55 protein-coding genes and 1 tRNA gene are annotated in these 57,671 nt (G+C 39.1%); 16 read left to right on the top strand and 40 right to left on the bottom strand.

The features are described from left to right. Positions 1 to 119: 119 nt before the first annotated feature. The gene (gene ppnP / locus AC5YDM_RS04710) at positions 120 to 443 is read right to left on the bottom strand and encodes a pyrimidine/purine nucleoside phosphorylase (protein WP_496150970.1); all 324 of its coding nucleotides are present in this window, start codon (positions 441 to 443) and stop codon (positions 120 to 122) included. Between the two features lie 70 nt (positions 444 to 513). Continuing rightward, complete coding sequence (locus tag AC5YDM_RS04705) at positions 514 to 1,827, bottom strand: tetratricopeptide repeat protein (protein ID WP_496150969.1); 1,314 nt, start codon at positions 1,825 to 1,827, stop codon at positions 514 to 516. Positions 1,828 to 1,942: 115 nt separating this feature from the next. Here AC5YDM_RS04705 and recN point away from each other — a divergent pair, with 115 nt between their 5' ends. After that, positions 1,943 to 3,601: a DNA repair protein RecN gene (gene recN, locus AC5YDM_RS04700; RefSeq protein ID WP_496150968.1), complete on the top strand. Its 1,659-nt coding sequence runs from the start codon at positions 1,943 to 1,945 to the stop codon at positions 3,599 to 3,601. A gap of 30 nt (positions 3,602 to 3,631) precedes the next feature. Here recN and AC5YDM_RS04695 read toward each other — a convergent pair whose 3' ends face one another. The 4 genes from AC5YDM_RS04695 to AC5YDM_RS04680 are packed head-to-tail and all read right to left on the bottom strand — an operon-like array spanning position 3,632 to position 7,069. After that, complete coding sequence (locus tag AC5YDM_RS04695) at positions 3,632 to 4,615, bottom strand: CsgG/HfaB family protein (protein WP_496150967.1); 984 nt, start codon at positions 4,613 to 4,615, stop codon at positions 3,632 to 3,634. A gap of 52 nt (positions 4,616 to 4,667) precedes the next feature. Further along, the gene (lpoB, locus tag AC5YDM_RS04690; RefSeq protein WP_496150966.1) at positions 4,668 to 5,267 is read right to left on the bottom strand and encodes a penicillin-binding protein activator LpoB; all 600 of its coding nucleotides are present in this window, start codon (positions 5,265 to 5,267) and stop codon (positions 4,668 to 4,670) included. A 10-nt stretch (positions 5,268 to 5,277) separates the two neighbouring features. Further along, positions 5,278 to 5,682, bottom strand: coding sequence for a DUF1425 domain-containing protein (locus tag AC5YDM_RS04685; protein ID WP_496150965.1), 405 nt, complete (start codon positions 5,680 to 5,682; stop codon positions 5,278 to 5,280). A 16-nt stretch (positions 5,683 to 5,698) separates the two neighbouring features. Continuing rightward, positions 5,699 to 7,069 (bottom strand): COG3014 family protein, encoded by a 1,371-nt coding sequence (locus tag AC5YDM_RS04680; protein ID WP_496150964.1) that lies wholly within the window; start codon positions 7,067 to 7,069, stop codon positions 5,699 to 5,701. A 311-nt stretch (positions 7,070 to 7,380) separates the two neighbouring features. Between AC5YDM_RS04680 and AC5YDM_RS04675 the strand changes: the two genes are divergently transcribed. Both AC5YDM_RS04675 and ruvX read left to right on the top strand, forming a co-directional pair. Further along, positions 7,381 to 7,935 (top strand): YqgE/AlgH family protein, encoded by a 555-nt coding sequence (locus AC5YDM_RS04675; protein WP_496150963.1) that lies wholly within the window; start codon positions 7,381 to 7,383, stop codon positions 7,933 to 7,935. Further along, a complete protein-coding gene (gene ruvX / locus AC5YDM_RS04670) occupies positions 7,928 to 8,371 on the top strand; it encodes a Holliday junction resolvase RuvX (RefSeq protein WP_496150962.1) in 444 nt (147 codons plus the stop codon). The genes AC5YDM_RS04675 and ruvX overlap by 8 nt, the downstream gene beginning before the upstream one ends. Before the next feature lie 114 nt (positions 8,372 to 8,485). Here the strand turns inward: ruvX and AC5YDM_RS04665 are convergent, their stop codons facing one another. Then, a complete protein-coding gene (locus AC5YDM_RS04665) occupies positions 8,486 to 9,109 on the bottom strand; it encodes an alpha-ketoglutarate-dependent dioxygenase AlkB family protein (protein ID WP_496150961.1) in 624 nt (207 codons plus the stop codon). Positions 9,110 to 9,241: 132 nt separating this feature from the next. Here AC5YDM_RS04665 and AC5YDM_RS04660 point away from each other — a divergent pair, with 132 nt between their 5' ends. Beyond that, entirely contained in the window at positions 9,242 to 11,044 is a 1,803-nt protein-coding gene (locus tag AC5YDM_RS04660) for an ABC transporter ATP-binding protein (protein ID WP_496150960.1), read from the top strand. A gap of 15 nt (positions 11,045 to 11,059) precedes the next feature. Here the strand turns inward: AC5YDM_RS04660 and AC5YDM_RS04655 are convergent, their stop codons facing one another. From AC5YDM_RS04655 to AC5YDM_RS04630, 6 genes are all read right to left on the bottom strand, one after another. Beyond that, positions 11,060 to 11,425: a T6SS amidase immunity protein Tai4 family protein gene (locus AC5YDM_RS04655; RefSeq protein WP_496150959.1), complete on the bottom strand. Its 366-nt coding sequence runs from the start codon at positions 11,423 to 11,425 to the stop codon at positions 11,060 to 11,062. Between the two features lie 62 nt (positions 11,426 to 11,487). After that, on the bottom strand, positions 11,488 to 12,072 hold the full coding sequence (gene pgsA, locus AC5YDM_RS04650) for a CDP-diacylglycerol--glycerol-3-phosphate 3-phosphatidyltransferase (RefSeq protein ID WP_496150958.1): 585 nt from the start codon (positions 12,070 to 12,072) through the stop codon (positions 11,488 to 11,490). 100 nt (positions 12,073 to 12,172) lie between these two features. Beyond that, positions 12,173 to 12,967 carry a thioesterase family protein gene (locus tag AC5YDM_RS04645; RefSeq protein ID WP_496150957.1) on the bottom strand — a complete coding sequence of 265 codons (795 nt, stop codon included), beginning with the start codon at positions 12,965 to 12,967 and terminating at the stop codon, positions 12,173 to 12,175. 143 nt (positions 12,968 to 13,110) lie between these two features. Next, the gene (locus AC5YDM_RS04640) at positions 13,111 to 13,434 is read right to left on the bottom strand and encodes a DOPA 4,5-dioxygenase family protein (protein WP_496150956.1); all 324 of its coding nucleotides are present in this window, start codon (positions 13,432 to 13,434) and stop codon (positions 13,111 to 13,113) included. 71 nt (positions 13,435 to 13,505) lie between these two features. Then, a complete protein-coding gene (gene uvrC, locus AC5YDM_RS04635; protein WP_496150955.1) occupies positions 13,506 to 15,305 on the bottom strand; it encodes an excinuclease ABC subunit UvrC in 1,800 nt (599 codons plus the stop codon). Positions 15,306 to 15,535: 230 nt separating this feature from the next. Further along, positions 15,536 to 15,955 carry a PH domain-containing protein gene (locus tag AC5YDM_RS04630; protein WP_496150954.1) on the bottom strand — a complete coding sequence of 140 codons (420 nt, stop codon included), beginning with the start codon at positions 15,953 to 15,955 and terminating at the stop codon, positions 15,536 to 15,538. Between the two features lie 610 nt (positions 15,956 to 16,565). On the opposite strand from AC5YDM_RS04630, the gene fadB reads away from it, so the two are divergent. The 3 genes from fadB (at position 16,566) to AC5YDM_RS04615 (ending at position 20,552) form a co-directional block, all read left to right on the top strand. Next, a complete protein-coding gene (gene fadB / locus AC5YDM_RS04625) occupies positions 16,566 to 18,719 on the top strand; it encodes a fatty acid oxidation complex subunit alpha FadB (protein WP_496150953.1) in 2,154 nt (717 codons plus the stop codon). A gap of 12 nt (positions 18,720 to 18,731) precedes the next feature. Beyond that, positions 18,732 to 19,904 (top strand): acetyl-CoA C-acyltransferase FadA, encoded by a 1,173-nt coding sequence (gene fadA / locus AC5YDM_RS04620; RefSeq protein ID WP_496150952.1) that lies wholly within the window; start codon positions 18,732 to 18,734, stop codon positions 19,902 to 19,904. Between the two features lie 147 nt (positions 19,905 to 20,051). After that, entirely contained in the window at positions 20,052 to 20,552 is a 501-nt protein-coding gene (locus AC5YDM_RS04615; RefSeq protein WP_496150951.1) for a glycine-rich domain-containing protein, read from the top strand. Positions 20,553 to 20,578: 26 nt separating this feature from the next. Here the strand turns inward: AC5YDM_RS04615 and AC5YDM_RS04610 are convergent, their stop codons facing one another. From AC5YDM_RS04610 to AC5YDM_RS04590, 5 genes are all read right to left on the bottom strand, one after another. Next, positions 20,579 to 20,878 carry a hypothetical protein gene (locus AC5YDM_RS04610; RefSeq protein ID WP_496150950.1) on the bottom strand — a complete coding sequence of 100 codons (300 nt, stop codon included), beginning with the start codon at positions 20,876 to 20,878 and terminating at the stop codon, positions 20,579 to 20,581. Then, positions 20,869 to 21,333: a hypothetical protein gene (locus tag AC5YDM_RS04605; protein ID WP_496150949.1), complete on the bottom strand. Its 465-nt coding sequence runs from the start codon at positions 21,331 to 21,333 to the stop codon at positions 20,869 to 20,871. Before AC5YDM_RS04605 ends, AC5YDM_RS04610 begins: the two co-directional genes overlap by 10 nt. An 84-nt stretch (positions 21,334 to 21,417) precedes the next feature. Then, complete coding sequence (locus tag AC5YDM_RS04600) at positions 21,418 to 21,933, bottom strand: hypothetical protein (protein WP_496150948.1); 516 nt, start codon at positions 21,931 to 21,933, stop codon at positions 21,418 to 21,420. Positions 21,934 to 22,239: 306 nt separating this feature from the next. After that, positions 22,240 to 23,571, bottom strand: coding sequence for a GGDEF domain-containing protein (locus AC5YDM_RS04595; RefSeq protein WP_496150947.1), 1,332 nt, complete (start codon positions 23,569 to 23,571; stop codon positions 22,240 to 22,242). 389 nt (positions 23,572 to 23,960) lie between these two features. Then, positions 23,961 to 24,749 (bottom strand): hypothetical protein, encoded by a 789-nt coding sequence (locus AC5YDM_RS04590; protein ID WP_496150946.1) that lies wholly within the window; start codon positions 24,747 to 24,749, stop codon positions 23,961 to 23,963. 418 nt (positions 24,750 to 25,167) lie between these two features. Here AC5YDM_RS04590 and AC5YDM_RS04585 point away from each other — a divergent pair, with 418 nt between their 5' ends. Beyond that, positions 25,168 to 25,908: a DsbA family oxidoreductase gene (locus AC5YDM_RS04585; RefSeq protein WP_496150945.1), complete on the top strand. Its 741-nt coding sequence runs from the start codon at positions 25,168 to 25,170 to the stop codon at positions 25,906 to 25,908. Positions 25,909 to 26,114: 206 nt separating this feature from the next. Here AC5YDM_RS04585 and AC5YDM_RS04580 read toward each other — a convergent pair whose 3' ends face one another. Beyond that, complete coding sequence (locus AC5YDM_RS04580; protein ID WP_496150944.1) at positions 26,115 to 26,315, bottom strand: dodecin family protein; 201 nt, start codon at positions 26,313 to 26,315, stop codon at positions 26,115 to 26,117. 558 nt (positions 26,316 to 26,873) lie between these two features. Between AC5YDM_RS04580 and AC5YDM_RS04575 the strand changes: the two genes are divergently transcribed. Continuing rightward, complete coding sequence (locus AC5YDM_RS04575; RefSeq protein WP_496150943.1) at positions 26,874 to 28,097, top strand: hypothetical protein; 1,224 nt, start codon at positions 26,874 to 26,876, stop codon at positions 28,095 to 28,097. Positions 28,098 to 28,202: 105 nt separating this feature from the next. On the opposite strand, the gene AC5YDM_RS04570 is transcribed toward AC5YDM_RS04575, so the two are convergent. The 7 genes from AC5YDM_RS04570 to AC5YDM_RS04540 all read right to left on the bottom strand — a co-directional run bounded on the left by AC5YDM_RS04570 (position 28,203) and on the right by AC5YDM_RS04540 (position 35,469). Then, positions 28,203 to 28,472 (bottom strand): hypothetical protein, encoded by a 270-nt coding sequence (locus AC5YDM_RS04570; protein WP_496150942.1) that lies wholly within the window; start codon positions 28,470 to 28,472, stop codon positions 28,203 to 28,205. Positions 28,473 to 28,676: 204 nt separating this feature from the next. Further along, positions 28,677 to 30,596: a molecular chaperone HtpG gene (htpG, locus tag AC5YDM_RS04565; RefSeq protein WP_496150941.1), complete on the bottom strand. Its 1,920-nt coding sequence runs from the start codon at positions 30,594 to 30,596 to the stop codon at positions 28,677 to 28,679. 127 nt (positions 30,597 to 30,723) lie between these two features. Then, a complete protein-coding gene (locus AC5YDM_RS04560) occupies positions 30,724 to 31,071 on the bottom strand; it encodes a lysozyme inhibitor LprI family protein (RefSeq protein WP_496150940.1) in 348 nt (115 codons plus the stop codon). Between the two features lie 158 nt (positions 31,072 to 31,229). Further along, the gene (locus AC5YDM_RS04555) at positions 31,230 to 31,832 is read right to left on the bottom strand and encodes an OmpW/AlkL family protein (protein ID WP_496151240.1); all 603 of its coding nucleotides are present in this window, start codon (positions 31,830 to 31,832) and stop codon (positions 31,230 to 31,232) included. 326 nt (positions 31,833 to 32,158) lie between these two features. Continuing rightward, positions 32,159 to 32,737, bottom strand: a complete 579-nt coding sequence (locus AC5YDM_RS04550; RefSeq protein WP_496150939.1) for an OmpW/AlkL family protein — start codon at positions 32,735 to 32,737, stop codon at positions 32,159 to 32,161. Between the two features lie 304 nt (positions 32,738 to 33,041). After that, on the bottom strand, positions 33,042 to 34,454 hold the full coding sequence (locus AC5YDM_RS04545; protein ID WP_496150938.1) for a Na+/H+ antiporter family protein: 1,413 nt from the start codon (positions 34,452 to 34,454) through the stop codon (positions 33,042 to 33,044). A 145-nt stretch (positions 34,455 to 34,599) separates the two neighbouring features. Continuing rightward, a complete protein-coding gene (locus tag AC5YDM_RS04540) occupies positions 34,600 to 35,469 on the bottom strand; it encodes an alpha/beta fold hydrolase (RefSeq protein WP_496150937.1) in 870 nt (289 codons plus the stop codon). 124 nt (positions 35,470 to 35,593) lie between these two features. Between AC5YDM_RS04540 and AC5YDM_RS04535 the strand changes: the two genes are divergently transcribed. Beyond that, positions 35,594 to 36,082 (top strand): PaaI family thioesterase, encoded by a 489-nt coding sequence (locus AC5YDM_RS04535; RefSeq protein WP_496150936.1) that lies wholly within the window; start codon positions 35,594 to 35,596, stop codon positions 36,080 to 36,082. Between the two features lie 60 nt (positions 36,083 to 36,142). On the opposite strand, the gene AC5YDM_RS04530 is transcribed toward AC5YDM_RS04535, so the two are convergent. Then, the gene (locus AC5YDM_RS04530) at positions 36,143 to 36,499 is read right to left on the bottom strand and encodes a YMGG-like glycine zipper-containing protein (RefSeq protein WP_496150935.1); all 357 of its coding nucleotides are present in this window, start codon (positions 36,497 to 36,499) and stop codon (positions 36,143 to 36,145) included. 453 nt (positions 36,500 to 36,952) lie between these two features. Between AC5YDM_RS04530 and pqqA the strand changes: the two genes are divergently transcribed. The 6 genes from pqqA (at position 36,953) to AC5YDM_RS04500 (ending at position 41,273) form a co-directional block, all read left to right on the top strand. After that, positions 36,953 to 37,027: a pyrroloquinoline quinone precursor peptide PqqA gene (gene pqqA, locus AC5YDM_RS04525; protein ID WP_496151239.1), complete on the top strand. Its 75-nt coding sequence runs from the start codon at positions 36,953 to 36,955 to the stop codon at positions 37,025 to 37,027. A gap of 70 nt (positions 37,028 to 37,097) precedes the next feature. Next, positions 37,098 to 38,009: a pyrroloquinoline quinone biosynthesis protein PqqB gene (gene pqqB / locus AC5YDM_RS04520; protein WP_496150934.1), complete on the top strand. Its 912-nt coding sequence runs from the start codon at positions 37,098 to 37,100 to the stop codon at positions 38,007 to 38,009. 9 nt (positions 38,010 to 38,018) lie between these two features. Continuing rightward, positions 38,019 to 38,777, top strand: coding sequence for a pyrroloquinoline-quinone synthase PqqC (gene pqqC / locus AC5YDM_RS04515; RefSeq protein WP_496150933.1), 759 nt, complete (start codon positions 38,019 to 38,021; stop codon positions 38,775 to 38,777). Further along, positions 38,774 to 39,058 (top strand): pyrroloquinoline quinone biosynthesis peptide chaperone PqqD, encoded by a 285-nt coding sequence (gene pqqD, locus AC5YDM_RS04510; RefSeq protein WP_496150932.1) that lies wholly within the window; start codon positions 38,774 to 38,776, stop codon positions 39,056 to 39,058. Before pqqC ends, pqqD begins: the two co-directional genes overlap by 4 nt. Continuing rightward, complete coding sequence (gene pqqE / locus AC5YDM_RS04505) at positions 39,055 to 40,206, top strand: pyrroloquinoline quinone biosynthesis protein PqqE (protein ID WP_496150931.1); 1,152 nt, start codon at positions 39,055 to 39,057, stop codon at positions 40,204 to 40,206. Before pqqD ends, pqqE begins: the two co-directional genes overlap by 4 nt. Next, entirely contained in the window at positions 40,206 to 41,273 is a 1,068-nt protein-coding gene (locus AC5YDM_RS04500; protein WP_496150930.1) for a dipeptidase, read from the top strand. The genes pqqE and AC5YDM_RS04500 overlap by 1 nt, the downstream gene beginning before the upstream one ends. 59 nt (positions 41,274 to 41,332) lie before the next feature. Here AC5YDM_RS04500 and AC5YDM_RS04495 read toward each other — a convergent pair whose 3' ends face one another. The 13 genes from AC5YDM_RS04495 to tuf form a co-directional block, all read right to left on the bottom strand. Continuing rightward, entirely contained in the window at positions 41,333 to 42,640 is a 1,308-nt protein-coding gene (locus AC5YDM_RS04495; protein ID WP_496150929.1) for a PQQ-dependent sugar dehydrogenase, read from the bottom strand. A 12-nt stretch (positions 42,641 to 42,652) separates the two neighbouring features. Further along, complete coding sequence (locus tag AC5YDM_RS04490) at positions 42,653 to 43,078, bottom strand: DUF2231 domain-containing protein (RefSeq protein ID WP_496150928.1); 426 nt, start codon at positions 43,076 to 43,078, stop codon at positions 42,653 to 42,655. Positions 43,079 to 43,361: 283 nt separating this feature from the next. Further along, entirely contained in the window at positions 43,362 to 43,904 is a 543-nt protein-coding gene (locus tag AC5YDM_RS04485) for a hypothetical protein (protein WP_496150927.1), read from the bottom strand. Positions 43,905 to 44,097: 193 nt separating this feature from the next. Continuing rightward, positions 44,098 to 48,291 carry a DNA-directed RNA polymerase subunit beta' gene (gene rpoC, locus AC5YDM_RS04480; RefSeq protein ID WP_496150926.1) on the bottom strand — a complete coding sequence of 1,398 codons (4,194 nt, stop codon included), beginning with the start codon at positions 48,289 to 48,291 and terminating at the stop codon, positions 44,098 to 44,100. A gap of 139 nt (positions 48,292 to 48,430) precedes the next feature. Then, positions 48,431 to 52,519 (bottom strand): DNA-directed RNA polymerase subunit beta, encoded by a 4,089-nt coding sequence (gene rpoB, locus AC5YDM_RS04475; protein WP_496150925.1) that lies wholly within the window; start codon positions 52,517 to 52,519, stop codon positions 48,431 to 48,433. A 305-nt stretch (positions 52,520 to 52,824) separates the two neighbouring features. Next, a complete protein-coding gene (rplL, locus tag AC5YDM_RS04470) occupies positions 52,825 to 53,190 on the bottom strand; it encodes a 50S ribosomal protein L7/L12 (protein WP_086214349.1) in 366 nt (121 codons plus the stop codon). A gap of 48 nt (positions 53,191 to 53,238) precedes the next feature. Next, positions 53,239 to 53,745 (bottom strand): 50S ribosomal protein L10, encoded by a 507-nt coding sequence (rplJ, locus tag AC5YDM_RS04465; protein WP_496150924.1) that lies wholly within the window; start codon positions 53,743 to 53,745, stop codon positions 53,239 to 53,241. A gap of 304 nt (positions 53,746 to 54,049) precedes the next feature. Next, complete coding sequence (rplA, locus tag AC5YDM_RS04460; RefSeq protein ID WP_496150923.1) at positions 54,050 to 54,745, bottom strand: 50S ribosomal protein L1; 696 nt, start codon at positions 54,743 to 54,745, stop codon at positions 54,050 to 54,052. 3 nt (positions 54,746 to 54,748) lie between these two features. Then, positions 54,749 to 55,177: a 50S ribosomal protein L11 gene (gene rplK, locus AC5YDM_RS04455; RefSeq protein ID WP_004868049.1), complete on the bottom strand. Its 429-nt coding sequence runs from the start codon at positions 55,175 to 55,177 to the stop codon at positions 54,749 to 54,751. Between the two features lie 118 nt (positions 55,178 to 55,295). Continuing rightward, positions 55,296 to 55,829 carry a transcription termination/antitermination protein NusG gene (nusG, locus tag AC5YDM_RS04450; RefSeq protein WP_496125726.1) on the bottom strand — a complete coding sequence of 178 codons (534 nt, stop codon included), beginning with the start codon at positions 55,827 to 55,829 and terminating at the stop codon, positions 55,296 to 55,298. Between the two features lie 7 nt (positions 55,830 to 55,836). Beyond that, entirely contained in the window at positions 55,837 to 56,277 is a 441-nt protein-coding gene (gene secE, locus AC5YDM_RS04445; RefSeq protein WP_496150922.1) for a preprotein translocase subunit SecE, read from the bottom strand. A 76-nt stretch (positions 56,278 to 56,353) separates the two neighbouring features. Further along, positions 56,354 to 56,429: transfer RNA gene (locus AC5YDM_RS04440), tRNA-Trp, on the bottom strand. 46 nt (positions 56,430 to 56,475) lie between these two features. Further along, the gene (tuf, locus tag AC5YDM_RS04435; RefSeq protein WP_496151238.1) at positions 56,476 to 57,666 is read right to left on the bottom strand and encodes an elongation factor Tu; all 1,191 of its coding nucleotides are present in this window, start codon (positions 57,664 to 57,666) and stop codon (positions 56,476 to 56,478) included. Between the last annotated feature and the right edge of the window lie 5 nt (positions 57,667 to 57,671).

Here is a 57,671-nt window from a genome sequence, read left to right as displayed (position 1 = left end):
AAAAATCCCGCAAAGCCGACTTTACAGGATTTTATATAGATTCTAGTTTACCTGATTTAGGTCAAAATTTCTTTGCCTAATTGAGATAAACAACGCTCACAAGAATGTCTTTAAAGGTATTAACCTTCAAAATGGCAAACGTAATCTAAAACATCATCTGTTTCGATTTTAAAACGGCTACCACCTGGTACATAGAAAGACTGACCAGCACGGAACAATTCATGTTCTTCGTTATCAGCAATCGTCACACGACATTCGCCAGAAATGATTTCCATACGCTCAGGTACATGTGTTTCAAATGTAAGAGGTTTTTCAGTTGGAAGAAGTACACCTAGTGTCTTCTTTGTACCATCTTCAAACTGAACAGTATGACTAATACATGTTCCACCGAAATATACATTAGATTTTTTTAAGACAGAAACATGATCAAACTGTGTAGACATGCGTATTCTCCAAATAATGCGCATTGTATGAATTTTAATTGAGCTAGTTTAAATGTGAGTTCACAACTAATCAATCACCCTTTTCAGCTAAATACGTGTGCAAACTCCATTGCTTAGCACTCAACTTACGTGCATAGCTTCTCGGCAATTCCACCAATATTTGTTGCGTACTCAATACCTCTGCACCATAACGACAAACTTCATTACGTTGTTCATCTTTAAGCACCCAATCTACATAAGATGCATCAGGCACAGTCACTTCTGCATAAACTTGTGAAGAGCCCTCATTCATTCCGACATGAAACTGACTTAAATCTTCAAAATCAGTTTGTTTGCTATAGCTTGGAAATGGAGCAGCATTCACATCAAAGCCTTGACTATCATGATTCAAGACACTTTGCTGAAGGGTTGGCCAAATACAATGACGTAAATAATGTTGATCCATGACCCGCTGAGCAAGGAAATTACCTGTCGCAATATAATCACGAATATGTTGTTCAATATTGCTGAATACACCGTTAAAACCACCCCACATTCCTGCCAAAATTAATTCAGTATGTGAATAATAGTCGTGCATGGTATGGAACCATTTTTTACTGTGTAGCCATTCATCTACTGCCACACGCTCTCGATATGACACCAAAGAATCAGCATCACGAACCAAGAAACAGTTTACAGTCGGATCATCCATCACAAAAAAACGCCAAAATAGCCCTGACAATTGTTTTTGTTGTTCATTCACCATAATAACTTGAGCACCTTTGGCTTTTAAACGCTGCACAATATGTTCAGGTACAGATTCATCTACATAAAAACGACATATCCATTCAGGATAAATTTCTTTGGCTAAATCCACGTTGATAATCGAAGTTTCACAATAACGAGGCAACCCACCAAACAATGAATACGCAATGATATTTTCTTGTGGGCGATGCGGATTGAAAGCAGGCGGGTTTTCTTTTATTTCAAGAATTCTAGTCTGATGAGCCACTTGTTTCTTTTTGGATTCAATCGCTAGTGCACCATATTTTTTCAATGCTTCTGAGTTTTTTAAAAAATGACAAACCTCAGCCAAACCGTCATAAATATTGGTATCTACAGTATTTGGACTATGTTCTATCGCGCTTTGATAGCGCTTAAAAGCTTTATCGTATTGACCCAAACGCAATTCGGTATAAGCCATATCCATTAAAATTGAAGGGTGCTGAGGCACTAACTTGTAAGCAGACAAGATGTGTTTGTAAGCTTCTTGAAAATCATTTTTCGCCAATGATGCTCGAAATGCTTTCGAAGCGACATCCAGTTTTTTATTCAGCCCAATGCTTCCTTGTGGCTTATTTTGCTTTTTTACCGGTGCAATCGGCAAAGGTAGTTTCATTTTCATCCTGATTTTAAGTTAGAATTATCCAGTTAATTTAATATTAGAATATTTAGTGACTTGTTACAAAAACAAAAGTTCACTATCTTTGGAATAACACTTTCGCACTTTGGATGCGTTTATGCTGACACACCTAAACCTGATCAATTTTGCTCTAGCTGACAATCTTGCAATCGATATAGAGCAAGGTTTCAACGTTCTAACTGGTGAAACTGGTGCAGGAAAGTCGTTACTCTTGGATGCATTATCAGCGTGTTTAGGTGAACGCACCGATACCAATTATGTACGTTATGGGTCTGACAAAGCTGATGTCACCGCTGTTTTCAGTTATCAAGACCTCAGCCCTGAAGCTGAATGGCTGAAAACCCATGAGCTTGATGATGAATCAGGTGAAATTCACTTACGTCGCGTGATTTTTGCTACAGGACGTAGTAAAGCATGGATCAATGGTCGCCCAAGTAGTTTGTCTGAACTCAAAGAAATTGGACGCTTATTGGTACAACTGTATAGTCAGCATAGTCAACAACAACTCTTAGAGCCTCCTTATCCAAAACATTGGTTAGATCGTTATAGTAACTTTGCTTCACATACTCAAGCTGTAAAAGACAGCTATAACACATGGCAAAAAAATATTCGCCAACATCAAGCTGCGATTGATGCCCAAACCACACGTTTACAGCGTATTGAGAGTTTAAATCTTCAAATTGAAGAACTTGAAGATGTCATTCGAATTGATTATAAAGAGACCGAGCAAGAGTTTGATCGTTTAAGTCATCATGAACACATCATGCTAGATTGTAGCTACGCCATCAATTCTTTAGATGAAGCTGAGCAAAATCTAACTCAAGAGCTCTCCTCTGTTATACGTCGCTTGGAAACCCATGCAGGTCGTAGTGAACAACTCTCTGAAATTTATACCTCTTTGGTCAATGCACAAAGTGAATTGGACGATGCCAGTGCCAATCTCAAGCAATTTATTGATCGCCAAAGTTTTGACCCTGAACGTATGGAAGAACTGAATACACAGTTAGAGGTTTTTCACCGTTTAGCACGTAAATACCGCACCCAGCCAGAATCACTCAAACAAGAATATGAGACATGGCAAGCTGAACTGGAACAGCTCAATCAACTCGAAGACCCTGAAACCTTAGCTGAGCAAGTTGAGTTATCACATCAAGTCTTCTTGGAAAAAGCACAATATTTAGATGATATTCGTCGCGAGGCAGCTGAACCCTTAGCAAAACAATTAACTGAACAAGTTAAACAACTCGCACTTCCTGAAGCCTTTTTCGAGTTCAAATTTGAACCTTTAGAACAACCTTCTGCTGAAGGCTTTAGTTTTATTCAGCTTTTATTTACTGCAAATAAAGGCATTCCAGCTCAACCACTGGGTCGCGTGGCTTCGGGTGGTGAATTGTCTCGTATTGCCTTGGTCATGCAAGTTATGAATGCTGAAAAGACAGAAGCTGAAGTTTTGGTATTTGATGAAATTGACGTCGGCATCAGTGGTGGTACTGCTGAAATTGTTGGGCGTTTACTCGGCGGCTTAGGTGAACACGTTCAAATTTTATGTATTACCCATCAAGCACAAGTTGCAGCGCAATCTGATCAGCACCTTCTAGTGAAAAAACTCCAGACAGATCCTGCAAGTAGCACCATTTTAACCCTTGAAGAAGAAGATCGAATTCAAGAACTTGCACGTATGACGGGTGGTGTTGAAATTAGTGAAACAACATTACAACACGCGAAACAGCTTAGACAGCTCAAGTTCCAAAATTAATATAGAATCCCAGTTTTAACTGGGATTTTTTTACCATTTAATTGGTTGTTCACTGGAACCAGGTGTCATTTCGTAGGTAGGTACAAAGTTTGATCCTTCACTTGCTGATTTAGCCTTAAGTTTAAGTGCAACGAGTACATCATCAGCCAGTGATTCCGCAAATTGCTCTGCACCGCTAGATTGCACTGAATTATCTAATAAATTCTGGACCTGATTTTGACTCAAATTACGATTAAAGTTACCCGCAGCAACTACTTTACTAGTATTGGCCTCAATCACTCTCCAAGAAATATTCACTTGTTCAGCACCATAGTTTAACCCATACATAGTCTGACCATTATCTTGGGCTAAATTATTAATACGACCAACCAATAAATAATCTGCCCCGACTTTTTGTTGCAGTCTAGCCATTTCTTGTGGTGCACCATCCCATAAAATAAACTCACTTTCGGATTGCATTTCCTCTAAATAATGACGATCCACCAAACTTAATTGGCCAGTTTGCGATAAATAATTTCCTAAATTATCAGCAAGCTCTGAACTAAATTCTCTCGCTGACTGATCACCCAATCCTCGATTGTTTTTTTCAGAAAATTGAAATGGTAATACAGCAATCCGGCGTTGTCCTTGATCCTGCACTGAAGATTGATATTGAATAACATGGGCACGAACTTTTGCTCGGTAATTATTCTTTGATCCTGTAACATTCAAAACTTGAAATTTTGAAACAGATCCAGAACCGGAACTATCCACGCTAAAAATTGGAGAGGACTTCCCAGAATATGACCATTGACGATTAGACAAAGACATGTTGACTGTATACTCCATATCAACACGTTGGGAAACCGTTGTTCCATTAACTGATTGAACTGCAATAAGTAAAGCTTCCGATATTGCCTGATGTTGAGTAGGCCCGCTTCCTGAAGCTTCTTTTACAACCTCTTTCAGCTGTGCAAATGCAGTACTACTGCAAACTCCTAAGATTGTTAAAGCAGATATGAGTATTTTTTTCATAATTTTCTTCTAGAGTGATTACGCTTTAGACGTAATCACTATGCTATTTTTGTTACATACCAAAAGCTGAACGCTTACCTGATTTACGAATTTCTTTCTCGCTCGTCCATTCAACAATACCCGTCTGAACGTTTTGCAACTTCAAAGTAAATTTGTAATATACGTCACTACGACCACCAGCATTTTTAACAATACTAGAAAGATTTCCATTCAGCATATATTCAGCACCGATATGACCTCCCGCTTTTACTGAAGTCGCTTGGTTTACTAATCCACTGTTTTTTTGATAATTCAACTGGTTAGCCATAGCATTCACTGCAGTCATATCTACAAAGCGAAACTTACCAGAATTAATCAATTTGTTCTGAATTGTGTCAGTAATCGATTCTGTATCAATATGCTCTTGAGTTTTATTACGGATACGGTCTACAAACATAACAGGACGACGTGTTTGAGTAAGCTGAACGATCACTGGGAATGTCAACATATCATCAACCATTTTGTCTGCAATCATTTGCAAATCTGTTGAACCAAAATCGGTTGTTAAAGTTTCAACTGATTGAGCATCACCATAACGAACAGCACTTGTAGATGCACACCCAGTGAACGCTACTGCAGTTAAAACAGAAGCAAATAAAACTTTAATATTCATTGTAAAATCCTTAATCTTTCTTTAAATAAACAACAACATCTACAGCTGATGGATTTGGTGCGACTGATTGGACAGTTTTCACTTCACGCCCAGTCAGTTGAATTGGTTTCCAACGTGATCCCTCAGGGTTGACTTCCATGCCTTGAGCATCTACCCAGACAATTTTATATTCGAAATTTTTACTCATAAACCAGCGGTCTTTTATCGATAGAGATACTTTCTTTAAATCACCTACGGTTGCCATGCTGATGCGTTCAATCATTACCTCTGTCGTAAGTTTTGGATTATTACCAATCGTTTTTACCGTGTAACTTCCATCAGTAGAGGTTTGAGTCGAAAGTGAATTTGAAACCGTACATCCAAACAAAGTTGTTGTAATAACAACAGCTAAAGAAAGTTTAAAAATTGAAACCATAATTGACTCTTTAAAATTAATAAGCGAGCGTACTTACACTCGTAGTGATTTTGTCATTTACATCGTTTACATAAACAAAAACAGTTTGATTTGGAACAATCTCAAGCTTAAGCACATCACTTTTCGAATTGTGACCCAAGACTTGTATAGAATGATCCCCTGGATTTAATTCAAATCGGGATATTTGCGTATTGCTTGGAAGTGTAGACCAAGCCCTCAAATCTGCCCGCTCAGTAGCTATATTCATCATTGTGCCTGCCAATTGACCAATGGCACCAAATTGATTACCAAGCTCTTGCTGAACTGCATACTTAGTTGTTGCTCTTAGAATTTGGGTAGTAACAGTGCTCAGTGTTTTATCTTTTAATTCTTTTACTGCTAAGGCTCCAATATCATTTAATACAAAGCTTTGATGCATTGTATTACTCCCCACCTTCACTCGAAGTGTCTGAGGTGTTTGATAAGTGCTAGGCTCATAAGTTGCAAAGGCAATATTCACAATGCCATTTGGCAAAGGTAATGCTAATTTATTTTCAATTTTTTCGGGAACTGTGCCTTGCTCAATAAAAACAATAACAGGTACTGTATTTCCTTTTTTGAGTTGGTTTTGATCTAGACGTTTGACATCTTTAGCAATGTATTGGTCAGGCTGTAATTCATAAGATTTTTTATAATCAACCAATGCATCATTCAAATCCCCTGTTGCTTCCCATAAGTTGGCTGCCATATAAAAAGCATAAGCATTCTGATATGAGTTTTTAATTTTACCTGCAATAGGATCCAAACCATGAAATGCTTCATCAAGTAAGCTGAAAGCTGATTCATTATTTGTGTTGACTTCTTTATTATTTAGCTTTGCAGTTTTCTTTTCTAACTCCTTCTGATGATCTACTTCGATCTCACGCTGTATCCGTTGAGCGATACGCATTTCAATACCAGCGGCTTCTAGGTTATTTAAATAAATATAATTTTTCGCCTGAGCAATATGAGCCAACACTTGCTCATAGTGCGGTACGTCATAAGGGACAATTGAATCATTACTAACTAATGATAAAGCTTTAAACCCAAGACGGCTCACACTTACCTTAGCTCTATTATTTTGCTTATCGATTACATCAAAGGCTTGTTTATAAACACCACAACTTTCTTCATACTGGTGATTGACCTGCAAAAGACGAGCTTTTTCTAACAAATAAAGCCCCGCATCCTTAGATTTTATTTTTTTATCAAAGTTCTCAATGATATTTGGTGCAAGTTCGGAGTTTAAGTGATTTCGAAACATCCCCCCTTCTTCAGCATAAGTACTAAAAACAGCACCATTTGTTGTATTGACCAATCCTAGTAAAACAAATGAAAAAATAAGCGTATTTTTTTTTAAATAGTTCATGAATTTAAATAAATTTCTCAATATTCACAAAAGGATACAAACATTAACACTATGTTTCAATAAACAAACATTCTGATAAATATTGTTACACTTATTTAGTTTTAATTTGACTTAATAATGGAAAATTAAAGTTTTAAATATTCTATTTAAATAGTAAAAAAAACTCCTATTACTTACTATTACTAAATCTAAGCTGTAATTTTTTTTAATTTTTTTTTTTTGAAAAGATGTAATTATTGATCATATTTTTTTCAAATCCATACAAATTAAGGTATTGTTCTTGGAAACAAATAATTTGGAGCAGCCTTTAGGTGAGTAAACAGTTTCTGACCCACCGTTGTCTTATTGCCCCACCCGATTTGGCCGATGACTTTTTTGCCAATACCGTCGTCTATATTGCACGCCATGACGAAGATGGCGCACAAGGTATTATTGTGAACCGCCCTTCAGGTATTCAAGTCAAAGAGTTGTTAAACGACCTAGACATTGAAGCAGACCACGTTCGTCCTCATGAAGTTCTGCAAGGTGGTCCGTTACGTCCAGAAGCGGGCTTTGTACTCCACACAGGGCAACCCACGTGGCATTCATCCATTGCCGTGGGTGAAAACATCTGTATTACCACTTCAAAAGATATTTTAGATGCAATTGCGCACAATGAAGGTGTTGGTCGCTATCAAATTGCTTTAGGCTATGCGAGTTGGGAGAAAAACCAATTGGAAGAAGAGATGTCTCGTGGTGACTGGCTCATTTGCGACTCTGACATGGATTTAATTTTTAACTTACCTTATGACGATCGCTGGGATGCTGCCTTTAAGAAAATTGGTATAGATCGGACTTGGTTATCTTCAGAGATTGGACATGCCTGATATGTCACAGCCACAGTTAATTATGGCTTTTGATTTTGGTACACAAAAAATGGGAATGGCGGTGGGTTCATCACTCATCGAAAGTGCGACTCCACTGGCGCTATTTCCAATGAAAGATGGTATTCCAAACTGGGATACTCTTTTAAAAATCGTAAAACAGCATCAACCCAATTTATTTTTGGTCGGATTACCCTTAAATATGGATGATTCCGAATCTGAGCTTTCAGCACGTGCCCGCAAATTTGCACGTCGTTTACGTCACCAAACCAACATCACGACTCACATGGTCGATGAACGCTTAACCACACGTGAAGCACGCGATGAACTTGATCATTATCAAGCGCAAGGTCGTGGCAAAAATATCTCTGCCGATAGTATTGCAGCCACTTTATTTATTGAAAGTTGGTATCGCAGTCCAGAAGGCATTCAACCTTAAAAGGTTTTATCTTCAAGAAGTCTAATCCTATAAAAATGTACTTTTTAAAACACATTCTGAGTGATTTAGAATGATCAAAGCATTCATTAGAATGCTTTTTTTATATCAGCCATTTTAACGCGGATAAAAATATCGAAATGTCAGATTAATACGTGGTTCGATGATTTTTGTCGACTTGGCAATCATATGTTTCCAATATTTTTGAGTCAGCCCTTTCATCACAATTAATTGTCCACTGACCAGCATCACATCGACAATTTCATCTTGAAATTTATGTTTAAAGCGAAACTTTCGAGTCGCACCCAAACTCAGCGAAGCAATAACTGTTTCTCCTCCCACCTCGGACAATAAGGATGGCTCATCATCACTATGCCAGCCCATACCTTGTGAGCCATTTTCATAAAGGTTAGCCAAGCATGAATTAAATGAATGACCCGTTAATTCTTCAATATGCTGTTTTAAATTCAGCAGTAACGGATTCCATTGATGCGCCTGCTTTGCCATACCTGAGTAATGATATTGGTAATTCTCATCGCCATACCAAACTACCTTACGAGCAGTTTGATAATACTGTCCATGTAGAATGACTTCATCATTTTGCCAAGCCAAATATTGATAAAAATAATCAAAATATTGCTGAGCTTCATCTGCATTTAAGATCAATCCAAAGTCTTGAACAATCCCATCTTGAGGTAAAAGATTATCTGAAGTCTCGGGTGCAAATAATTCAAAATTCATAGCTTCACTCTCATCGGCATCACATGATTTTAATTCAATTTTGAAGCTGACAAATTTAAACATTGTATGTGCTTGTGACATGAAGATTTCAGGCTTAGACTTAGATTATTGAGACAATAAAAACAATCGCTTATGAATCTTTGGCAACTCTTTCAGAAACTCCGACCTTTTGTTCGTCCTTATCGACTATTGGTTATCGCTACTCTCATTTTGACCTTAATCGGCTCTTTTACCGCTCAGGTGAATGCGCTCACGCTTCAATATGCGGTCGATAGCATCAACGAATTGGTTGAAAATGGTTTTGGACTGGCTGAAGGCTGGAATATTCTGATCACCATTTCTGCTATTTTACTGGGTAAAGAAATCCTCAATGCTTTTGTTCAATTTGGTCAAAAATTTTACGGCGAAAAACTCCGAATCTTGGTTTCTCAAGATTTAGCTCAAGGCATTATTGAAAAATTCCTCACCTATCGTTTGGCTTTTTTTAATGAAGACAACAACCAAGCCGGAAAATTACAAACCCGTATTGATCGAGGCATCGGCTCGCTCACACGTTTAGTTCAAATCTTTTTTATCGATATTTTACCGCTATTTACCAGTGCATTCGTTGCGCTTGGCTTGATGTACTATGCCAATGTCTACGTTGGTTTGGTGGCAACCACGATTGTGCCGATTTACTTTTGGCTGACCTACAAACAAGCACAAAAACTCGGTGGGTGGCGACGGAATCTCCGCGATGGTCGTGAGAAAAAAAGCCAAGGAATTTTAGGTATTATCAACTCCATTACCGTGATTAAGTCCTTTAACCGCGAAACGATTGAATCAACCAAGCAACTTAAACTACAAAAAGAACTGACCGACAACCAAATGCAGACACGTCAAATTAGTTTTTTATTTGATGGGGTAAAAACATTTATTGAACAAATCGGAATTGTCTTAATTATCATTTTGACCGCTTATTTTGTTTTAGATGGACAAATGAGTATCGGGATGATCATGTTTCATGTGTTGCTGTTTAACAATGTCTCAGCACCTATCCGTTCTTTGCATCGAATTTATGACGAAGTAAACGATGCCATGATTTACTCAGAAAGTTTCTTTAAAATTTTAGAAGCAGACGATCAGATTGAACCAAGTGGTTCACTTAAGCCCGAGATTCAAGGCAAATTCACCTTGAAAAATGTCGAATTCTTTTATCCAAATGGTCACCATGCATTGAAAGAAATCAATATGGAAATCCGTCCCAATAAAATCACGGCACTGGTTGGATTATCAGGTGCGGGTAAATCAACACTGATTAGTTTACTTGATAAATTTTACGAACCGAAACAAGGTTGTATCGAATTAGATGGAGTGGATCTCAATAAGATTGACACTCAGTATCTACGTGATCATATTGGTTTGGTCTTACAAAAAAATCACATTTTTCAAGGCACTATTTTAGACAATATCCGTTATGGAAAAATGGATGCAACCAAAGAACAAGTCATTCAAGCAGCAGAGAAAGCCTCGATTCACGAACAAATTCTACAACTACCTGACGGTTATGACTCTGATGCATTACAACTTTCAGGTGGTCAACAACAGCGGATCGCCATTGCACGAATGTTCTTGAAAGATCCACCGATTATTTTTTTGGATGAACCTACGGCGAGCCTTGATGCGATCGCCTCTGAACAGATTAAAATTAGCCTAGATCAAATCAAACAAGGACGTACTGTGATTATTATTTCACATAGCTTATCGCAAATTATTGATGCTGATTACACCTATGTGATGAAAGAGGGAGAGATTGCGGAGCATGGTGAGCATAATGCGCTTTATCATCAAGATGGCGTATATAAGGAGATTTTCGATGCTATGGCGAAGAGTCTAAATATTGATAAAATTGCCAAAACCTTTGAGGACGATGGCGATGAAGAAACGCATAGCTAATTCAGCACTATTTTTTCACAACTCATTTCTTAAATCGAATTCAAGCACTTGCTTGACTTGATCTTGATACTCCGCTGAATAAGAAATTTCCAAGCAACGCATTAGATACGCGCTGATCGTTGCTCCTTTGTATCCATTCAACTCATTTTCCAATTGCTGATCAACATAACGCTCAAGTAACTTTGCTGCCTCGATACTATGATTGCCAATTTGGAAATAGCCACCTTGCGCAATATTCGCTTCATATTCATAGTTTTTTGACTTGGACAAACAGTAAGCAATGCCTGCGTTATGCAAATATTCAGCTGTTCTATCATTCTCATCGGCTTGTGCTAAGCCACCACTTAAAATCAGCAACCCAACAAAGGTGATACTTTTCATTTTTATCATTTCGTCTTTTTCTTTTGATCATAAAAAAGCTCCTATTCAAGGAGCTTTCAAACTTAAGGCTGTTTCAAGTAAGGCCATGCCGCTTTCAGGTAAATAAACATTGACCAAAGCGTTAAGATCACAGCGGTATAAAGCAGGCCATACGCTACCATTTCTAGCGGTGGCCAATTCAATAAGAATACTGAAATCGCAATCATTTGAAATGCCGTTTTGTACTTTCCGACAGTTGAAACCGCCACATTGGTACGCGCGCCCAACTCAGCCATCCACTCACGCAAAGCAGATACCGTGATTTCACGTGAAATAATCACAATTGCAGCAAATGCCATCGAAATGGTTGGAACCCATTGCACCAAGACAATTAAAGCTGCAGCTACCATCAACTTGTCAGCAACAGGATCAAGGAAACGACCAAAAGCAGAGGTTTGATTTAAGGTACGAGCCAAGTAACCATCGAACCAATCAGTCACTGCCGCAATCACAAAAATCGCAGTCAAAACAATATGACGCGTCATACTGCCTTCCTGATCAGCACCAATCGCAGGCGGCCAATACGCAATAATTAAAAATACAGGAATCAACGCAATACGAGCTAGCGTCAAGATATTTGGAATATTCAGGATACGACCTGTAGACATAGACACCGCCAGTTTGTCCCCTACTGCTTTAAATTCAGCAATATACTTGAGCTTAGATATTTAATTCGCCTACTTTAAACGATTCATTATCCGCTGTCGACTAGGCAAATATGGTCACAGTCTGTCTTGAAATCGCGATTAAACGGTCATTTGCATCCCAAATATGTGCATATTCAGTCGCGTAGCCATTTTCAGCATAGTCTGTAAATACTTTATATTTAAACCAATCTAAACGCTGGAAATCAATTTCATCAAGTAAAGTCACATACCATGACAAAGAACTCCCAGGTGCAGGTGTCTTTAAAACCGTGAACGCTCCTGCGGGCCAAATATCTAAAAGTGCTAAAAACTCAGCTGTACTCATTTTACCTTGCTTGAAGAACTTTTCAGTAAATCTAAACCATCCACCAAAATCAGCATCTGGACTTGCAGTACAAGGATACCCTCCCTCTGCCCATGCCAAATCGAAATTTTGATAACACTGCGGCATCAGTGAATGATAAGCCAATATTTTTAATTGTTCTGGATTCGGATATTGCGGAGCGAGACGATGTTGATTCACCTTGAGATTAGACTCACGCTCAGACCCAAAACTTGCCAACATGATGCTCATCACCTGATCGTCTTGCCAGATGCGTGCTTCAAGCGATGTCACAGACTTGCCTTGACGTAGAATTTCAACACTGACCTTTACGGGTTTTTCTTGGATAGGTGCGACAAAGGTGACACTGACCGTCAATAAGCGTTTGAGCTGATCGTCCACCACAAATATAGATTTGTGTAGCATCATTGCAGTGGCTAAACCACCAAAAATAGTTCTACCCTGCAACCAACCTTGCGGAATATCAACCCATTCTTTTTCTTCTAAATCTTTGAATAATTGACTTAAAGGCATCACATCTGCTCAATCGAATTCATTTTTCGAGCATGGTTGAAATTCAGTACGAGCTAAATGATCAATGACTCAAGCGTCAATGATCATTTATGCAAATCTCAACATGTTTAGCCAACTCTAAACATTCATATAAAACTTAAAAATTATGAAAAAATAGCCAAGTTTAATGCTAAAGGCTTTTCTAGCCATTTAGCATCTTGAGTATGTGCCAAATATGCATTGTCATCTAAAGGATGAATCAACACGGATAAATTCAAACCATTAGAACTCAATGCGTTTTTGATCTGCGGTAAAATTGATTGATCAAACTCAAGCTGAAACATCGGTTTCGTATGAGGACCAACTAATTTCTGATGAATTCGACCATAACTAACTGTTTCGCCAAACTCTTGCTGTAGCTGTGCATATAATAATTCGATGATCTGAATTTGATTTAAATCAAAATAGACATGCGCATGGTATTTCATAAATTTCTAGGATCTCAAAGCATTCAAAATAAGTGTCTAATGATGTTACAAACCATCCAAACTATGCTGACTTACTCATGCAATATTTTATAAACCGTTCTTGCCAACATATCACCAAAACCTGGTACGAGTTTCAGATCATTCTCCGATGCTTTAAGCACCCCTTGTATCCCACCAAAATGAGTTAACAAATCACGACGACGTTTAGCGCCAAGTCCCGGAATCGCCTCAAGTACGGATTGCCCACGGCGCTTATCGCGTTTGGCACGGTGTTTAGTGATTGCAAAACGATGGGCTTCATCTCGTACCTGCTGAATCAAATGCAAAGCTTTATGATCCTCAGGCAGTTGAATCTTAGTACCATCGTTAAAATGGAGTGTTTCTAAGCCGGGTTTACGCCCTTCGCCTTTAGACACCCCAATCATGAATGCATCCAGTCCCAGATCTTTCATGACATCCATGGCCATATGTAATTGACCTTTACCACCATCAATCAACAGTAAATCGGGAAGCATGGCTTTTTTGTAGCGCCGCGTGAGGGCTTGGCGCATAGCTGCATAGTCATCGCCACCTGTAATATCTTCAATAGAAAATTGACGATAATCACGCTTACGAATGCCACCACTGTCGAAAACAACACAAGAGGCGATCGTAGCCTCACCCATCGTATGTGAAATATCAAAACATTCGATCCGATCAATGGGGCGCCCTACTACTTGTTCAAGCTGATGAAAACGTTCATTCAGCTCAAAATGATTCGCCAACTGACCTTTGATAGAATGCTGAACATTCATACTGGCGAGTTCAAGCCATTCGGCACGTGTTTCTCTGACCTTATGTTTAATTTGGACTTTTTTTTCAAAATTCTGCTGTAAAGCTTGTTCCAACTCTTTGGTATCAGGCACTTCGACATTCACAATCAATTCATTTGGAATTTCATCTGCCACTTGGAAATAAAAGTTCGCAATAAAGTCGGCAAGCATCTGCCCCAAATCATCGCCTAACATATCTGGGAAATAGCTTTTACCGCCCAGCATCTTGCCATTACGCACATGCATAATTTGCACACAGGTCACTCCTGCCTGATAAGCAATCGCAAGGATATCTGCCTCACCTTTGACTTTATAAATGGCTTGCTGGGTTTGCACGTCACGTAATAGCGCCATACGATCACGATAGAACACTGCTTTTTCAAACTCTAATGCTTCCGCAGCCGCTTCCATCTTTGAAATCAGTTCTTGATTTAGCTCTTTGGTATCGCCTTGTAAAAACCGAATCGAGTTATTCACATCTTCTTTATAATCTTCTGGAGAAATCAGCCCAACGCAGGGTGCTGAACAACGCTTAATTTGGTATTGCAGACATGGACGTTTACGCTGTGAGAAATAACTATTTTCGCATTGACGTACATTAAATAGTTTTTGCAGGACAACTAAGGTATCTCTGGCGTTATACGCACTGGGATAAGGCCCAAAGAATTTACCAACTTGATGCTTTCCTTTGCCACGACCACTGGCAATACGCGGATAAGGCTTATCACTCGATACGAAGATATACACATAGGACTTATCATCCCGCAACATAATGTTGTACGGTGGACGATGCAGTTTAATCAGGTTTTGTTCGAGCAATAAGGCTTCTGTTTCAGAACGAACAACTAAGGTTTCAATGTCATAAATACGTGCAACCAAAGCTAAGGTTTTCGGATGCTCGATATTTTTAACGAAGTAACTCGACACACGATTTTTAAGATTTTTTGCCTTACCTACATAAAGTAATTCACCCTCTTTACCCAGCATGCGGTACACACCCGGCAAAGTGGTCATATTGGCTAAAATCTTTTCAATATTATCTCGTGCGTTTTCGTTCACAGTCGGCTTTTAAAATGTTTGAGATATTTAGATGATGGGGCAAGTCGACCACATTTCCAAGCCCTGCATCTGAATATAGGTCAAATCATGACGCAGACTTGAAATGTTATAATTTCTTAGATTAGCTTTTAAAGCGCTAAAGCTACTCAATATTGAGATGAGCTATATATTAAACTGCGATCACTCAAAAAATTTAAAGATGAATACTTCTAATAACAAAACGTATAGATCTATCCAACAGCAAGTTGCTGCTCAATCGCCTCACAAAACTTAGCCTTATTGCGTGGTGCAACCAAAATAAATTTAGCTTTTCCATCTTTCAGATAATCAATCTTGAGCCGATCAAGTGATAAAGCGGGTGACGCCACCGAGTTATTGGTCACCGATACTTTTTGAATATCAGATAAGGGAATACTCCACCTTAGAAATAAACAACGAATCGTAAGTTGTCCTGCTTTGATCGTATATTTAGTATTGAACACAGGCCACCACAAAACCAAAATCGTGATAACGTAAACGGCGGTATGTACTGGAAATTGATAAGCCGTGCCTTTGGTAAACATGGTAATTAACAGTTGTAATAGCAAACCTGTCATACAAATTAAAAATGCCAAAACCCACCAATCTTTTTTAGAATAAAATACTTGCAATGCTCTTCCCCAAAAGCGTTATTGAACAAATCATACCTGAACCACAACGACAAATGATAAAAAATACACATGCGAATCATCAAAAATGAAGTGTATAAATGATCAAGAAAATCATTCCATAGAAAGAATCATCAAGTCTAAAAAGTCCGAAATCTGATTGATTTTAAGTGCTGAAACTTCAGTTGACGCCTTATGAATTGATAAAAGATTGAATACAACACATTACCTATCAAGAACAATTTTGAATTTACTGAGACTCAAACTTAGACTTTTATTTAACCCAATTGACTTTTTTGACAATTATATTTTATTTGGATTGAGCTTGATTTTCAGCTTATACCCCCTATATTAAACATGGGATATGATAAAAATTTGAATCGAAACAAAAGCTTCATATCGTAGACAAATTTTAAAGCTGCTCTAGACATGACAATACCAACGGAAAACTAGATAAAAATAGATGACCCTTGCGTCACGGCTTGATACAACTTGTTATGTTCTTTTTGGATATAGTTATCGTAAGATTAGCGAAGCATAAATGTGCGCAGGACATACGCACACGCTTCAAAACATCAACTTAAGAAGTCCTCCAAAAAAAGGAGATCAGGGCATGATCCACGCTGGCAATGCCATTACCGTCCAAATGCTTTCGGACGGAATTGCAGAATTCCGCTTTGACTTACAAGGTGAGTCGGTTAACAAATTCGACCGCACAACAATTGAAGATCTTAAAGCTGCAATTGCTGCTGTTAAATCAAACGCTGAGATTAAAGGTCTTATCGTTACTTCAGGTAAATCAACGTTCATCGTTGGTGCCGACATTACAGAATTTGGTGAAAACTTCGCGCTAGGTGCTGAAAAAATCGTGGAATGGGCAATGCCTGTTCATGACATTTTCAACAGCTTTGAAGATTTAGACATTCCTAAAGTTGCTGCAATCAATGGTATGGCATTGGGCGGTGGTTTTGAAATGTGTCTGGTATGTGACTACCGTGTCATGTCAGAAGCAGCTCAAGTGGGCTTACCTGAAATCAAACTTGGGATCATCCCTGGTTTCGGTGGTACGGTTCGTTTAAGCCGTGTCATTGGTATCGACAATGCAGTTGAATGGATGGCAATGGCGAATCCTAAACGTCCTGATGCTGCATTGAAAGACGGTGCTGTTGATGCGGTCGTGGCTGCAGACAAACTACAAGACGCTGCGCTTGATCTGGTTAAACAAGCGATTTCTGGTCGTTTAAACTGGAAAGCGAAACGCCAAGAAAAACTTGATCCAATCAAGTTAAACCCACTTGAACAGATGATGGCATTTAACTCATCTAAAGGTGTGGTTCTTGCGAAAGCAAATCCAGCTCAATACCCTGCTCCAAAATTATTGCTTGATTCTATGCAAGCAGGTTCTAGCCTTGATCGTGATGGTGCACTTCGCCAAGAAGCTGAACATTTCGCTAAAGCGGCTGTAACACCACAAGCTGGTGCATTGATCGGTTTATTCATCAATGACCAAGTAGTGAAGAAAACGTCGAAGAAACATGAAAAAGGTGCACATCCAGTCAACCAAGCAGCTGTTCTAGGTGCAGGTATCATGGGTGGTGGTATTGCTTACCAAGCGGCGAGCAAAGGTACACCAATCATCATGAAAGATATTGGTAATCCGCAACTTGCTTTGGGTATGAAAGAAGCAAATGGCTTACTCACTAAACAAGTTGAACGTAAAAAGTTAACCCCTGCGAAAATGGGTGAAACACTTGCACGTATCCGCCCAACTTTAAGCTATGACGAGTTCAAAGAAGTCGACATCGTGATTGAAGCGGTAACTGAAAACCCGAAAATCAAAGCAGCTGTTCTTGCAGATACAGAGAAAAATGTTCGTGAAAACACGATCATTGCATCAAATACGTCTACGATTTCAATCACGCGTTTGGCTGAAAGCTTACAACGTCCTGAAAACTTCGTGGGTATGCACTTCTTTAACCCAGTTCACATGATGCCTTTGGTTGAAGTGATCCGTGGTGAAAAAACATCTGCTGAAGCAATCGCTACAACTGTTGTTCTTGCTCAGAAAATGGGTAAAACACCAATCGTTGTGAATGACTGCCCGGGCTTCCTTGTGAACCGTGTACTGTTCCCTTACTTCGGTGCATTTGACCTATTACTGAAAGACGGTGCTGACTTCCAGCAAGTCGACAAAGTCATGGAAAAATTCGGCTGGCCTATGGGTCCTGCTTACTTGATGGACGTTGTTGGTATTGATACTGGCGTTCATGGTGCAGAAGTGATGGCCGAAGGCTTCCCTGACCGTATGAAACCAAGTTTCAAAGGTTCTATTCAAACCATGTATGAAGCAAAACGTTTGGGTCAAAAGAACGACGTTGGTTTCTACAAATATGAATTAGACCGTAAAGGTAAGAAAGTGAAAACTGTTGATCCAACAGCATACGACATCATTTCATCTGTTGTTACAGGTGAAAAACGTGAATTTGATGCTCAAGAGATCATTGACCGTATGATGATTGCTTTCTGTAACGAAACTGTTCGTTGCCTAGAAGACAATATCGTTGCAACACCAAACGAAGCAGATATGGCAATGATCATGGGTGTAGGCTTCCCTCCATTCCGTGGTGGTCCAGCACGTTATATCGATCAAACAGGTGTAGCTGAGTATGTTGCGCTTTGCGACAAATATGCTCACTTAGGTAAAGCTTATGAAGCGCCACAATTGTTGCGTGACATGGCTGCTAACAACAAAAAATTCTACGGTTAAGGAGCAACGTGAATGGCTAATTTAAATCCACGTGACGTTGTCATCGTTGATGGCGTTCGTTCAGCAATGGGTAAAACCAAAAATGGTATGTTCCGTAACGTTCGTGCCGACAATTTATCTGCTGAGCTCGTTCGTGCATTGGTTGCTCGTAACCAGTTTGATACAAACGAAGTTGAAGATGTGATCTGGGGTTGTGTAAACCAAACTCTAGAGCAAGGTATGAACATTGGTCGTAACATCGTGTTATTGGCTGATTTACCGAAGACTGTTGCAGGTCAAACTGTAAACCGTCTATGCGGTTCATCTATGCAAGCCATCCATACTGCTGCTGCTCAAATTGCGACGAACCAAGGTGATGTTTTCATCATCGGTGGTGTGGAGCATATGGGTCACGTCGGTATGATGCACGGTATTGATTTAAACCCTCAAGCGTCTAAGCATTATGCGAAAGCGTCTAACATGATGGGCTTAACGGCTGAAATGTTAGGTCGTATGAATGGTATTACCCGTGAAGAGCAAGATGCTTTCGGTGTTGAGTCGCATCGCCGTGCTTGGGCTGCGACTCAAGCGGGTCGTTTCAACAATGAAATCGTGGGTGTCGAAGGTCATGATGCTGAAGGTAAACTTCAGTTATGTGATATCGACGAAGTGATTCGTCCTGATGCGAACCTTGAAGCATTTAAGGCTCTACGTCCTGTGTTTGATCCAAAAGGCGGTACGGTAACAGCTGCAACATCTTCAGCATTGTCTGATGGTGCTTCTGCGATGTTATTGATGTCTGCTGAACGTGCTCAAGCTTTAGGTCTTAAACCACGTGCTGTGATTCGCTCTATGGCTGTTGCAGGTTGTGATGCTGCGATTATGGGTTATGGTCCTGTTCCTGCAACTCAGAAAGCACTTAAACGTGCTGGCTTAAGCATCGGTGATATTCAAACGATTGAATTGAACGAAGCGTTTGCTGCTCAAGGTCTTTCTGTAATGAAAGGTTTGGGTATTTATGACAAGCAAGACATCATTAACTTAAACGGTGGTGCGATTGCTTTGGGTCACCCATTGGGTTGTTCTGGTGCGCGTATTACCACGACGTTGTTAAACGTAATGGAACAACAAGATACTCAAATCGGTCTTGCGACCATGTGTATCGGTCTTGGTCAAGGTATTGCAACAGTGATCGAACGTGTTTAAGTTTTAAATACGTGACTAAAAGAAACCCCGCTTAATGCGGGGTTTTTTTGTCCCTTATTTGTCCCTTTTTTGACACACTCAAACTGTCATTATTCCTTTTGTAGACACCAACTACATAAAACACTTTAATAGCAGAAGGAAAAACCCATGACAAATCTAGCAATTAACTTAACAAAAAATTCAGCTTTAAAATGCACAATTTTGCCTATTTCAATTGCAACTCTGAATTTTGAAAAATTAAAATTTAAACTTACATCAAGTAAAGAGTTCAAAATGTCAAAAGATGTTTGTGATTTTGCTGAACAAGAATACAAACGCTTTTTAGCTCTAAAATACTTCTACCCTAAAGAGACTCTTGTACCTAATAAACTAGTAGATGAATTTTGGCATGCACATATTTTAGACACGAATAATTATCAAATCGACTGTATGAAAATATTTGGAACATTCCTTCATCATTATCCATATTTTGGAATTTATGATGAAGTTGATCAAGAAAACTTAGAAACAACTTTTAAGCGAACAAAAGAGCTATATCAAATATGGTTTGGTGCATATCCTGATTTTACAACCTCAGCTCGTTGTGCTGATCATGCTTGCCATGTGCCTACAAGCTGTGCTTGTAGAGTCCCAGGCGCTTGTAAATAAAAAATGGGGAGTTTTTACTCCCTTTCCTATTTACATAAACTCTTAATCAATCCATCAACTTTCAGATCAAATTTTTTCATTTTAATATCGCTATTATTCTTTTCCCAAAGCTTATACTCCAGAAAGAAATTATATTTTTTTAATACATCCTCTTTTTTTAAAGATATATTTCCCAGCTTGGCACGCTGAATTTCTTTTTTTAACTTTTCGTAAAAAACATCATCATATTTAGAAAACTCATCACTGAATGCTTTTAATTTTCCATCATAACAAACCTCTAACAACTCCAAAAATTTATCTAAATGTTTATTATGATTTACCGACATTCTTTTTCTCCCTCATAAGCAAGGGATTCTCTCAACTCCTCCCATTTTGGATAGTCAGTTCTTTCAACAATATAACTCACAAAACATGTACAAGTTTTAGCAATTTTTTCTGAAGACCAGTTAGGTTTATACTGTGCGTAATTTGCTTTACAGTTTCGATCAAATACCTCTATTTGCCATGTATCCCAACTTGTATTTAAATCGGAATAAGGAATTTCCATTGGCTTGAGCTTTTCCTTAATTTGATCTATACCAAATCCACCTAAGCCCCCTACAAAGATTGAAATGACTAAAAAAGGTAATAATTTTGTACCTTTTTTTTCTTTTTGAATAACCAATAAGTCATATCTACAAGTTCCACATTTATAGATACCTTGACGGTCAATTTCTTTAACCCTATTTGTTGAATTACATTTACTACAAATTAAATAGCCGTTTGTGTCTAGATCACTCATTATAAATTTGATTAATTCTTTGATTAATCTATTATTTTAATAATCACATTATAAATCAATAAGAAAATTAAAATTTTAAAATATTTAATTCCCCCTTCCCCCACCACGCCATTGATCCCCAAACACCTGATTCAACCGTTGTTCATCAAACGTAATTTGAATCGCACCACCACCATGTTGTATATGATTCAATGCCTTTTCACGATCAATCCCTAACGGCTCAAGTATCTTAAATATTCCAGAACTTGGATCAGCCGATTTAAAACCTGCCGCCACACTCAACACATACTCTTGTTGTAAAGGCGTCAACTGACTCATATCAGGCAATGGCGTTTGCGGTTGAACATTCAAAGCGCCCATTTGATCATGAAATGTCGTATTTTGAATATCTTGCTCTTTCTTAATGATCTGATGCTGTAAAGCTTTACGAACTTTCTCATCTTCCTGAAAAGGCGTCACCGTCGTCACGACTTCATCACGCAAGTCATCATCTGCCATGAGTTGAATAGAAGGAAGACTCGCTACATCCTCAGCCTGCGCAACGCTGAAAGGTATAGAAGCAATAATGCTAATGATCAAACAAAGTTTAGAAAAACGCATAAGCCGAACTCTTAATCTGAACCGCTCTAAAGAAATGAGCCATAGGGAGAATAAAAAGACTCTTTTAAATAGGCTACAACAATCACAATCATGATTCACCTAAGCTCAGATAAACGGTGAAATACCACCATAAGTCTATAAAAGTGATCATGACTCAAGCTCCACTCGATCTATTCTCATGAGCGTGTTGAGATAAAACATATCTTGATGATTTTAATCACGATTGAAATCGTACAGATAACACCATTGAAAAAGGATGCTCTCTTGCATCCTTTATATTGTTCAAACTTTAATACTAAAGAACGATTAATGATTAAAAACGTACTGTTTTTTACCATTGGCTTTCGCGTTGTATAAACCCTGATCTGCACGTTGCAACAGTCGAATATGCGTATCCAGATTAAACTGATTAAACATCGTGGCACCGATACTGACGGTAATATCTATCTGTTCGCCTTTAAAGTGAAAGGGCTGCTTCTGACAGGCAATGATAATCGCATCGCAAGTATTCCGACATTGTTGAGCAGTCGCTTTAGGTACCATGAATAAGAACTCTTCTCCACCCCACCGTGCAATCATGCTTTCCTCAACCTTCAACTGCCGAAGAATCGATGTGATGTGATTAATGACCAAATCACCAACATAGTGACCGTATTGATCATTCACCTTTTTAAAATTATCGATGTCTAAAAGTAATAAATATCCATCACTAAAGTTTTCATCATTTAGGACTTTTTCACGTACATAACGTCTATTTTTTAATGCGGTGAGTTCATCTCTAAACATCATCCGTTCGTAGCTTGAACTTAAACGCTTATTGTTCAAATAAATTTCACAGACAAATAGGAAGATAATTAAATAACATCCCAATGCAAGTCGATACGAACTCAAACGCGATAACATATGGGTTTCAGACGCAGACCAATATTCCCCTGCCAATGGCAACGAAACATAGACGCTACATACAAAAGACAATGAGCCGATGAGAAAGCTAAACTCTCGCAGTTTGCATTTGAAAATGAAATAACACATCAAAAATGGAAAGATGAAACATGCGTAAAAAATCGGATCAATCGAGATAAAGTACTGAATAATCCATGCTGAACAGATCAATGCATAGTCTGTCCATGGAATATTTTTCCAATGACTCATCCCATACAAGATGCACATCACACTCATTCCCGTTGCAAACTGCTCCAGAAAATAATCCAAGAATTCGTAATAATTTAGACCGAATTCAAAGATCATCATAAACAGCAAAGCACCGACCGCAGAACTGATGATGTTTGGAAAAGTAATCACAAAGGTGTGGTAGTACTTAAACTTAGATGCCCGTTCAGCAATCCAATAATACACCCACATGAAAATTACGACTTGAACCGCACCAATCACACTAAGAAGAACTTTAAAATCAATAGGCTTAGTTTGATCAAACAGATAAGACGCGATAAAAACTGAACTAAATGAGAACAGTAAAGTGAATAAAGTGCTATTCACCACTTTTCGATATTGAATCAAATAGTACACGGTGATGATGTTGATGATCCAAATCGGGCTAATCACCAATTCATGCGTGTAGGCGATCGATAGCGACGAAAGAATAAAAACAACCAGCCAAAGCACAACAATATTTTTCATGCGAATAATGATCTTTTGATGGCATCACCGAAAAGCCCATCTAAACAGACGAGCAATATTTTTTCCGCATAAATTATAAGCGTATTTAAGTGATTAGACATTTTCTGTTTTCAATATGAAATTTAAGAGGTTCACGCTTTACTAGAGATTCGATATTCAACTCACATTTAATACTCAGATTTAGTACTCAGCTTTAATACTCAAAGTTATAAGCCTCTATCAATGCAGAAGCCTTTTTCTAGCGCCATATTAATCAATTTAAAGGTAATCATTGTTGCTTTAAAGTTGAACAGTGTTTTGGGAGAGTCTGTTCAACTGACAACTCAACATGCTCACAATAAAATGACATCTCACATGCAATTAAATTTTAAGCATGAAAACCTATGCGATTAAGATGTCGCTTGTGCAACAGATGTAGGCTCTACAGAATGATCCTCTTCTGATTCAAACACCGATGCATTTTGCTTTTTGAGTTCCTCAATTTGCGTTTGGAACTCATTGATTTCGGCATACAATACATTGAATTTACGCACATCTTCATCTTGTTCAAACAAGATCTGGTCGTCTTTTTTAATCCATTTTTTGGATTTCAACATTTCAAACATTTCTTCTGCACGTTTCATAATCTCAAGCTCAATATGTAACAACGCCAATTCATTACTCGAATCTCGCGTGAGCTTAAGTTTATCCGACATCGATTGTTTGAGTTTTTTGTTCACCTCTAAACTTTCAACATCCGTAATGGCTTTTTCAGTAATGGCTTTATTTTTGGCTTGGAATTCAGTGGTTGCTTTGCGTACTGTACTGAGCATTGACTTGGTTTGTTGATAGGCTTGCTGACGATCTTTGTCTAAGCGTGCAATATTTAAAAATTGATCCCACTCTGCACCATCTAACTGACGTAAATAGCTATTACGTGCCTCAATATTATCCACCCAATAGTTCAAGATAAATTCAGACATGATTTTATAATCACCATCTAAACGGTCATCTTCAATATTCAAGGTAATCGGCTTTTTCCAATTTTTGGCTTGAACATATAAGGTTTCCATTTTCTCAGTCATAACTTTATCAAACACTTTTTGGTCGGATACCTTCGTGTTCAAATGATCTTGATAAAAGAAATAACCACACAGAGACACAATCAAGAGCGTAATTAATATTAAGATGCGGCGCATACGCACCTCCAATACTCAGCAGTTTTTTTAATGTCTTGTGGCATATCCAGCCAGTAGACTTTCTGTTCGAAAATTAAGCTTTTATATCATAAAGTTATGATCAGTTTAACACTTTTTTAAAATATTTAGCCATATTGCACATTTATTAAATTTTATTTGTTCTAGATTTAAAAAAATCTTCACAATGTCATTGAATTATTTATAATTTATCGCTTATTTATTGTGCAAAAACAACTGTTTTTTAGCGCTTAATGATTAAATCTTTCGCTATTCACGGTGAAATACATTCAAAACTCAACCAATCTTGTCATTGTGTATTCACTCAAATGGATAAAACGCTGTGTTGTTGATTTAGCCCTTTAATTTTTATGTTATTGCCCACACTATATGCATAATGATTGTGGTTTAGAGAAATAACATGCGTGTAGATATTTGGTCAGATGTAGTATGCCCTTTTTGCTTTATTGGTAAAAAACGTCTAGAAAAAGCTGCTGAGCAAGCAGGTGTTGAACTTGAAATCTTCTGGCACAGCTATCAACTTGATCCAGATGCTCCTATACGCCAAGAAAAATCGAACTCTGAGCGCCTTGCTGAAAAATACAATCGTAGCATTGCTGAAGTAGAAGAAATGCAACGTAATATCGCAGCTATGGCAAAAGAAGAAGGCATCGAATTCAACTGGGAAAATGCCAACTCAGGCAATACCTTCAATGCTCACCGTATTATTCATTTAGCACAAAGCTTGAATTTGGGTAATGAAGCTAAAGAAGCATTCTTTTATAGCTATATGACTCAAGGTCTAGCGATTGGTGAACGAGAGACGATTGAAGATGTTGCTGCTCGTATCGGGTTAAATCCAAATCAAGTTGAAGACGTCCTTAATTCAGATGAATTTGCAGAATTTGTAAAATACGACGAAGAAGTCGCGCGTGATCAGCTGAAAGTGACCGGTGTTCCTTTCTTCGTATTTGATCAACGTGTTGCATTGGCTGGTGCACAACCTGTTGAAGTCATGAAAGATGTATTGACCAAAGCTGTTGCAACGATGAAAACAGAAGATGAACTTCAACAAGAAGCTGAGGAAAAAGCATCTGAAAATACAGCACAAAATGATGCTTTGATCTGTTCAGATGAATCTTGCGAAGTGCCTAAAAGCTAATTTTTAAATCGGATGATGACCTAAGGCTGTGAATAAAAACTTTGCTCATCCATCAAAACGATAAAGCCCTCTATAGAGGGCTTTATTTTTTAAATTTTGAATTTGAATACTTTCAGTTTCCATTCTGTTGAGCACGATCAATCATCCTAAATCAATAACTCTCCACCTGATGATGATTCATTAAACTCAACATCGAGTGAATTACCCTACTCCACTAAAAAGCTAATTTTAAGATTGACACGATACTCTGCAATTTTATTTTCTTTAATAATGACTTTTTGTTCATTAATCCAAGCACCTTGGACGTTTTTAACCGTTTCTGTTACTTTCGCAATGCCAGTCTGAATTGCATCTTCAAAACTTTTGGTACTGCTTGAATTTACTTCAACAACTTTTGCAATTGCCATGTGTCCGTACTCTTTTAGGTATTTGAATTTTTATCTTATTCCTCATTCCTCAAGAAGAATAGATGATTAAAAATTATACAAAGGAAAATTACAGATAAAATACAATCCTCTGATATAGGTACACATCCCGTGTATAACACTACATAAATAGAATACAGCGTTGCATAAATGATGCCTTTCAAGCCTCTATTTTCATTTACAATTAGTTTATCGAATTACTCGCGCTGTAATTTCTTTGATTTATTTTTCTTATTTTATAAGATAAAAAAGCCTCCAAATTTGGAGGCTTTTTTATGTCTTGATTTCGCCTACCATTTTTAGAATTATAATATCTATTTGTTTTTAATATATTTTAAAAATATAGAGTCAAACCCAGAATCTACATTTCACTCTTTAAACCCACCCAATGTTTTTTGATTCATGTTCTTCGTCATTCAGAATGACTTTATTCATCGCATAAAATTTGTTAAAACCATAGTGAAACTAAGATTTTATATAGAATACAAATCCTTCATCTGATGTGGATTATTCCCTCATTCAACCATTCAGCATGAACTTATGACGATGATAAAGATCAGAACAATAGCTTTTAACCCAACAGTATTGACGCTCGCTGTCGCTCTTATTTCTACTCAGCATATTTGGGCGAACAGTAATGATTCAACACAACACATTGCCTTACCTGTCGTGGAGAAACAACAAACAACGCCCTTTGCCTTTAAAGAAAAAACGGTGAATGAAGAGGGTCAATCCACCCTTCCCAATGCTGAGACCATTGATCAACGTGCCAAGCAAAGTTGGGGACTACTTCAATATATTCCACAAGCAATCGATTCAACACCGACTTTTTTACCTGAACAATCTGATCACCGAATACTGCAAGATACTGCTGTGACGGAAGATCTAACATGGGCAGACCGTAAACAAAAATCGATCCGCAATTGGGCAGATCGTACTGCCCATAAAATGGATAGTTGGTTTGGTAAAACGGATCCGAATGATCTTGCCAAAGCCACTTTAAGGGTTATTTTCGATAATCGTTGGGATAAACATGATGGTTATGAAATCAAACCCCGAATTCGCGGAAAAATAGATTTACCAACTTTAGAGAAGAAAGTCAGTGTCATTTTTGGTGATGACTCTCTCGACAATGAAATTGAAAATAATGTCGCCATTACAGATGAAAACCCATCCAATGCAGAGGATAAAAAATTTGACTCAACGCGTACACGAGATGCCAATAGTTCCATCGCATTACGTTGGTCACAACTCTCTAAGTCCTTACCTTTTGAGATGGATGCTGATCTAGGTATTCGTTCAGGCGACGACATCTACGCAAGACTTAAAGCCACCAAAGACTGGCAACTCAGCAATGATTTTAGCTTTCACGCAGAACAAATCTATCGTTATGGCATCGACAGTGAAAACTATCTGAGAACCAACCTTGAATTAACCCATGCTCGTCCTGGTGAAGCCTTTTTATCAAACCAGTTTTATCTGACTTATGCAGATGAACAGGACGATGATCTCACTTGGGATAACCGCACTTATCGTCAACATCAGTTCTTCCATGGAAATAACTTTAACTATGGCATCTATACTGGTGGTTATTACAACAATAACGATTTGAGGCTCAACAGTTGGGGACCATTTGTATCATGGCGCCAACCAGTCTGGCGTGAATGGTTCTTTGTACAAGGCGATTTAAACTACTATAACGATAGTCGTGAAGATCACAGCCATTATCCTCGAGCATTGGTACGGCTCGAAGCAATCTTCTAAATCCTTGATCACTCCCTTCAGCTTATAGCATTCAATAAAAAAGCCCATCTGATGGATGGGCTTTCGCAACAATGCGAATAAATCGTTATTAAATTAGATCATCAATTAGCGACTTATTGAAACTCGATCATTACGCATGATACGGCGTTTCTTGTCGGTTGATGGTTTTTCAACGTTAGAAACTGTATAACTCACTCGATCATTGCGTACCACACGCTGTTGATCAGAGAATGGATTTATATCATATTGCGCAATAGGCTTAGTAATGGAGATACGATCATTACGCATGTCTTTTTTAACTGTATCCGCCCAACTAGAAGGCATGGTTACAAATAAAATGAGTGTCGTCATACCCATCGATAGCACAGTCTTCATCAGAAATTCCCAAATTTAATAATCGCTATTATAGATTAATATTTGAATATTAATTTAATATTATGATCAATAGGTGGACGGAATTAATGATGTATTTCATTGAGAGTTTGAATCAGTCCTCTAAACCAATAACATTAACCACGCTGGGAAACTCAAGTTAAATCCATAAAAAAACCTCCCGAAGGAGGTTTTTAATCATACAAGTTATTTTAATAACAAGCTGTTGATTCGTTTTAAATAGCTTGCTGGGTCTTCAGGTAAACCACCCTCTGCGATCACAGCCTGATCAAAGATCACATTGGCTAAATCATCAAACTGAGCGGATCCTTCAAGCTTTTTCACCAAAGGATGCGCTGGGTTAATTTCAAGAATCGGCTTAGACTCTGGAACATCCTGTCCTGCTTGTTTGAGCATACGAATCAATTGTGGAGATAACTCACCTTCACTCGTTACCAAACATGCTGGAGAATCGACTAAACGTGTGGTGACACGTACTTCAGATGTCTTCGTCTTAAGTGCATTCGTTAACTGATCGACTACAGGCTTAAACTGTTCCGCTGCAGCTTCAAGTGCTTTCTTCTCTTCAGCATCTTGTAAATCACCTAAATCCACAGCACCCTTAGAAACGTTCTGCATTGGCACGCCATCAAATTCATGTACGAATTCCATCGCCCACTCATCCACACGATCTGCCATCAATAAAACTTCAATGCCTTTTTTCTTGAACAATTCGAGCTGTGGTGAATTCTTAGCAGCTGCCAGACTATCAGCAGTGACATAGTAAATCGCTTTCTGCCCTTCTTTCATTGCTTCTTTATAAGCAGTTAGAGAAGTTGTCACATCATCATTGGTTGAAGTTGAGAAACGTAAAAGTTTTAAGATACGATCACGGTTACCCATGTCTTCGCCTAAACCTTCCTTAATCACAGAACCAAATTCAGCATAGAACTTCTTGAATTTCTCTTGATCTGCGTCGTCTTCTGATTTTGCCAAAGCATCTAACGTCGTTAAGATACGGCGTGCATTCCCTTCACGAATGGTTTTGACATCACGGCTTTCTTGAAGTAATTCACGACTGACGTTCAATGGTAAGTCTGCACTATCCACAACACCCTGAACAAAACGTAAATAGTTCGGAATCAGGTTATCCGCATCATCCATAATGAAAACACGTTTCACATACAGTTTGATACCAGCTTTCGCTTCACGTGTAAAAATATTGTGCGGTGCTTTGCTTGGAATATAGAGTAGCTGCGTATATTCAGTACTGCCTTCAACACGGTTATGTGCCCAAGCCAAAGGTGCTTCAAAGTCATGGCTGAGATTTTTATAAAACTCAACGTATTGTTCTTCAGTTACTTCACTTTTGTTGCGAGTCCACAATGCGCTTGCAGAGTTAATCACTTCCCATTCATCCGTCTTTACATACTGACCTGGCTTTGCTTCTTCACCTTCAGCAGCTTCTTCTTGTTGCCAAATCTCTTTTTGCATTTCAATCGGCAAGCTGATGTGATCTGAGTATTTATTGATGATTTGTTTAACTTTATGAGACTCTAAATAATCAAAAGCATCATCACGTAAATGCAGGATAATATCTGTTCCACGTGAAGCTTTATCAATTTGAGCAACTTCAAAATCACCTGTACCACCACTGATCCAACGTACACCTTCTGATGCATCCGTTCCTGCACGACGTGATTCAACGGTAATTTTATCGGCAACAATAAAACCTGAGTAGAAACCAACACCAAACTGACCAATCAACTGAGCATCAGATTTCTGATCACCACTCAACTTAGACATAAAGTCTTTGGTGCCAGATTTAGCGATCGTTCCTAAGTTATCAATCGCTTCTTGCTGACTTAAGCCAATCCCATTATCAGAAATTGTGATGGTCTTGTTGTCTTTGTCTAAAGTGACACGAACATGCAGCTCTGGGTCATTTTCATAATATTCAGGATGGTTAATCCCTTCAAAACGTAATTTGTCACATGCATCTGAAGCATTTGAGATCAATTCACGCAGGAAAATTTCAGGGTTTGAATAGAGAGAATGCGTCACTAAATGTAATAGTTGAGCTACTTCTGCTTGGAAACTATGCTTTTGTGTACTGCTCTCGCTCATGAATCACTCCTTAAAATTAGACATAAATTTTATTTATGCATAATGAATGGAGTGGCTTCGTTATTTTTCAATAGCAACAGATCAAAAAATGAGAATAAAGATGGATATATTCAAAAGAAGATCGATTTTAGAATGGACCTTGTTTATAAACTCTGTCCATATACATATCTAGTTTTTGCTGACGCATCTCATAAACATGTTTTAAACATTCAACATTATTTTGGCATTCATCTCGTAGCTCTAACCAGCGTACTTGTTCTGCACGAATTTCGGAACGCATTCCCATCGGGACTAAACGACGAATAATATTATAAGTCGTCACCATTTTGACATCTGCATCATTCAAACTGAGGGTATTGCAGATCTGATGCTCAGTAGTGGTTTGTGCTTTAGTACAATTGAAGCTCGCTGCATGGGCTTCAACCATGAACACGAATGCTGTAAAGACCATGCCAATGCTTAATTTTTTTTTCATTCTATTTTACTCATGACTTACAAACAGCTTACTGAGTTTATGAAATGAAAGAAATGGTAAAATTGTTCACATTAATCTGAATGCTTATCTCAATAAAAATTGATTCAAAAAAACCTTATCCCTTGATAAGGTTTCGATCTCTAAAATTGATTTAAAAACTAGAATCTGTAGCTATATCCTAATGTATATACCAAAGGATTGACCTCTAACGTCCCTATATCTTTCCCATCAAGCTTTACATCACTTTCAACTTGCGCATAACGCACATCGACAAATACACCAAAATCAGATGATTCTGCTGGCTTAAAATTAAAACCCAATTGCCCTGCAGCGCCATACGTGACATCAGCTTCTAACTTAGAATCACTACCTCTTAGTTTTTCGTCCCAAGGCACAGCAACAGTTAATCCGGCCCCAATATAAGGTGTAAAGCGACTCGAGTTTTTAAAATGATACTTGCCTGTTACTGTTGGTGGCAAATGTTTAAAGCTTGCAGCCTCGACCCCATCTAACGCAATATTATGTTTAAATGGCGCTACTGCAAGTAAAAGCTCCGCTGAAAAATTTGTATTTCCAAAAAAATACTCAACCGATGGAGTCAAATTGAACTCATGGCTAACATCCGCCTTTGCAGCAGCAATTGTGCCATTATTGCTTGTAGGTGCAAGTAAGCTTCCGCCTACTTTCAATTGCCAATTCCCTGCCTGAGCCACTGTAGCTACGCTCAACACTAATGCCAATCCAATGAATGATTTATAAATATAAGTATTAAACATGTTTATGACCTCTTATTTTTACGTTATATATTCTTAAAATTTTTAAATGACTCGTCTCTTGCTACTTATGAAATTAAAAAGAATTTAGAAGTAAGTTGAGATGATCAGAATCATTGAACAATGCAAACTTTAGGACTTTATAAATAATTTATGAAATATCCATTTGTCATTTCAATATCGGAAATTTGTTATTAATTAATAAACGCTAAGCTTAGAGACAAGAGGGCTTAAACATAAAAATACTTATTGTAGAGATTAAAAAAAACTCGGCATGAAAGCCGAGTTTTTTTTAATCTCTACACTACAAATGCTTAGAATTTGTAGCTATAACCCAATGTGTAAATTACTGGGTCGATATCTAAATCAAATTTGTCACCAGTTGTTAAAGTAACTTCTGGACTAATTTGGGCATAACGAACATCAGCAAATACGCCCCAATTTTTTGCGTCAGCAGGTTGGAAATTAAAACCAATTTGACCGGCAAAACCAAAAGACTCTTTAACATCTTTAGCAAGGCCTTCCTCATCCCAAGCGATGAAAGCAGTACCACCGACACCAACATAAGGTGTAAAACCTGTTGAGTTTTTAAGATGATATTTTGCTGTGATTGTTGGTGGTAAATGTTTAATTTTCGCTACTTTTTCGCCGCCAGCTAAAATGTCATGCGAAATAGGAGTAGCCAAAAGTAATTCAGCAGAGATATTCTCATTAAAGAAATATTCTACAGATGGTGTAAATGCCAATTCATTATCAGCTTCTACTTTTGTACCACCTAAGTTGTAATCACCTGTTGGTGCAACTGCAGAACCACCTAACTTAACTTGCCATTGACCTGCCATTGCAGATGCAGAAAGACCCATTAATGCAACGAGAGCAACTTGCTTTAACATTTTAAATTAACCTCTGGAAGAATATTACTATTAAAATAAATATTTAAAACAATAATAAACATTCATTTGATTAATATGCAATAGCATTAAATTAAACAATTCTTTTAATATTTATATCTAATTGATTATTATGTATATTTAATTAAATTGACTAATTTACTCGGCTTTAAAGACGGCGTTAAAATTTTAAATTAATATAAGAATATTTATTATTAAATTATTTTAAAACCAACCATTTTAATATGGATTAAAATAAAAAAAGGCGATGTTAAAATCGCCTTTCTTAATATTTATTCAATGCTAATCAGAGCACCATTGCTGCAACCCAACCAAAAATCAATAATGGAATATTGAAATGGATGAATGTCGGAACAACCGTATCCCAAATATGATCATGTTGACCATCAACCCCTAGACCTGCTGTAGGACCTAATGTTGAATCAGAAGCTGGAGAACCTGCATCACCGAGTGCCGCTGCTGTACCAATCAATGCAATGGTCGCTAGCGGTGAGAATCCAAACTGCATACACAGCGGGACATAAATAACCGCCAGTACAGGTACACTTGAGAATGATGAACCAATACCAATTGTAACGAAGAGTCCAATGAACAACATCAAGAATGCAGCCAATGCCTTACTATCGCCAATAATGCCCGTCACACTGTTTACAAGGTGATTAACATCACCTGTCGCAGTCAACACGGCAGCAAAACCTTCAGCAGAAATCATAATGAAGCCGACTAACGCCATGATACGCATACCCTGGACAAAGATATCATCGGCTTCACGCCATTTGAAAATCCCTGCTGCAGAAAGCACAGCGAAACCGACCAAGCCACCTAACATCATTGACCCTGAATAACGCTGTACCAAGAATGTTAGCACTACCGCTAGAATCGCCATTAACATGGTTGATCTTGCAATCACAGGTGCTTTAGCTGCTTCAATTTTCAATTCTTCAGCATCATGTTCAAGTACTGCATCTGTTGCACGAATCGGTTTATCTAGATCGATATGAGATACAACTTTGACATTACGGTCTTGGTAGACACGTGGCTTACGATAGGTAATAAATACCGCAACCAATGCACCAATCACCATACCAAGAACAGAGATTCCCATACCTACAGGCATCATCCAACGTTCTACTTGTAGGCCGTACTCAGCACCAATTTTGTTGATATTTCCCATTAAGATTTGTTCAAGGAAAATCGCACCAAAACCTGCTGGAATCAGAATATACGTCCCTACTAAACCAAGCGTCAAGACACATGCGGCTGCACGTCGATCGAGATTCAGATGGTTCATGACTTTTAATAATGGCGGGATCAATACTGGAATGAAGGCAATATGAACAGGAATAATATTTTGAGAACAAATTGCAGCAATCAACAAAATACTCATCAGTAAATATTTTACTTTTCGAGTTTGGCTGTGGCTGACCTCTTTGCCCAAAATACCAATAAGCTTGTGTGCCAATAAATCAGGAAGTCCAGACTTCGATAGCGCTAAAGCAAATGCACCTAAAATTGCATATGTCAACGCAACTTCAGCACCCTTACCCAATCCATCGTTAAATGCTGTTACGGTCTCAGGGAGCGTTAAACCCGCCACCAGACCACCAACAATAGCTGAAATCACCAATGTAAAAACAACGGAAACTCGTGCCAGTGATAAAACAAACATCACTAGAATCGCAATGACGACTGCATTCATGGAATAAATTTTTAGATAATAGAACAGACGATTATTTTAACAGATTCACATTCAATTCACTTTAATTTAATCGGATGCCTACATTTAGGCATCCGACTTACCGTTTTGGTCAATGAGTAACCTTGATATATAACTTAATTGCCAATTACTGATGACTTTGCGCAAAAGTCTGAATATAACCTGCAATTTCTTCTGGGCGACTCAGTACTGCCCAATGGTTCGCATCAACATCAACACGTTGAAAATGCTCTGCCCATTTTGGAATTTCATCAATCAACTCTGGACTCACAAAATTATCGCGTTTGAGTACAACCGCCTGTACAGGACAAATCGCATGACGCTTACGAGGCATGGTTAGACGTGGAATAAAATTAGCACGATATAATCCAATGCCGTGCTCTCCATCCTTTGAGATATTTTGATTGAGTGGCAGTCCTTTGGTTTTTTCTAATTGATTAAGTACTTTGCCCCAACGCTCTGGGTTGAAAAAATGCCAAACAGTTGGTGCCAATATTGGTAGTTGAAATGCCACGATATACCACGACTTAAACAACTGCTTAAAAAATTTTGATTTTTCATGCTTAAACTGATTGCGCATCCAAAAAGCAGCATGGTCTAAACAAGGTCCTGAAATAGTAGTATAGGACAAAATTCTATTTTTAAATTTAGCTTCAGTCACCGATTCCCAAGTTTGAATAGAACCCCAGTCATGAGCTGCAATATGAAAGGATCGCTGGGGAAGTAACGAATTCACAACACTTTCTAAATCTAGCGATAATTGGGCTAAAGTATAGGCTTTGATCCGCTTTGGAACAGTAGATTCACCTGCTCCACGCACATCATAAGTCACGATATAAAAGTCCTGAATCAGGTGATTGATTATCGGCTCCCAAACCTCCTGATTATCAGGATATCCATGGACTAAAACCAAGGCTGGTTTGGATTGATCACCCCAAGTTTTAGCATAGAGTTTTTGTTGATCTTGAGTATCAATCCAGTAAGATTCAAATTGCATAATGTGACTTCCTTATTGTTTTATTATTGACCAATAAAATACGTGTATAAGGCATTTTGATCAATGTCAGGATATTTTTTCTATCTTAGTATGCAATTTCAAGCCATAAAAAAAATTGACCGAAATGAGTATTTTAAAAAAGTTGGCGACAATCCCTTTTATTTCTAAATATATGTTTAATCATTTTGCACCCTTTCAAGGTGCAGGCATTGTGATTGATAAAATTGATCTGAAAAATTACCATATTCGCGTAAAAATGCCGCTTACGCGACAAAATAAGAATATTGTTGGGGTTCATTTTGGTGGCAGTCTATATGCCATGGTTGACCCATTTTATATGTCGCTGTTGATGCATCATCTAGGCAATAAATATATCGTTTGGGACAAAGCGGCCAATATTGAATTCTTAACCCCTGGTCGTAGTACGGTTTATGCTGATTTTAGGTTAAATGCAGAAGAAATCAAAACGATTAAAGAATTGGCACATAATTTTGCACCTGTGTATCGTAACTATGAAATAAACATTTTAGACGAGTCTGGTTCACGAGTAGCCAAAGTCAATAAAACGCTTTATATACGCCGAAAAAAAGCGCATGGCAGTCGTTTCAAATAAAAAAAGCGCTTTTATTAAAGCGCTTTTTCACAAACTTAAACTAATGTGCACTCAAATTAATTAACGCTTTTGCTCAATTGCGGCACCGGCACCACCACCTATCGCACCGCCAATAGCTGCGCCAGAGTTACCACCAAAAATGCTCTTACCAATTGCAGAACCGACAGCACCGCCTACACCGCTATAAGTCGCATTACGATTTGAACCATTTTGAGTTTTACTTCCTACAGCAGCACCCGCACCACCGCCTAGTGTAGCACCAACGCCACCACCGACATTATTCCCTACACCACCACCAATTGCACCGCCTAGTGCCGCTGCACCAACGCGTTGTTGATTTGGGGTCATGCTTTCACAACCTGCTAATAAGAAGCTTGAAACTGTTGCAACAGCAACGATACTTGCTAATTTTTTCATCACCAAGTCCTCACCTAAAACTTATATAAATAAGCATAAGCCTTTTAAAAGTCGGAAAAAAATGATTTATGTTACAAAACCAAATTATATTGTTGTCTTAATCAATGCTAAAAGGTTTTTAGAAGGTTTTAATATTTTATATGCAAAGTGAAAATTAGGACAATCAACTAACGACGAAGTAGCGATTACTATTCATCAGCATTTTTCTTAGCATTTAAATACATGCCTATCAATTTTTTAAAAAATTATTATAAATCAATCAATTTTAAGTATTAAACTATTTTCTATTACATTTCTAAAACTACTATGGTTTGACAATTATTTTGATTTATTATATGAATACTATGCATCACTATTATTCTATAAATGAGATACTCTCAACAGAATAACTCATCTCAATATGAATAAATAAACCATTAAAAACACCCTATGAACATAAAAAGAGGAATAACCATGCAGTGGACTAAACCAGCTTTTACCGATATCCGCATTGGTTTTGAAGTAACGATGTACTTTGAAGCTCGTTAATTCATTTTCAATCTAACTATAAGCTCTAATTGATTTAGGGCTTATATTTTATGGAATAAAGCTCAAACTCATGTATATCTATATTTTAGGTTCAGCTGCAGGCGGTGGATTTCCTCAATGGAATTGTAATTGCAGCAATTGTGCAGGGATTCGGAATGGATCCATTCAAGCAAAACCCAGAACTCAATCTTCAATCGCAATTTCAGAAAATGGAATCGATTGGATATTGTGTAACGCCTCACCAGACATCAGACAACAGCTCTTTGATTTCAAAGCATCTCAACCTGCACGTCAATTACGTGATACAGGCATTAAGTCTGTTATTTTAATGGATAGCCAACTAGATCATACAACGGGTCTACTCACTCTACGTGAAGGTTGCCCTATTGATGTTTGGTGCACTTCTATGGTTCATCAAGATTTAACCACTGGCTTTCCCATATTCAACATGCTGAAACATTGGAATGGTGGTTTACAACATCATGAAATTGATCCGACACAATCATTTAAAATTAAAAATTTTGAGCATTTAGAATTCATCCCTTTGATTATCAAAAGTGCTGCTCCCCCCTATTCTCCACATCGACATGATCCACATGACGGCGACAATATTGCTCTGATTGTCAAAGATCATCAAAGTCAAAAACAATTGTTTTACGCACCAGGTTTAGGACATATCGATCAATCTATTCTCAATATCATGCAAAATTCTGATTGTGTGATGATTGATGGAACTTTATGGACAGATGATGAAATGCAACGTACTGGTGTAGGTGTAAAAACTGGTCGTGAAATGGGACACCTCTATATTGATGGTGAAGGTGGTTCTTTAAGTTATCTTGATCAACTCACCAAAGCTAAAAAAATCCTGATTCATATCAATAATACCAATCCTATTCTGAATGAACATTCAGCTGAATACGCAAAATTAAAAAAACATGGCGTAGACGTTGCTTTTGATGGTATGCAAATCGAACTTTAAGAGATCTCAATGAATCCCAATGCCACAGCTTTAACATTAGAAGAATTCAAACAAGCTATTTTCGACAAAGGTCGTTATTACCATATTTATCATCCTTTTCATGTGATGATGTCTGAGGGGCGAGCAACCCAACAACAAATCCAAGCATGGGTTGCCAACCGTTATTATTATCAAATTAATATTCCACTTAAAGATGCTGCAATTATGTCGAATTGTCCTGACCAACGTGTACGTCAGGAATGGATTCAACGCATGATTGATCAAGATGGTGAATTTCCTGACGGCGGTGGTCGTGAAGCATGGTTACATCTAGCCGATGCAGTTGGCTTAGATCGTGAAAAAGTCATCTCTGAAGAGTTAGTTTTACCCAGTGTTCGCTTTGCAGTTGATGCCTATGTGAATTTTGCGCGTAGAGCAACTTGGCGTGAAGCAGTCAGTAGCTCTTTAACCGAACTCTTTGCTCCTCAAATTCATCAGTCCCGCTTAGACACTTGGCCACAGCATTACACTTGGATTCATGATCAAGGTTATCAATACTTTCGTTCACGCCTAAGCCAAGCCCGACGTGATGTCGAACATGGTTTAGGGATTACTTTAGAATCATTTACGACACTTGATCAACAACAACGAATGTTGGAAATACTTCAATTCAAACTCGATATTTTATGGTCAATCTTAGATGCTTTAAGCTTGGCCTATGTTCATAACCAAGCACCCTACCATAGCGTGACCTCCGAACCCGTTTGGCATAGAGGTCTGTTTAAATGAATATCGAAAACTTTGACTTAAATCTTAAGCCGACATGGCGTCAAGGATATCGCTTCCAATTTGAATCCGCTCAAAAGAGCCATGTCATTTTGTACCCTGAAGGTATGATTACACTCAATGAAAGTGCCGCTGCAATTGCTCAATATATTGATGGTCAAAACACTGTTCAGACTATTGTGGAACTCATTAAGCAGGAATTTGGCAATCATGAGGTGATAGAACAAGATGTCATCGAATACATGTTCGTTGCACAACAACAATTTTGGATCGAGTTGAAATGAGTAGTCACGTAGGTTTACCGCTTTGGCTGCTTGCAGAATTAACCTACCGATGCCCGCTTCAATGCCCGTATTGCTCCAATCCTTTAAATTATTCTCAACATCAAACTGAACTCAGTACTGAAGAATGGTGTAATGTTTTTGACCAAGCTCGTGAAATGGGAGCCGTACAGCTCGGCTTCTCTGGTGGCGAACCACTCGTTCGACAAGATCTAGAGCAGTTGGTCAAACATGCACACAGCCTTGGTTTTTATACCAACTTAATCACATCAGGTATGGGACTCACCCAACAGCGAATAGAAAATCTCAAAAATGTGGGTTTAGATCATATACAAGTCAGTTTCCAAGCCAGCGATCCTGTTGTCAATAATGCGCTTGCAGGTTCTAAACATGCTTTTGAACAAAAGTATGAAATGTGTAAGCTTATCAAGCAGTACAACTATCCAATGGTTCTGAACTTCGTGATCCATCGGCATAATATTGATCAAGTTGAACAAATCATCCAACTTTGTATAGAACTTGAAGCAGATACTGTAGAACTCGCTATTTGCCAGTTTTATGGATGGGCTTTTTTAAACCTCCAAGGATTACTCCCAACCCAAGAACAACTGATCAAAGCTGAACAAATCACCAACCAATACCGTGAAAAATTACGTTTAGCGAATCACCCTTGCAAACTCATTTTTGTAGTACCTGATTACTATGAAGAACGCCCAAAAGCATGTATGAACGGTTGGGGGAAAATATTCTTTACAGTTACGCCTGATGGTACGGCTCTACCTTGTCATGCGGCTCGCCAATTGCCAATACAATTTCCAAATGTTCGAGAACAACCACTCGCTGAGATTTGGTATCAATCCACAGGTTTTAATCACTTCCGCGGTGATGCTTGGATGCCAGAAACCTGTCAAACCTGCCCTGATAAAAACCGTGATTTTGGAGGATGTCGTTGCCAAGCCTTTATGCTGACTGGTGATGCAAGCAATGCTGATCCAGTCTGTGGAAAATCGACTTACCATCATTTAATTGAACAAGCACGCATAGAAAGTGCAGAGCAAAATAAAATGGATCGATTGGTTTTTCGAAATCCCAAAAACTCTAAAACATTCAGCTTGAAACAAAAAATCCCAAGCAAAATGATCAATGACTGATGTTAAATAAACCTGATAATTTTGCCATCTTTGATGGACATAATGATCTCCTTACCCGCTTATGGTTAAGTCATCATCCTGATCCCATTGCTGAGTTTTTTGAAGGGCGTGCAACTGGACATCTTGACCTCGCTCGTTGTCTTCAAAGTGGATTCCGTGGTGGATTATTTGCAATTTTTTTACCGCCTTTTTCATATCTCAAACAACATCATCCTGAAAAATTAAGTTCCCCTCACCTCGATGATTTTTCCGAAGATGAAGTCGAAAAAATTTGTTTAGAGCAACTTAGAATTGCCAAAGCCCTAGTACTTCGATCAAATGATCAATTACAACTCTGTAGTTCTTTTTCAGAGATTCAACAGAGCCTAGATCAACAAAAAATTTCAGTTGTTCTACATTTAGAAGGTGCTGAATGTTTACAACAACATCCAGATTTACTCGATCACTTTTATCAACATGGGCTCCGTAGCATAGGTCCTTTGTGGAATCGTCCAAGTGCATTTGGACATGGCTTAAACTCACCATTTCCTCACTTACCACAACAACGAAACCCTCAACGAGGCTTAACTTCAGCAGGTAAAACCCTCATTCACCGTTGTGAACAAAAAAAAATGCTGATCGATGTGTCCCATATGAATGAAGATGCTTTTTGGGATACTGCAGAACTTATTCAACAACCTTTAATTGCAACACACTCAAATGTTCATACACTGAGTCATCAGGCACGAAATCTCACAGATCAACAGCTTTATGCAATTCGTGATAGTAATGGCATGGTCGGGCTTAATTTTGATGTGGCTTTTCTTAGAGCTGATGGACAACGTAATACCAACACTTCTATCGACACCATGTTAAATCATATCGAGTATCTGATTGAAAAGATGGGAGAACAGCATGTCGGCTTTGGTTCAGATTTTGATGGCTGCTTACTCAGCGATGAGGTTAAAGATGTTACAGGACTATTAAAAATCATTGAAAAAATGCAACAACGTAACTATTCCACTGAATTGATTGAGCAAATCTGTAATAAAAATTGGATAAATACTTTAAAGCGAATTTGGGGATAACAAACAGCATAAAAAAACCGACTTCAGAAAGTCAGTTTTTTATGAATGATCATCCAATATTATTGCGGAGATACACGCCAAATCGTATTCCCAACATCATCTGCAATAATTAATGCCCCAGTCTTATCTTCTGTTAAACCCACAGGTGCACCATAAAGATTTGCCTGGTCTTCTGAGTAGAAACCTGTCACAAGAGGTACAGGCGTACCCGTCGGTTTTCCATTTACAAATGGAATAAACACAACGTTATAACCGTTTAATGGGTTTCTATTCCAGCTTCCGTGATTACTCACAAAAGCGCCATCTTTAAATTGATTTCCAAGATTAATATTCGCTGTAGTGAACCATAGTCCAAGTGGAGCAACGTGAGATCCCAGTGAATAATCAGGTTTAATCGCTTTTTTCACAAGGTCAGGACGTTGCTGATGTACACGCGTATCAACATGTTGTCCGAAATAGCTATATGGCCATCCATAAAAACCTTTCTCTTGTACAGAGGTCAAATAATCAGGGACTAAACTTCCTCCAATCTCATCACGCTCATTCACAATTGCAAAGAGTTGATTGGTTTTAGGTTCAATTTGTAAACCTGTTGGGTTACGCAAACCGCTCGCATAAATACGACTTGCACCGGTCACCGCATCCACTTCAAGTACGGCAGCGCGACGATATTCAACTGCCAAACCATATTCACCAATATTACTGTTCGAGCCAACACCTACATAAAGTTTAGTTCCATCATTACTCGCAACTAAAGACTTGGTCCAATGGTGATTAATGGTGTCTGGAAGATCTGCAAAAACTTCACCTGCACCATGAATTGAGGTTGCACCCTCCTGATAATTGTATCTCGTAATATTATTGGTATTTGCCACATATAAAGCGTTACCAATCAACTGCACACCAAAGGGAGAATATAAATTTTCCAAGAAAATATGCTGCTGCCATTCACCATTTGCAGATGGGCGAAGTAAGGTAATTCTATTCCCACCTTTACCACCTTTCCCAGACAATCCTTTAACTTTACTCGCAATCAATTGTTTAGGTGTTAAAACAGGCGCAATTCCTGGGCCATTTGATTCAACAACTAAAATATCACCATTAGGTAATGCATAAAGTTGTCTTGGATGCATTAACTTATCTGCAATTTTTTCTATTTTTAAACCTTCAACAACTTTTGGTTTTTGATCATTTTGCCAACCGACCCCTTTGGGTACTTTCATTGGTGGTACTAAATAATTCTTCGCTTCAGGTAATTCTGGATCAGCACCATATTGTAATTTTGGATCAACGACAGCCTCACGACTACATCCAAATAAGGCTGTACTTAATAAAACACATAAAGTTGATTTAAAGAGTATTTTCATTTTTTTCTCCGATCAATCTTCTAAATTATTTGAATTTTTAGACTGCAATAAATAATGCAGACTAATAAGAATCACGGTAATCACGGATAGCGTTACATTAGCAGGAACCATCGCATACGCATCACGACTATGTACAAATGCATTAAAGATCGCACTAACGATACCAAATCCGTAAAGAAAGAATCCCGTGATTTCTATAGTTCTACGACTCTTAATCGGTCTGAACCATACATAAAATAGGTTAATCAATCTGGGAATAATCGCGATAATTAAACCCAATACAACCAAACTGCTGGCCGCCTGTGCCCAAAGCATTTCTGCTGTGTTTTTATAAAGAATATCAAAAATCAATGCGCCCACAAAAAAACCAAATGGGATCGGGTTAAGTAATGAATAGAGTGCGTATAGCAATCCTTTTCTTGGATTTTCTATTTTCATAATTGGACCTTTACTAAGTAAATTTGTATTTTTTATGTGCCTCCCACATTTTTCTCATTTTTGAGACACAGATCTATAAATATGTCATCTTTGTATCAATTACAAGACATTTAATATTTTTAAACTTAATAATACAAATATTAAATTTTTCTTACATATTTCATCAAATAGCGATAGCCCAAAACGTTATTTCAAGCACCCATAAAATTAAAAAGCATTAAAAAAACCTTCTTTAAGAAGGTTTTTTTAATGCTTTTTATTAAGGAGAAATGAAAATATATAATTATTTCGTTTCGTCAAAAATTACGATATCTCGAGTTGTGACTCCACCCTCTTTAGCTACCGCATGTGTCACTTTTTCTTGAGCTTGAGGATTAGTAATTTGCTCCAGTTGTAGCTCTCGACGAATGACTTCACCATCTTTTTTAACTTCAACACCAGCAGCATCTACGGTTTTAGTTTCCCCAACAACCTCACCATCTTGAGTAATTTTTGTAGTCAATTCAATTTTAGATGTTGGCACAATTATGCCTCCCTGCTTAATCACAGGATTAGACATTTGTTTTTCTGAGAATGTTCCTTCTTTATCTTGTAACTCAATATCACGCGCAACAATATCTTTACCTTGATTCGTTACTTCAAAAATCGTCGCTGTTACTGTGCGAACAGGCTCTTGCCCTTCTACTCTACGGATGATCTGTGTTTTAACAACAGGTACGACAGCTTTGTCATCCACAATAATTGAGTTAGGCATCGGTTTCGCTGTTGCAAAAGTTGATACTAATGTTAATAGACCAAGAGACAAAACTTGAGTTGAACGATTCATTGATATAACCCCATATAATTCTTAAAATTTATAAGTAAAAAGTGTTTGTTATAAACGCTTAATTTTTAATATAGAAAATAATCCCAGATAAATAAAGCTTTATCTATACCATTTCCCTTTGATATTTATTTCGTGATAATTACTTCCATAAAAAAAGCCACCCGAAGGTGGCTTTTTTATTCAAACACTAAACTTAGAATTGATCTTCGTTTAATGCTTGAGAGAATGCTTGGTCAACTTCTGAGAAGTCATTTACCAATTCGTATTCTGCAGCTTCTGCTTCTTGACGACGACGCTCAAGATGGTAAGCCAAACCTGTACCCGCAGGGATCAGACGACCTACTACTACGTTCTCTTTCAAGCCACGCAATTCATCTTCTTTACCTGTTACAGCCGCTTCAGTTAACACACGAGTTGTTTCCTGGAACGATGCAGCAGAGATGAACGAGTCAGTAGAAAGCGATGCTTTCGTGATACCCATTAATTGACGTTCAAACTTCGCTGGGAACTTGTTCTGAGCAAGTACAGCTTGGTTTTCGCCAACAACACGGATGTAATCAACTTGTTCACCTTTGATGAAACTTGTATCACCACCATCAGTGATATCAACTTTACGGAGCATCTGACGTACGATCACTTCAATATGCTTGTCGTTGATTTTTACACCTTGCAGACGATATACGTCTTGAACTTCATTCACGATATAGTTTGTAAGTGCAACTTCACCTTTCAAACGTAAAATATCGTGCGGGTTCTGTGGACCATCAGAAATCGTCTCACCACGGTTCACATGCTCGCCTTCGAACACGTTAATCGTACGCCACTTAGGAATAAGCTCTTCATAAATTTCAGAGCCATCTGTAGGCGTGATTACAAGACGGTTTTTACCTTTAGTCTCTTTACCGAAGCTCACTACACCTGAAATTTCAGCAAGAATTGCATGCTCTTTCGGTTTACGTGCTTCAAATAAATCCGCTACGCGTGGAAGACCACCGGTAATATCACGAGTACGTGAAGTTTCTTGTGGAACACGACCAATAACATCACCCACACCAATCGTTTCGCCATCACGGACAGTTACGATTGTATTTTGTGGTAAGAAGTAGAACTGTTCACCACCATCAGTTGTGTCTAACACAACCGCTGGACGTAAATCTTTACCTGAAGCAGGACGAGCCGTTACAGGAAGGATCTCAACAGTCGTCATACCTGTTGCATCATCAGTTTTAGATGTTGCAGTCACGCCATCAGCGATTTGGCTGAAACGCACTTTACCAGCAACTTCTGTTACCAATGGATGTGTATGCGGATCCCAAGTCGCTACGATGCCGCCAGCTTCGATTGATTCACCATCTTTAAGTAAGATAGACGCACCATAAGGAAGTTTATAGCGTTCACGCTCACGGCCGATGTCATCAGTAATACCAATTTCACCAGAACGAGAAACAGAAACCAAGTGACCTTTCGCGTGTTGTACAGTTTTCACGTTATGGAAACGTACTGCACCACCGTTACGAACTTGTACGCTGTTTGCAGCAGAAGTTCGGCTCGCAGCACCACCCACGTGGAACGTACGCATTGTTAACTGTGTACCCGGCTCACCAATTGATTGAGCAGCCATTACACCCACTGATTCACCTGGATTTACCAAGTGACCGCGAGCAAGGTCACGACCGTAACATTTCGCACATACACCGAAAGTAGACGCACAGTTTACAACTGAACGTACTTTCACTTCATCGACACCGCTATCTTCTAGGAAGTTAGCAAGTTTTTCGTCAATTAAAGTGTTACGTGGAAGAACTACTTCATCAGAACCTGGTTTCTTCGCATCTTCAGCAAGTACACGACCCAATACTCGAGCACCAAGGTTTTCGATTACATCGCCACCTTGAATGAATGGAGTCATTACAAGACCATCTAAAGTACCGCAATCTGGTTCAGTAATCACCAAATCTTGCGCTACATCTACAAGACGACGAGTCAAGTAACCCGAGTTCGCAGTTTTCAATGCTGTATCGGCCAAACCTTTACGCGCACCGTGTGTTGAAATAAAGTACTGAAGTACTGTCAAACCTTCACGGAAGTTTGCTTTAATTGGTGTTTCAATGATCGAGCCATCTGGCTTAGCCATCAAACCACGCATACCCGCTAACTGACGAATCTGAGCTGCCGAACCACGGGCACCTGAGTCAGACATCATATAGATCGAGTTGAATGATTTTTGCTTCTCATCTTCACCATGTTTGTTTTTAACAGTTGTGAAAGACAAGTTATCCATCATCGCTTTCGCTACTTGGTCGTTCGTACGCGCCCAAATATCGACAACTTTGTTATAACGCTCACCAGCAGTTACGAAACCTTGTTCGAACTGTTGTTCAATTTCACGTACTTCAACTTCAGCTTTTTCGATAATTGAGTATTTAGCAGGTGGAATCACCATGTCTTCCATACCAACCGATACGCCTGAACGAGTCGCTTGACGGAAACCTAAGTACATCAATTGGTCAGCGAAGATAACAGTATCTTTAAGACCGAGTTTACGGTAGCAAGAGTTGATTAACTTAGAGATGTTCTTTTTCGTCATCTCAAGGTTGATCATGTCGAAGCTTAAGCCTTCAGGCACAACTTCCCATAACAAACAACGACCTGGAGTTGTATCCACAATAATTGTTTGTTGCTCTTTATTGCCGTTATCGTCAATCACAGTTTGGTGTACACGAGCTTTTACGCGAGCGTGTAAATCAACTTGACCTGTCGCAAGTGCACGGTTTACTTCGTGAGTATCCGCGAACACCATGCCTTCTCCTTTGGCATTGATTGCATCACGAGAGATGTAATACAAGCCTAAGACAACGTCCTGAGACGGTACGATGATTGGCTCACCGTTCGCTGGAGACAAGATGTTGTTTGTCGACATCATTAACGCACGAGCTTCTAATTGAGCTTCAAGTGTTAATGGAACGTGTACCGCCATTTGGTCACCGTCAAAATCGGCGTTAAATGCCGCACATACTAACGGATGAAGACGGATCGCTTTACCTTCGATCAAGGTCGGTTCAAATGCTTGAAGACCCAAACGGTGAAGTGTTGGCGCACGGTTCAACATCACTGGATGTTGACGAATGACAGATGCAAGTACGTCCCAAACTTCTGGAGTCTCGCGCTCAACCATTTTCTTCGCAGCTTTAATGGTTGTTGCTTGGCCAGATGCTTGTAGTTTAGCGAAAATGAATGGCTTGAATAGTTCAAGTGCCATTTTCTTCGGAAGACCACATTGGTGTAAACGTAATGTAGGACCTACGGTAATTACCGAACGACCTGAATAATCGACACGTTTACCCAACAAGTTTTGACGGAAACGACCTTGTTTACCTTTGATCATGTCTGCCAAAGATTTAAGAGGACGTTTGTTAGAACCTGTAATTGCGCGACCACGACGACCGTTATCAAGCAATGCATCTACAGACTCTTGTAACATACGTTTTTCGTTACGTACGATAATGTCTGGTGCAGCAAGATCAAGAAGACGTTTTAAACGGTTGTTACGGTTAATCACACGACGATAAAGATCGTTCAAGTCAGAAGTCGCGAAACGACCACCTTCAAGCGGAACTAACGGACGAAGATCAGGTGGAAGTACTGGAAGTACAGTTAACACCATCCATTCAGGTTTGTTATTCGACTCTTTGAACGCTTCCATCAACTTCAAACGCTTAGATGCTTTTTTAAGCTTCGTTTCTGAAGTTGTATTCGGAATTTCTTCACGTAAACGAGAAATTTCGTTTTCAAGATCGATATCTTTCAATAAATCTTGAACTGCTTCCGCACCCATTTTCGCTGTGAATTCATCACCGTGCTCTTCTAACGCATTGAAGTATTCTTCATCATTAAGAAGTTGGTATTTCTCAAATGGAGTCATACCTGGGTCAGTGACAACATAAGATTCGAAATACAATACGCGTTCGATATCACGTAATGTCATGTCTAATAATAGACCGATACGAGATGGTAATGATTTCAAGAACCAGATATGTGCAACTGGAGAAGCGAGTTCGATGTGACCCATACGCTCACGACGAACTTTCGCAGTTGTTACTTCAACGCCACATTTTTCACAAATGACGCCTTTGTATTTCATACGCTTGTATTTACCACACAAGCATTCGTAATCTTTTACTGGACCAAAAATTTTGGCACAGAATAAACCATCACGTTCAGGTTTGAACGTACGATAGTTAATTGTCTCTGGCTTCTTCACTTCACCATGAGACCATGACTTAATCATTTCTGGTGACGCAAGACCAATACGGATGCGATCAAACTCTACAGGAGCATGACCGTCTGAGTCCGTCTTTTTGCGCATGATATCGAGCAAGTCTTTCAATTTTTTTCTCCGTGTGTTGTGGAGATTTTCACTTCACAACTGGGTCACAAATATTGTTTTTAACTGAGAAATCTCCCCGATCCTCTTTTGGAGGAAGTCCCTCTGTTAACAGAGGGATTTAGGGAGACTTAATGGTTACTTAGTCACCATTTTTCAGTTCAATGTTGATACCTAAAGAACGGATCTCTTTGGTCAATACGTTGAACGATTCAGGCATACCTGGATCCATATAATGGTTACCATCTACGATGTTTTTGTAGATACGTGTACGACCTTCAACGTCATCCGACTTCACAGTAAGCATTTCTTGGAGCGTATAAGCTGCACCATATGCTTCAAGTGCCCAGACCTCCATCTCACCGAAACGCTGACCACCGAATTGAGCTTTACCACCCAACGGCTGTTGCGTTACTAGAGAGTAAGAACCAGTAGAACGAGCATGCATCTTGTCATCAACCAAGTGGTTTAGTTTCAACATATACATGTAACCTACAGTTACAGGACGGTCAAAACGCTCACCTGTACGACCATCATACAATACTGTTTGACCAGTACGTGAGATGCCACCAAGTTCTAGTAGATCTTTAATTTGTGACTCTTCAGCACCATCAAATACAGGTGTCGCTAAAGGAACACCAGCACGTAAGTTGCCAGAAAGTTTCAAGATTTCATCATCAGTTAAGCTATCAAGATCTTCTTGCTCGCCACCAACTTTGTTATAAATCTTGTCTAAGAATTCACGAAGTTCAAGTACTGTACGTTGCTCTTGCATCATCTTGTCGATTTTATCGCCAAGACCTTTTGCAGCCATACCTAAGTGAGTTTCGAGAATCTGCCCCACGTTCATACGTGACGGTACACCCAGTGGGTTCAACACGATATCAACTGGAACACCATTCGCGTCATGTGGCATGTCTTCTACTGGTAAGATGTTTGATACAACACCTTTGTTACCATGACGACCCGCCATCTTATCACCCGGTTGGATGCGACGTTTAACAGCCAAGTAAACTTTAACAACTTTCAATACGCCAGTTGTAAGTTCATCACCTGTAGAAAGTTTGCGTTTTTTCTCAGCAAATTTCTCATCAATTTCAAGGCTCTTCTCTTTCAAGAACACTTGGATTTGACTTAAACGCTCAGCAATCGCTTCATCAACGGGTTGGATTTCCAACAAATCAACAAGCTCTAAACCTGACAACAATGCATCATTTAGCTTGTCACCGCGCTTAGTGGTACCACCACCGTTAGATTCTTGACCATTTAATAAACGGACAATACGTTCACGAGCAGCTTCTTCGAAGATTTTGTATTCTTCTTTCAAATCTTTACGGTAAGCATCAAGTTGAGCTTTCTCAATTGCTTGAGCACGTTCATCTTTCTCAATACCATCACGCGTGAAGACTTGAACATCAATTACCGTACCTTTCACAGATGAAGATACACGTAAAGATGAATCTTTTACGTCAGCCGCTTTTTCACCAAAGATTGCACGAAGCAATTTTTCTTCTGGTGTTAATTGCGTTTCGCCTTTAGGTGTTACTTTACCTACAAGGATGTCACCCGCAGCAACTTCAGCACCGATATATACGATACCTGATTCATCCAACTTAGAAAGTGCAGCTTCACCTACGTTAGGAATATCCGCAGTAATTTCTTCTGCGCCCAACTTAGTATCACGCGCTACACATGACAATTCTTGAATATGAATCGAAGTTAAACGATCTTCTTGAAGAACACGCTCAGATAATAAGATCGAGTCTTCATAGTTGTAACCGTTCCAAGTCATGAACGCTACACGCATGTTCTGACCAAGTGCTAGCTCACCGCCATCTGTAGATGGACCATCAGCCAATACATCACCACGACCTACTTTATCACCAATATTCACAAGAACTTTTTGGTTGATACATGTATTTTGGTTCGAACGTGTGTATTTGATCAGGTTGTAGATATCTACACCTGCTTCACCCGCAATCATTTCATCTTCGTTTACACGAATAACAACACGAGAAGCATCGACGTATTCAATACGACCACCACGACCCGCGATCACACATACACCAGAGTCATGTGCTACGTTCGCTTCCATACCCGTACCTACGAGTGGCTTGTCAGCGATTAACGTAGGAACAGCCTGACGTTGCATGTTTGAACCCATCAATGCACGGTTGGCATCATCGTGTTCAAGGAACGGAATCAGTGACGCAGCTACAGATACAACCTGCTGAGCAGATACATCCATATGCGTTACTTTTTCAGGAGGCATACGTACGAAGTCACCTTGATGACGTACAGATACAACTTCTTCTGTCAAATTACCATCAGCATCTACACCAGAATCGGCCTGTGCAATCACAGTACCTACTTCTTCAATTGCTGATAAATATTCGATGTCCATCGTTACACGACCGTCAACAACTTTACGGTACGGTGTTTCTAAGAAACCGAAGTTGTTTGCTTTCGCATAAACAGACAATGAGTTGATCAAACCAATGTTTGGTCCCTCAGGTGTCTCAATTGGACAAACACGACCATAGTGAGTTTGATGTACGTCACGTACTTCAAAGCCTGCACGTTCACGTGTTAAACCACCGGGCCCAAGTGCTGATACACGACGTTTGTGCGTGATTTCAGACAATGGGTTGTTTTGATCCATGAACTGTGACAATTGGCTTGAACCAAAGAATTCTTTGATTGCTGCTGCAACTGGTTTCGCATTGATCAAATCTTGTGGAGACAAGTTATCTGTTTCAGCTTGGCTTAAACGTTCTTTAACAGCACGCTCTACGCGAACTAAACCAACACGGAATTGGTTTTCAGTCATTTCACCAACTGAACGAACACGACGGTTACCCAAGTGATCGATATCGTCGACTTCGCCTTTACCATTACGGATTTCAACTAAAGTCTTCAATACATCAATGATGTCTTCGTTTGAAAGAATACCTTCAACTTCACGTGACTTCTGATCTGTACCCACTTCGTATGGACGACCCAAACGACGGTTGAACTTCATACGACCAACTGGAGACAAGTCATAACGTTCAGAAGAGAAGAATAAGTTGTTGAATAAGTTTTCAGCAGCTTCTTTCGTTGGTGGCTCGCCTGGACGCATTACTTTGTAGATTTCTACAAGCGCTTCTTCACGACCAGAAGTCGTATCAGCACGTAATGAATCCGCAACGAATGAACCATGATCGATATCGTTAGTATAAAGTACGTTGAATTTCTTAACGCCGCCTTCAGCTAACTTCACCATGATTTCATGGCTTAATACTGTATTTGCTGCAATCACGTCACCATTATGTAACGTTACATCTTCAGCAATAATACGCTCGTATAAATACTCATCAGGAACTGGGAGCTTAGTTAAGCCAGCAGCTTCCATTTGACGTACATGACGCGCATTAATACGTTTACCTTGTTCAACAATCGCTTTGCCGTCAGCATCAAGAATGTCGAATTGAGCCATTTCGCCACGCAGACGTTCTGGTACAAGGTCAATTTGGTAACTACCCATATCTAGATATACAGGAACTTTCTCATAGAACATGTCTAGAATTTGTTCATTTGTATAATTCAATGCGCGTAGAACTACAGTCGCAAGTAATTTACGACGACGGTCAATACGAACATAGACTAGATCTTTTGCATCGAATTCAAAGTCCAACCATGAACCACGGTAAGGAATGATACGAGCTGAATAAAGCACTTTACCGCTTGAATGGGTTTTGCCTTTATCATGATCGAAGAACACACCAGGTGAACGGTGTAATTGAGATACGATTACACGCTCAGTACCGTTAATAACGAAGGTACCGTTCTGTGTCATGAGTGGCATTTCACCCATATACACTTCTTGTTCGCGTACGTCTTTGATAGATTTCGTTTCGCGATCTTTAATGATCAAACGAATTTTTACGCGCATTGGTGCCGCATAAGTCGAGCCACGAAGAATACATTCGCGAACATCAAACTCTGGTTTACCAAGGCTATACTCAACGAATTCTAAAGCAGCATTCCCAGAATAACTTTCGATTGGAAAAACTGAACGAAATGCGGCTTGGAGACCGATATCTTCGCGGTTTTTTGGTGTTTTGCCATCTTGAAGGAATGTTCTATACGAGTCGACCTGAATCGAAAGCAAGTACGGAGCATCCATCACACTCGGCAATTTACCAAAATTCTTACGGATCCGTTTCTTTTCGGTATATGAGTATGCCATCTGGAGTCCTCGGAAAGTAAACTAAACCCGCCTGCAGAACGGGTCTAGAAGGAATTACGCAGGTCGATATGACCACCACCTTGTTCAAATGCTGCAATTTTCAGTGGTATTAAAACGCTTAACAATATTTTTAAACATGGAAAAATATTGGTAAGCATTTGATTTTATTTAATTATGTTAATAATTGATGAATTTTACATCAAGTTAACAAAAATCGAGCCGATTATTGTAACGCAAAAAGGCTGATGACCCAAGAGCCATCAGCCAATTTTTGGGGTCAATTTAAAATCTGACCCCTGGCGAAATTACTTAACAGTAATTGTAGCACCAGTTTCTTCAAGTTTTTTCTTAAGTTCTTCAGCTTCTTCTTTAGAAACACCTTCTTTAAGAATAGCAGGAGCGCCTTCAACCATGTCTTTAGCTTCTTTCAAGCCAAGACCAGTAACTTCACGAACTGCTTTAATTACAGCAACTTTGTTCGCGCCGAAAGAAGTCAACTCAACGTTGAATTCTGATTGCTCTTCAGCAGCAGCAGCAGCAGGACCTGCAGCTACAGCTACAGCAGCAGCAGATACGTTGAATTTTTCTTCGAAAGCAGAAATAAGTTCAACAAGTTCAAGAACAGTTTTTTCAGCAACTGCGTTTAGGATTTCTTCGTTTGTTAAAGCCATGAGAGTAACTCCAAATGGGTATTGAATGGTGTGAAATTAGTGTTGAGCCTATGCAGCTTCTGACTCGTTTTTCTCTTGAAGCGCTGTAAGTAAGCGACCCAATTTCGAAATAGGAGCCTGAAGAACAGATGCAAGCATAGTAAGCGCTTTCTCTTGGTTCGGAAGGTTTGCGATAACGCTAACTTCGTCGCCTTGATAAAGTTTGCCATCAAATGCAGCAGCTTTAAGTTCAAATGCTTTATTAGTTTTAGCGAATTCTTCGAACAAACGTGCAGCAGCACCCATGTCGTCTTCAGAAGTCGAGAAAGCTAAGATTGTTGGGCCAACAAGGTTGTCGTTCAAGATATTGAATTGAGTATCTTGAAGAGCGCGTTTAGCTAAAGTATTACGTACAACACGTGTAGCAACACCTAGTTTACGAGCTTCAACACGTAGAGCAGTTAATTGCTCAACAGTTAAACCTTGGTAGTCAGCAACAACAGCAGCAAATGCAGTAGAAGCAACTTCAGTTACTTCAGCTACGATCTGTTTTTTGCCTTCGATAAGAAGAGCCATTGTAAAACCTCCTAACGGTGATTTATGTGCTTACGCGAAGCACACTCCCAATTCGTAAATCTATTGCTAGATTTACACGCGGAGGATGAACAAAATCACACCACCGCGTCTACTCGGACTGGATTTTTAAGAAGTGAGCTCCGAAGAACTCCCCTCGCCCGAGGTCTTTGACGCTGATAAACTAAATTTATCAATTCAAAGTTTGCCTAAGTTTGCAAAAAAAGCCGGAGCGCTTCTTGCGTAAGTTTTAAAGCAGTGCTTTAAAACTTACTCAGGGCTTTAAAATTCTGTAATAAGTCGAGACTTATTTAGAAACGTTAGCTACATCAACAGTAAGACCAGGACCCATAGTTGAGCTCAAAGTGATCTTTTGGATGTATACGCCTTTAGAAGTAGCAGGTTTTAATTTTTTCAAATCAGCAACCAACGCTTCAACGTTTGAACGAACAGCTTCAGCAGAGAAACCTACTTGACCGATCGCAGCATGAATAATACCAGCTTTGTCTACGCGGTAACGTGCTTGACCAGCTTTTGCATTTTTAACTGCAGTAGCAACGTCAGGAGTTACAGTACCCACTTTCGGGTTTGGCATTAAGCCACGTGGACCAAGAATTGTACCTAATTTACCAACAACGCGCATTGCATCTGGAGCAGCAATGACTACATCGAAGTCAAGGTTACCAGCTTGGATGCTCTCAGCAAGATCATCAAAACCAACAACATCTGCGCCTTCAGCTTTAGCAGCTTCAGCAGCAGCACCTTGAGCAAATACAGCTACACGTACAGTTTTACCAGTACCTGCAGGAAGTGTAGTCGCGCCACGAACAACCTGATCAGATTTACGTGGATCAACACCAAGGTTTACAGCGATATCCAAAGATTCTTTGAATTTAGGAGCTGGAAGGCCCTCTAAAACTGCAACAGCTTCTTCTAGCGTGTAAACTTTGTGCGCTTCTACAGCAGCAACAATCGCTTTTTGACGTTTAGTTAATTTAGCCATGTCTTAAAGCTCCACTTCCAAGCCCATAGAACGCGCAGAACCAGCAATGGTACGTACACGTGCGTCTAAATCAGCACCAGTAAGATCTGGTTCTTTAGTAGTCGCAATTTCTTCCAATTGAGCGCGAGTCAACTTACCAACTTTAGTTTTGTTAGGTACAGCCGAACCCTTTTGGATACCAGCAGCTTTCTTAAGAAGAATAGCAGCAGGAGGAGTTTTCATGATGAATGTGAACGACTTGTCGTTGTACACAGTTATCACTACTGGAATTGGAAGACCAGCTTCAACTTTTTGTGTAGCAGCATTGAATTCTTTACAGAATGCCATGATGTTCACACCACGTTGACCTAGTGCAGGACCAATCGGTGGAGATGGATTCGCTTTACCAGCTGGAACTTGCAGCTTGATATAGCCGTCAATCTTCTTAGCCATTTCAAATTACCTCTGGGTGCAAACGCCGATGAAGGCTCCCCAACATATTAAGTAACGATACCGTTACAACAACAATGCCCGACTCATAACAAATCGGGCGTTCTCGATCCAATGCAAATTAGATTGATTTTTCGACTTGGCGAAATTCCAATTCAACTTGCGTTGGGCGATTGAATACATTAATCGTCAACGTTAAACGTGACTTTTCGTACAGAACTTCTTCCACAACACCTTTAAAGTCTGTGAAAGGACCGTCTGTAACCAATAATTCTTCGCCTGGCTCAAACATCGTCTTAGGACGTGGTGCTTCACCAGTATTGCGTACACGCGCAAGAATCGCATCAGCTTCTTTTTGCGTAATTGGAGCAGGCTTTTCAGCAGTACCACCAATAAAACCGAGTACTTTTGGACATTCTTTAACAATGTGCCAAGTATCGTCATTCATTTCCATTTCGACCAATACATAGCCTGGAAAGAATTTACGCTCTGACTTACGTTTCTTACCATCCTTCATTTCCACTACTTCTTCAGTAGGGACAAGGACTTCACCAAAGCTATCGGCAACAGCGCTACGCTGGATTCGATCATTAAGCGAACGCATCACTTGTTTTTCATAGCCTGAATAGGCATGAATAATGTACCAACGTTTCATAGCTTATTTACCCGATAATTAACTTCATCAACCAGCCTATAATGTAATCAAAACACCATAAACCTACGGCTGTTATAACTACAACAAGTAAAACTTGCCAAGAGGCGGTCACTGTTTCTTGCTTTGTTGGCCAAATAACACGACGTAATTCGATACGCGAGTCTTTTAACAAACGAACAAAGCCTTTGCCTTGATGGGTGGCGTATAATAAACCTAAAGCCCCAACGATACAAGCCAAAATTACCCCAACGCGCACCCAGACATTATTCGCTGGTGCCCAATATGCTGGAAGCTGTTGATTTACCATGAGTGCAGCAGTAAATAATACTAATGCAATAATCCATAAAACCACGTCAATTGGCGAACCAGATTGAACGACTTCAGCGGAATTGTTTCTTTGAGGTATTGGCGCTTCGCTTAATGCGTCACGCGATTTATCATTCGACATTTTTGTACTCGTCGTAGGATTCGCGACTTATTATATGACCAGTTTAGCCAGCATCAAGCTTTTTTTAAAAAATATCTGGCAGGCCAGGAGGGACTCGAACCCCCAACATTCGGTTTTGGAGACCGACGCTCTACCAATTGAACTACTGACCTATGACAAAACCGAGAATCGAAATTCTCGGTTTTAATATGATAGCTATTATGCAGTTACTTTAGCAACAACACCAGCACCAACTGTACGACCACCTTCACGGATCGCAAAACGTAGACCTGGGTCCATTGCGATTGGGTGGATTAATTCTACTGACATTTCTACGTTGTCACCAGGCATAACCATTTCAACGCCATCTTGAAGAGCGATAGCGCCAGTTACGTCAGTTGTACGGAAGTAGAACTGTGGACGGTAACCGTTAAGGAATGGAGTATGACGACCACCTTCTTCTTTAGAAAGTACGTATACTTCAGCATCGAATTTAGTATGCGGTTTGATCGCACCTGGTTTAGTCAATACTTGACCACGTTGAACGTCTTCACGCTTAGTACCACGTAGAAGTACACCACAGTTCTCGCCAGCACGACCTTCGTCAAGCAATTTACGGAACATTTCAACACCAGTAACTGTAGTTACTTGTGTATCACGGATACCAACGATTTCAACTGATTCGCCTACTTTAACGATACCAGACTCAACACGGCCAGTTACTACTGTACCACGACCTGAGATAGAGAATACGTCTTCGATTGGCATAAGGAATGCTTTATCGATAGCACGCTCTGGCTCTGGAATGTAAGAGTCAAGCGCTTCAACAAGAGCAACTACAGCTGGCTCGCCGTACTGACCTTGGTCACCGTTAAGTGCAAGAAGAGCAGAACCACGGATAACTGGAGTATCATCACCTGGGAAATCATAAGTAGAAAGAAGCTCACGAACTTCCATTTCTACTAATTCAAGAAGCTCTTCGTCATCAACAAGGTCGCATTTGTTTAAGAATACAACGATGTAAGGTACACCTACCTGACGAGAAAGAAGGATGTGTTCACGAGTTTGTGGCATTGGACCATCAGTCGCAGCACATACAAGGATCGCACCATCCATCTGAGCAGCACCAGTAATCATGTTTTTAACATAATCGGCGTGACCTGGGCAGTCTACGTGTGCGTAGTGACGAATAACTGAGTCATACTCAACGTGTGAAGTATTAATTGTAATACCACGTGCTTTTTCTTCAGGTGCAGAGTCAATTGCAGCGTAGTCTTTCGCTTCGCCACCGAATTGTTTAGCACAAACAGTTGCAATCGCAGCTGTTAAAGTTGTTTTACCATGGTCGACGTGACCAATTGTGCCCACGTTAACGTGTGGCTTATTACGTTCAAACTTAGCCTTAGCCATGAGAT

Source organism: Acinetobacter sp. CY81, assembly GCF_059515925.1.
Note: the sequence above shows the minus strand (reverse complement) of the source record. Positions and strands in the feature narration are given on the sequence as shown.

Bases quoted from the DNA above. Each gene is read 5' to 3' on its own strand.
- pqqC (WP_496150933.1), top strand. From the start codon at position 38,019: ATGAATCCCAATGCCACAGCTTTAACATTAGAAGAATTCAAACAAGCT.
- secE (WP_496150922.1), bottom strand. From the start codon at position 56,277: ATGTCGAATGATAAATCGCGTGACGCATTAAGCGAAGCGCCAATACCT.
- rpoB (WP_496150925.1), bottom strand. From the start codon at position 52,519: ATGGCATACTCATATACCGAAAAGAAACGGATCCGTAAGAATTTTGGT.
- AC5YDM_RS04545 (WP_496150938.1), bottom strand. From the start codon at position 34,454: ATGAATGCAGTCGTCATTGCGATTCTAGTGATGTTTGTTTTATCACTG.
- ruvX (WP_496150962.1), top strand. From the start codon at position 7,928: ATGCCTGATATGTCACAGCCACAGTTAATTATGGCTTTTGATTTTGGT.
- rplL (WP_086214349.1), bottom strand. From the start codon at position 53,190: ATGGCTTTAACAAACGAAGAAATCCTAAACGCAGTTGCTGAAAAAACT.
- AC5YDM_RS04645 (WP_496150957.1), bottom strand. From the start codon at position 12,967: ATGCCTTTAAGTCAATTATTCAAAGATTTAGAAGAAAAAGAATGGGTT.
- AC5YDM_RS04575 (WP_496150943.1), top strand. From the start codon at position 26,874: ATGACGATGATAAAGATCAGAACAATAGCTTTTAACCCAACAGTATTG.
- AC5YDM_RS04660 (WP_496150960.1), top strand. From the start codon at position 9,242: ATGAATCTTTGGCAACTCTTTCAGAAACTCCGACCTTTTGTTCGTCCT.
- AC5YDM_RS04680 (WP_496150964.1), bottom strand. From the start codon at position 7,069: ATGAACTATTTAAAAAAAAATACGCTTATTTTTTCATTTGTTTTACTA.
- pqqD (WP_496150932.1), top strand. From the start codon at position 38,774: ATGAATATCGAAAACTTTGACTTAAATCTTAAGCCGACATGGCGTCAA.
- AC5YDM_RS04610 (WP_496150950.1), bottom strand. From the start codon at position 20,878: ATGTCGGTAAATCATAATAAACATTTAGATAAATTTTTGGAGTTGTTA.
- AC5YDM_RS04500 (WP_496150930.1), top strand. From the start codon at position 40,206: ATGTTAAATAAACCTGATAATTTTGCCATCTTTGATGGACATAATGAT.
- rplK (WP_004868049.1), bottom strand. From the start codon at position 55,177: ATGGCTAAGAAGATTGACGGCTATATCAAGCTGCAAGTTCCAGCTGGT.
- lpoB (WP_496150966.1), bottom strand. From the start codon at position 5,267: ATGAATATTAAAGTTTTATTTGCTTCTGTTTTAACTGCAGTAGCGTTC.
- AC5YDM_RS04535 (WP_496150936.1), top strand. From the start codon at position 35,594: ATGAGTATTTTAAAAAAGTTGGCGACAATCCCTTTTATTTCTAAATAT.
- AC5YDM_RS04560 (WP_496150940.1), bottom strand. From the start codon at position 31,071: ATGAAAAAAAAATTAAGCATTGGCATGGTCTTTACAGCATTCGTGTTC.
- AC5YDM_RS04590 (WP_496150946.1), bottom strand. From the start codon at position 24,749: ATGCGCCGCATCTTAATATTAATTACGCTCTTGATTGTGTCTCTGTGT.
- AC5YDM_RS04490 (WP_496150928.1), bottom strand. From the start codon at position 43,078: ATGAAAATAGAAAATCCAAGAAAAGGATTGCTATACGCACTCTATTCA.
- AC5YDM_RS04685 (WP_496150965.1), bottom strand. From the start codon at position 5,682: ATGGTTTCAATTTTTAAACTTTCTTTAGCTGTTGTTATTACAACAACT.
- recN (WP_496150968.1), top strand. From the start codon at position 1,943: ATGCTGACACACCTAAACCTGATCAATTTTGCTCTAGCTGACAATCTT.
- AC5YDM_RS04615 (WP_496150951.1), top strand. From the start codon at position 20,052: ATGACAAATCTAGCAATTAACTTAACAAAAAATTCAGCTTTAAAATGC.
- AC5YDM_RS04665 (WP_496150961.1), bottom strand. From the start codon at position 9,109: ATGAATTTTGAATTATTTGCACCCGAGACTTCAGATAATCTTTTACCT.
- AC5YDM_RS04695 (WP_496150967.1), bottom strand. From the start codon at position 4,615: ATGAAAAAAATACTCATATCTGCTTTAACAATCTTAGGAGTTTGCAGT.
- AC5YDM_RS04595 (WP_496150947.1), bottom strand. From the start codon at position 23,571: ATGAAAAATATTGTTGTGCTTTGGCTGGTTGTTTTTATTCTTTCGTCG.
- htpG (WP_496150941.1), bottom strand. From the start codon at position 30,596: ATGAGCGAGAGCAGTACACAAAAGCATAGTTTCCAAGCAGAAGTAGCT.
- pqqE (WP_496150931.1), top strand. From the start codon at position 39,055: ATGAGTAGTCACGTAGGTTTACCGCTTTGGCTGCTTGCAGAATTAACC.
- pgsA (WP_496150958.1), bottom strand. From the start codon at position 12,072: ATGTCTACAGGTCGTATCCTGAATATTCCAAATATCTTGACGCTAGCT.
- AC5YDM_RS04605 (WP_496150949.1), bottom strand. From the start codon at position 21,333: ATGAGTGATCTAGACACAAACGGCTATTTAATTTGTAGTAAATGTAAT.
- AC5YDM_RS04570 (WP_496150942.1), bottom strand. From the start codon at position 28,472: ATGAAGACTGTGCTATCGATGGGTATGACGACACTCATTTTATTTGTA.
- nusG (WP_496125726.1), bottom strand. From the start codon at position 55,829: ATGAAACGTTGGTACATTATTCATGCCTATTCAGGCTATGAAAAACAA.
- AC5YDM_RS04495 (WP_496150929.1), bottom strand. From the start codon at position 42,640: ATGAAAATACTCTTTAAATCAACTTTATGTGTTTTATTAAGTACAGCC.
- fadB (WP_496150953.1), top strand. From the start codon at position 16,566: ATGATCCACGCTGGCAATGCCATTACCGTCCAAATGCTTTCGGACGGA.
- AC5YDM_RS04705 (WP_496150969.1), bottom strand. From the start codon at position 1,827: ATGAAAATGAAACTACCTTTGCCGATTGCACCGGTAAAAAAGCAAAAT.
- AC5YDM_RS04600 (WP_496150948.1), bottom strand. From the start codon at position 21,933: ATGCGTTTTTCTAAACTTTGTTTGATCATTAGCATTATTGCTTCTATA.
- rplJ (WP_496150924.1), bottom strand. From the start codon at position 53,745: ATGGCTCTTCTTATCGAAGGCAAAAAACAGATCGTAGCTGAAGTAACT.
- AC5YDM_RS04550 (WP_496150939.1), bottom strand. From the start codon at position 32,737: ATGTTAAAGCAAGTTGCTCTCGTTGCATTAATGGGTCTTTCTGCATCT.
- AC5YDM_RS04540 (WP_496150937.1), bottom strand. From the start codon at position 35,469: ATGCAATTTGAATCTTACTGGATTGATACTCAAGATCAACAAAAACTC.
- fadA (WP_496150952.1), top strand. From the start codon at position 18,732: ATGGCTAATTTAAATCCACGTGACGTTGTCATCGTTGATGGCGTTCGT.
- AC5YDM_RS04655 (WP_496150959.1), bottom strand. From the start codon at position 11,425: ATGAAAAGTATCACCTTTGTTGGGTTGCTGATTTTAAGTGGTGGCTTA.
- ppnP (WP_496150970.1), bottom strand. From the start codon at position 443: ATGTCTACACAGTTTGATCATGTTTCTGTCTTAAAAAAATCTAATGTA.
- pqqB (WP_496150934.1), top strand. From the start codon at position 37,098: ATGTATATCTATATTTTAGGTTCAGCTGCAGGCGGTGGATTTCCTCAA.
- AC5YDM_RS04485 (WP_496150927.1), bottom strand. From the start codon at position 43,904: ATGAATCGTTCAACTCAAGTTTTGTCTCTTGGTCTATTAACATTAGTA.
- tuf (WP_496151238.1), bottom strand. From the start codon at position 57,666: ATGGCTAAGGCTAAGTTTGAACGTAATAAGCCACACGTTAACGTGGGC.
- AC5YDM_RS04585 (WP_496150945.1), top strand. From the start codon at position 25,168: ATGCGTGTAGATATTTGGTCAGATGTAGTATGCCCTTTTTGCTTTATT.
- AC5YDM_RS04580 (WP_496150944.1), bottom strand. From the start codon at position 26,315: ATGGCAATTGCAAAAGTTGTTGAAGTAAATTCAAGCAGTACCAAAAGT.
- rplA (WP_496150923.1), bottom strand. From the start codon at position 54,745: ATGGCTAAATTAACTAAACGTCAAAAAGCGATTGTTGCTGCTGTAGAA.
- AC5YDM_RS04640 (WP_496150956.1), bottom strand. From the start codon at position 13,434: ATGAAATACCATGCGCATGTCTATTTTGATTTAAATCAAATTCAGATC.
- AC5YDM_RS04530 (WP_496150935.1), bottom strand. From the start codon at position 36,499: ATGAAAAAATTAGCAAGTATCGTTGCTGTTGCAACAGTTTCAAGCTTC.